Raw genomic sequence first — 51827 nt, 5'->3', positions numbered from 1 at the left:
GAACAGGCTCTTGCCGAAGCGTCGTGGGCGCGAGAGAAAATAGGCCTTGCCCTGTTGCGCTAGCGCTTTGGCCTCGGCGGTCTTGTCGACGTAACAATAATTCCCCTCGCGGATCTCGCGGAAGGTCTGGATGCTGATAGGGAGCGGTTGACTGGACATAGCGCCTCGGGTGATGAGCGGTCGGTCGCCAGCTGTCGTTGCCTCCTAGTATCCTAGAAACGGCAGTTGACCGCTTCGCCGAAGGCACAAACTGCTGGAGGGCATTAGAACTCCCAGCAGGTCGCAAGCTCATTCTGTGGTGCGGGCGCTACTCCAGGAGCCCGTGCGCTCGCCCCCGGTTGCCGCCCCGCACGCGCTTCAGAGCCATGCCCTAGGTGTGGGGACAGGATTCTAGGCAGGTTCAGGGTATGCTTGTCTTCGTCGCTGCTAGAAACCCGGTTGTGCGTTTGAGTGCGGGCAGGCAGCCCCCAAGCCGAATCATTGAGCAAAGAGACGACCAGACTCACCCGGCGCTGGCCCCCGACGCCAAGGCATTTGCACTGTCCCTCTTATGAATCTGCGCGATATCAAATACATCCTCGCCCTCGCCGAGACCCGGCATTTCGGCCGCGCCGCCGAGCGCTCGTTCGTCAGTCAGCCGACGCTGAGCGGCCAGATCCGCAAGCTCGAGCACGAGCTGGGCGTGACCATCTTCGAGCGCACCAACCGCTCGGTCGAGATCACCCCGACCGGTCAGCTGATCCTGCAACACGCACGCCTGCTGATGGAGCAGGCCGATGCCATCGAGCAGGTCGCGCGCGCCCACCAGGATCCGCTCGCCGGACCGCTGCGCATCGGCGCCATCCCGACGCTGAGCCCCTATCTGCTGCCGCTGATCCTGCTGCCACTGCGTGAGCGCCTGCCGCAGATCAAGCTGGTGCTGATCGAGGAGATCACCGAGACCCTGCTCAAGCGGCTCGAGCATCACGAGGTCGATGCGGCGCTGCTGGCGACGCCGGTCACCGAGCCCGAGCTGGTCGCGCGGCCGCTGTTCGAGGAGCCGTTCTGGCTCGCCCATCCGCGCCAGCACCCACTCGGCGACAAGCCCGAGATTACTGCGGCCGATCTTGAGGAGACCGAGCTGCTGCTGCTCAGCGACGGCCATTGCCTGACCCATCAGGTGATGGAGGTCTGTCGGCTGGCCGAGCGGCCACGCAGCGGCGAGATGGCCGACCTGCGCGCCTCTAGCCTCGAGACCCTGCTGCAGCTAGTCGGCGCCGGTTTCGGCTGCACTCTGCTCCCGGCGCTGGCCTGCAGCGGCGAGACCCCGCCGGACAGCCCGATCGTGCGCCGGCCATTGCATCTGCGCGATGCCTATCGGCGCATCTCGCTGGTCTCGCGGCGGAGCTTCCCGCGTCAGCAGGCGCTGGATGCCTTCGCCGAGGTGCTGGTTTCGCAGTTGCCGGACTCGGTGCGGACACTGCCGAGCGCGCCGGTTACTCCAGCCGCCGATGATGACGCGCTGACTTCATCCACGCCTGCCGCTGCATCCGCAGCTGCACGCTCTTCCGGATCGATGCCCGCATCCGGATCGACGCGCGCATCTGCGGATATGATGGCGGAAGCGCCTGCACCTACACCTGCAGAGGGATCTGCGCCCGTGCCTGCATCTTCAGCGGCATCAGACAAATGAGCGAGCAACACTTCCTCGCCAGCGCCGCCCGCAATCTCGAGAGCCTGCTCGCCGATGAGTTGCGCGGGCTTGGCATCGACAGCGCGGTCGAGACCCGCGCCGGGGTCGAGTTCTCCGGCAGCCTCGCCGATGCCTACCGCGTCTGCCTCTGGTCGCGGGTCACCAGCCGCGTGCTGCTGCCGCTCAGCGACTTCGCCGCACCCGACCCCGACGCCCTTTACGCAGGCGTGCGCGAGATCGATTGGTCCGAACATCTTGGCCCGGAGCAGACCCTCGCGGTTTCTGTCGACAGCGCCCGTTCGCAGATCGAGCACACCCAGTTCGCGGCGCAGCGCATCAAGGACGCAATCGTCGACCAGATTAGGGAGCGCAGTGGCAGCCGGCCCAGCGTGCGCCCGATCCAGCCCGATCTGGCGCTTCGCTGCCGTCTATTCCGCGACCAAGCGGCACTCTTCATTGACCTCTCCGGCGAGGCCCTGCATCGGCGTGGCTGGCGTATCCAAGGCGGCGCCGCGCCCTTAAAGGAAACGCTTGCAGCAGCGCTGCTGCTACGTGCTGGCTGGCCCGAGATCGCCGCCGGCGGCGGCGACCTGCTCGACCCGCTGTGCGGCATCGGTACCCTGGTGATCGAAGGCGCGCTGATCGCCGCCGACATCGCTCCCGGACTGCGCCGCGATTATTGGGGCTTCAGCGGCTGGCGCGGCCATGAGGCAGCGGCCTGGAGCCAACTGCTAGCCGAAGCCAAGGAGCGCCGCGCGACTGGGCTGCATCGGCTGGCACGCAGTGATACGAGGCTGCGCGGCAGTGATCTCGACTCTGGCGCGATCAAGGCCGCACATGCCAACGCCTCGCATGCCGGCCTCGCCGGCCATGTGCACTTCGAGCGAAGTGCGCTTGAGGATTGCCAGCCAAGCCTGGCAGGCCAGAGTAACGTCAAAAACGCGGCCGTTGGCCCTGAAAAAGGCGCAGATATAGGAGCTGGCCAAAGCCCAAGACAAGACTCGAATCCAAGCACGGACCCAAACCAAATTACAAGCTCAAGCGCAAACTCTGATCGGACCATTTGGAAGAGCGCAGATCCAGGGCTAAACCCAGCCACTGGCACGAGCACTAGCAAGGCCAACGAGCGCGACAACGATAATCCCATCGCATCAGAAACCACCTCCAACCCAGCGCCTTGCCCGGGTTTACTGATCACCAACCCACCCTATGGTGAGCGCATTGGCGCCGAGGATCTCGCCGGCCTCTATCAGTCCCTCGGTGCGCTGCTGCGCACCCAGTTCGAGGGCTGGCGCGCCGCCGTGCTAACCGGCAACCCGGAACTCGGCAAGCGCATGGGGCTGCGTGCGCATCGCTTCCATACCCTCTACAACGGGCCGATCGAATGCCGCCTACTGCATTTCGAGGTCCGCCCCGAGGCGCATGTCTCGGACCGACCGCGCCCGCTGCCGGCCGCCGAGCGCGGACCCGGCGCCGAGATGCTCGCCAACCGGCTGCGCAAGAACCAGAAGGCGCTGAAGAAGTGGCTACAGCGCGATGGCATCCACTGTTACCGGCTCTATGATGCCGATCTGCCCGAGTACGCCCTGGCGGTCGATGTTTACCAGAGCGCTGATCCGGCGACCCCGGAGCGACGTTTCGTGCAGATGCAGGAATACGCCGCGCCACCCGGCATCGACCCGAAAGCCGCGCGCCGGCGTCTGCGCGAGGGCATCGGCGTGATCGCCGAGGTGCTCGAGGTGCCGGAGCAGGACCTGTTCTTCAAGGTCCGCCAGCCGCAGCGCGGCAAGGGCCAGTACGAGCGGCTCGCGCAGACCGGTCACTTCCACAAGGTCGCTGAGGATGATCTGACCCTGTTGGTCAACTTCGAGGACTATCTGGATACCGGCCTGTTCCTCGACCATCGCGAGACGCGCCGCCTGATCGCTCGTCTGGCCGCCGACCGGGCTGTCCTCAACCTGTTCGGCTACACCGGTGTTGCCAGTTGCCATGCCGCGCGGGGTGGCGCCCGTTCGACCACCACGGTCGATCTCTCGAAGACCTACCTCGACTGGGCCCGACGCAATCTGGCGCTGAACGGTTTCACAGGCCGCGATCACCAACTGATCCAGGCCAACTGTCTGGAGTGGCTGGAGCAGGCGCGCGCCTATCGTGGTCACTTTGGGCTCATCTTCCTCGATCCGCCGACCTTCTCGACCTCCAAGCGCATGAGCGGCACCTTCGATGTCGAGCGCGATCAGGTCGGCCTGATCCGCGCCGCCGTGGCCCTGCTTGCGCCTGCTGGCGAGCTGATCTTCTCGACCAATAAGCGCCGCTTCAAGCTCGATCAGCAGGCGCTGAGCGATCTGACGATCGAAGACATCAGCGCCCAGACCATCCCCAAGGACTTCGCCCGCAACCCTCACATCCACCGCTGCTGGCGGATTCGGCGCGAACCATGATCCTAGAAACGGCAGTTGACCGCTTGCTAGGGAATGCTCTGGTACGGACCGATGCCAAGCGTAAACCCGCTTGCACAGTCGCCTGAGTACGCCCATTGACGTCACTGTGGTGTCGGTGCTCATCAGGGCATTTGCGATGGTTAGCCGCATCTGCGAGGGTCATACAGATGATCCGCTGGCCGTGCGGCGCGCGACGACCGCCAAGGCCTCCACCGGCCGATTGCCCTCATGGCGAAGCACCACTGTTTCGAGCTGTTCGATGAGCAATCCAGCCGCTTCGAGCACCTCAATCAGATATCGCCGACTGTGTCGGTAGCGCCCCGAGGGCTGCAGTTCCCAAGCGGCCCCGTCGGTCTCCTCGGCGGTGGCGATGAACAGGCCCTCGGGCCGCAGCGCCATGGCAACGGCCGCCACCAGCGGCTCCAAGACCCCCAGGTAGATGAGTACATCGGCGGCGATGACGGCATCCCAGGCCGCTTGCGCGTTGGCCAAGAAGGCTTCGGCATCGGCCTCGTGCAAGGCATCGTAGACCTGTCGCTCGGCGGCGCGGGCGAGCATCCCCGGCGACAGATCCAAGCCCTCCAGGCGTCGCGCCAGCGGGCGCAGGACTGGTCCCACCAAGCCGGTGCCGCAGCCGAGATCGAGTAAGGCGTCCACGCCTGCGGGACGCGCGCCGCGCAGCAGGTTCTCGACCACCGCCGGCCCGGCGTAGTCGAGGGCGCCGAGCCGGTCATCAAAGCTCTCGGCGAAGGCGTCGAAGGTGGCGCGCACATAGGGGCTGCTGGCACGCTCGGGCGGCGAGGTGTCCATCAGCGGCGGCGCCAGATGCTGGGCCGTGGGGCTGTCGGGATAGGCGCCGAGCCAAGCGCCGGCCTCTGCGCGGGCCTGCTCCGGGCGACCGGCGGCGCGCAGCGCATAGAGGGTTTGGCCGTGGACCGTATGCAGGAACTCCGCCTCGGGCTGCAACGCGAGGGCACGGCGCCCTTCCTGCAAGGCCGTATCCAGGGCGCCGGCATCCTGCGCGGCCTCGGCCAGGCCGACGCGCGGGGTCGGATCCTCGGGCGCGGCCTCGGTCGCGGCGCGAAACGCCGCCATGGCCGCTTGCGGCTGCTGCAGCCGGCGCAGCGCGTTGCCCAGCATCAGATGCGCCTGCGCCAGGTGCGGCGCCTGGGCAATGGCCTCGCGCGCGGCTTGGGCGGCTTCGTCATCGCGCCCCTTGCGCCACAGCGTCGCCGAGAGCCCGGTCAGCGAGGGCACATGATCCGGGCGCTGGGCCAGGGCGCGGCGGTGCATGGCTTCCGCCTCATCCAAGCGCCCGGTCTCGCGCAGGGTATGGCCGCAGGCGGTGAGGATCGGAGCGGAATCGGGCGCCAGACTGACTGCCTGTTCCAAGGCCGCTAGCGCCTCGTCACGCTGACCTTGCGCTTTGAGCACGGTGGCCAGGTTGGCGAGGATCTCCGGACGATCCGGCGCCACGGCCAGCGCCTCGCGATAGGCGCCCTCGGCCGCAGCCGGCTGGCCCGTGTCCTTCAGCGCCAAGCCCAGATGGCGATACAGGTCGGGATTGCTCGCGTCGCTTTTGAGCGCAGCGCGAAAATGGCGAATCGCCTCCTTCGGCCGCCGCCGTTGGTGAACGGCGATGCCAAGAAAATAGAGCGCGCGGGCGTCGGTCGGGCGCCGCCGCAGGATGCGACGGTAGGCCTTTTCGGCCTTGTCCAGCTTGCCGGCACGATGGAGGCCCGCAGCCTCCGTGAGTGCCTTGTCGCCGGTGCGCGAGGGGGCGCGCTGCGCCATGACGTCTCTCCAGTATAATCGGTGGCTGCGTCCAGATTGTGTTTCGTGCCGGCGCGAGACGTCAATGACCGCCGCTGAGCGGCCGGCTCAGAATGCACATCCATGAACACCAAGCATCGTCATCGGATCTGCTCGCCGATGCCTTGCGCGCCAACGACGCCATGCGCGATTGCCCGTCACGCGCGCGCTCGGGACTCCCGGGGCTTATGCAGCCGCCGCGCTCACCGGGTTGATCCTCGGCGCACTGCTGTGGTTCGCTCCGCGCTCTGAAACTGGAGACCGCCGATCAGAGCGCCGGCTGGCATGCGGTGCTGCTAGGTGCCTATGCAGACCGCGCGGCGGCGACGACAGCGCTGGCCGAACTGCCTGAACGCTTGCAACGCCTCAAACCGATCATCCGCCGTCTCGCCTCTGGCGAACGCTTGGTGCTGATCGAAACACCCTGAGTGGAGGAGACCCTAAACGGAATCCGTTAGACTTTCACACCGAACGATTGGAAGCCCCTGTCAGCGACGATAAGCCCACATGAATCTGTATGACGCCTTACAATCCCGCCGCCCCGGCCCTGCACCGATCACCAAGAACCGGCATCGATAATGGCTCCAGCCGCAGCCTGGGGACTGGCGGGACTGTTGCTCCTGCTGGCCGGTGTCTGCCTCTTGCAGCGGCACCTGTGGCGCGCCTGCCAAGGCTTCGTGGCCTTTGCACTGCTGATGTCCCTGGCCTGGCTGCTGCTCGGCACGCCCTGGTTGGCACTGGCCGAGGCGCTGCTCGGCGCGCTGCTGACTGGCGGCACATTGCTCTGGACACTGCGCGGTCGCGGCGCATTGCCGCGCCTGCCGGCGTTGGATGAAACATCCCGACGTGGGCGGATCGCTGCACCGCTGCGCTGGCTGCTGATCCTGACCTGGCTAGGCTTGACCGGCACCGCCCTGGTCTGGTTGCTCAGCGTTGAGGCGCTGACGCCACCGGCGTCGGTCACCACGCTGTTGGCCGCAACCGGCGTGCTGATCATGGGCCTAGGGCTCTGGGCTTTCACCACGCAGCGCCATCTGCTGCGCCGGCTGCTGGCCTTTAACCTGCTCGGCTCCGGTGTCTTCCTGCTCCTAGCCGGGCTCGCCGGGCCGGCCGCCGAGGTCCGGGGGCTGATCCTGATCGGCTTGGTGGTGGCGTTGCTCGGCTCGGTGATCGGCGCGGCGCTGTTACTGCGCCTGCATGCACAGGCTGGTCAGGTCACCCTTAATCCCTTCTTCGGTGCAGTCGCAAGTTCGGGCTCGGGCTCGGGAGCAGGTCCAAGCCCAGGCGTTAGCCGAAGCCCGTGCGCTGGTCCAAGCCCCGGCACATGACGCCAACGCCGTTCCATCTCCTCTGGCTGCTGTTTGCGCCGTTGGCCCTCGGCCTGCTGGCCTGGGTGCGCCCGCCGCGCCACAGCGGATTGGTGTTGCTCGTCGCCCTGTCATTGCCGCTGGTGGCGCTCTGGTTACTGCTCGGGCTTGAGACGGGGCCGATGGAAGGACGCCTGGCGCTCGGGCCGCTGACGCTGCACTGGCGCTTGGACGGACTGGCCGCTTTGTTATGGCTGCTGACGCAGCTTTTGCTGCTGGCCAGCGCCCTGTACACCGTTAGCTATGCCCACGCGACACCACTCAGGAAGCGCGCCTACGCCTGGCTCTGGCCGCTGCTCGGGGGTCTGGCGTTGGGACTCGGGTTGATCTGGATCGCGGCCGATCTGCTGCTGCTCTACGCCGGCCTGGAGCTGATGGGACTCTGCGCCGTTGGCATGATGCTGCTCCCCGGCAGCGTCGAGGCCCTCACCGCAGGCCTGCGCTATCTGCTGTTCGCGCTGGTCGGCTCGCTGACCTGGCTGCTCGGCATCGCCTTGCTGCTCGGCGCCTGGGGCCGACTCGATCTGGCGGGGCTGGCAGCAGTCGCCCAACCCGATCCGGTCACTCAGATCGCCGTCGCGCTGCTGGCCAGCGGGCTGCTGTTGAAGGCGGCGATCTTTCCGCTGCATAGCTGGCTGGCCCCGGTGCATGGCAGCGCCTGGACCCCGGTCAGCGCGATCCATGGTGCGCTGGTGGTCAAAGCCTCGTTCTTCATCTTGCTGCTGCTCTGGCGAGCGCTGCTACCGGAAGCCATCGCCGGCGCCTGGGCGCTCGGCGTGCTCGGCAGCCTGGCCGTGCTTTGGGGTGGGGTGCAGGCCTGGCGCGCCGTCGGGCTGAAACAGCTGGTGGCCTGGTCCACCGTCGGCCAATTGGGGTACCTGATGCTGGCCTTCCCGTTACTGGCCGGGACCAGCGCCGCCGTCGCGTTGATGGCCTGGCAGGCAACCTGGCTGCAGCTCGCCGGGCATGCGTTGGCCAAGGCGGCGATGTTCATGGCTGCGGGCAATCTGCTGCTCTCGACCGGCGCGAATCGGCTCGAGGGCCTGACCGGAACCAGCCGCCGACTGCCGCTCTCGCTGATGACCTTTGGGCTTGCGGCGGTGACCCTGATGGGGCTGCCGCCCAGCGCCGGCTTTACCGCCAAGTGGTTATGGCTGCAGGCCTCGCTCGCGTCGGGCCAGTGGCCCTGGGTGATGGTACTCGCGCTGGGTACGCTGCTCAGTGCGATCTATGTGTTCCGGGTGCTGCGCTGCTCCTTCGTCGAGGACGCCCCCGAACCGGCGTTCCGCAATCTCCCGCTGGGGATGGAGCTGATCGCCTTGCTACTGGCGCTAGCCGCCATTGGGCTGGGTCTGGCGGCCGCCTGGCCGTTGTCGTTTCTGGCGCCAGCGGGAGCGCCATGAGCGCCTTGCTGCCGCTGGCGACACTGGCCAGCTCGCTCCTGACTGCGGCCGTGATCTTCATGCTGCCGGAACAGGCCGTGCGCACCCGCACCGCGCTCAACCTCGCCGCCGCGCTGGTCAAACTGGTGCTGGTGATCTGGATGGCGCGGGGCCTGATCGCGGGCGAGGTCTACGCGGTCGAGTTTCCGATCGTCGAGGGCCTGAGCTTTGTCTTGCAGGTGGACGCGCTCGGGCTCACCTTCGCCGGGCTGTCCTCGCTGCTGTGGCTATTCACCACCCTCTATGCCATTGGCTACCTTGAGGACTCACCCAACCGCCGGCGCTTCTTCGGCTTCTTCAGCCTTTGTGTCACCAGCAGCCTGGGCATCAGCCTGGCGGGCAACCTATTCACCTTGCTGATCTTCTACGAGCTGCTGACGCTTTCCACCTATCCCTTGGTCGCGCATCGCGGCACGCCGAAAGCATTGGCTGCGGCCACCGTCTACCTGCGCTATACCCTCAGCGCGGGCCTGTTGTTGATGATCGGCATGGTGGCGTTGCAGGTCTTGGCCGGGGATTTGCGCTTCGGTCAGCAGGAGATCCTGGCCGAACTCGGCCCTAGCCATCACGCCTTGCTAGTCGGCCTGTTTTGGCTGCTGATCCTCGGCTTCGGCGTGAAAGCAGCGCTGGTGCCGCTGCATGGCTGGCTGCCGCGCGCGATGGTGGCACCGGCGCCGGTCAGCGCCCTGCTGCATGCGGTGGCGGTGGTCAAGGCCGGCGCCTTCGGCATCGTGCGGCTGGTCTACGACGTCTACGGCATCGGCTTCAGCGCGGCCCTGGGCGTGCTCGATGGACTGGTGGTGATCGCCTGCGTCACGATCATTTACGGCTCCCTGCGCGCGCTGACCCAGCAGGAACTCAAGCCGCGCCTGGCCTACTCCACCGTCAGTCAGGTCTCATACATCGTGCTCGGGATCGGTCTGTTCGGGCCGCTCGGGACCATCGCCGCGCTTGCGCATCTGCTGCATCAGGGGCTGATGAAGGTCACGCTGTTTTTCTGCGCCGGCAATTATGCCGAAGAATTGGGGATTCACCGCATTGATGAGCTGGATGGCGTCGGTCGGCGCATGCCGCTGAGCAGCCTGGCCTTCACCGTCGGCGCGCTCGGCATGATCGGCATGCCGCCGGTGGTCGGCTTTATCACCAAGTGGGCGCTGGGCATGGGCGCGATGCAGGCCGACATGCCTTGGGTGATCGCGGTGCTGGTGGCCAGCACCCTGCTCAACGCAGCCTATTTCCTGCCCATCCTCAATCGCCTCTGGTTCCGCCCTGGACCGGCCCACGGGGTCGGCACTTGGCCGGCTGAGCGCGCGCCGAGTCGATTCGAGACCAGCGCTTGGCTGCTGGTACCGGCCTTGGCCACGGCGCTGCTCAGCCTACTGGCCGGGATGCTGGCGGGGCTGCCTTTCAGCCCCTTGCAGTGGGCGATCCGGGTGGTGAACGAGACCTACCTCGTGCTATGACCGAGCTGCCTCTAACGCCCCTGCCCCCCGCACCTTTGCTCTTCGCGGCACTGCACTTCGCGACGCTGCTGTGGCCCCTGCTGCTGGCGCTGCGAGCCCCGTTGTGGGCGCTAATCGCACCGAAGAAGCCGCGCCGGACCCCGGTTTGGCTCCTGGATTGGCTCTGGATCAGTGCGCCCTGGCCAGCGCTCGCGCTCGCCGTGCTGGGCCCTGACGGCAGTCTGTGGCTGGAGGCCTGGCTTCTTGGGGGACACTGGGAACTCAATGATCAACGCCGACTGCTGCTGGCCTTCACCGCCCTGTTGTGGGGACTGGCGGGCTGGTACGCGAGGGGCTACTTCGCCGCCGAGCAGGCCCAGGCTGCGGCCGGCGACGCGCAAAGCCGCTCGCGTCTGCTGCGCTTTGCGCTGTTCTGGCCGCTGACCTTCTGCGGCAATCTGCTGCTGCTCGTCGCCGAGGATATTGCCAGTTTCTACCTCGGCTTTGCGCTCATGACCTTCTCGGCCTACCCGCTGGTGATCTACAGCGGCAGTCGCGAGGCGCGCACTGGCGGCCTGGCCTATCTGATCATGGCGGTGCTCGGAGAAGGCATGATCCTAGCCGGCTTGCTGTGGGGCGCCGGCACGGGCTCGGCACTGACACTTTCAGAGCTGCGCGCAACTCTGGCGACCGCTGATGCGGGCCTGTGGATAGGTCTGTTGCTCTGGCTCGGCTTCGGGGTCAAGGCCGGGGTCATCGGCCTGCACCTCTGGTTGCCGTTGGCGCATCCGGTGGCACCGACGCCCGCCAGCGCCGTGCTCAGTGGCGCGATGATCAAGGCCGGACTGGTCGGCTGGATGAGCACGCTGCCTCTGGGCATGGCCGGTGTCGATGAATCTTTCCACAGGCTGGGGCTCGCAATGCTGTCAGTCGGCTTGGCCGGCGCCTTTGCGGCGGCACTATTGGGCGTGGCGCAACGTCACCCGAAGGCCGTGCTGGCCTATTCCAGCGTCAGCCAGATGGGCATGATCACGGCTTTGGTCGCGGTCGGGCTGCTGCGTCCCGAGAGTTGGCCCGCGCTCAGCGTGCTGGTGGCGTTTTTCGCCGCCCACCATGGCTTGAGCAAGGGCGCGCTGTTTCTCGGTGTCGGCATCAGCGAACAGCCACCGCGCTGGCCCGCCTGGCTGCTCTGGACCCTGCTGACCTTGCCAGCGCTGTCGTTGGCTGGTGCCCTAGGCTCCGGACTGATCGCCAAGTGGGGCACCAAGAAGACGCTCGATGCGGCAGGTGAAAATGCCTTGGCATTCTGGCTGAGCCTAGCGGCAGTCGGCACCACGCTGCTGATGGCGCGGACGCTGTGGCGTCAATGGAGGCAATGGCGCCAGACGATCGAGACAAGTCAGCGCCCAAGCAATAGCCTGAGCGCGAGCCATGGCCCAAGGGCGAGCCATAGCCCGAGGCCGAGCCAGCGCCAACGTGCGCCTGCGGGCGCTGATGATCAGCGCTTGCTCGCGCCGATGCCGCTGGCCTGGTTGATGAGCGTCGTCGCCGCGCTCAGCCTGCCGTTTTGGGCCGGCGGGCTCGAGGATGCGTTCTCGGGCCAACTCTCGGGCCAATTTGCCTGGCCTCCGCTCAGCGCGCTCCCCGATCTGCTTTGGCCGCTGGGGCTCGGGCTGCTGTTGTCAGTCGTCCTCGGCTGGAGTCTGCGCAAAGTGGCACCAAGGTTGAACCACTGGCTGCCAGCCGGTGATCTCTGGTGGCCATTGGCCGCTTGCGGCCGTTGGCTGCGGCATCTCGCCTGTGGAATCCTGCAAAGGCTAGCGATCTTGCAAGCGACCTGGATCGCCTGGTGGGTTGCGCGGGAGCGCGATGGCTTGACCGGCCTGGATGCGCTGACGCGCGCTGAGGGCTGGCTGCGCCGCCAGTTGGCGCTGCTGCTGCTAGCCGTGGCCGTGGGCTTGGCCGCTGTGCTGTTGGTCAGCGCTAAGAGCACGCCGCTCTAGCCCTGAATGGCCTGCGGCCGCCGATCGCGGCGAACCGCAGCCTCTAGGATGGCAAACTGCTGTTTCCTTATGACAGCGTCGAGGTCAGGCTGGGCTGGCGCGCGGCGGCGTGAATCCGACAGGTGAGGTCATCATGAAACCCGACATCATCGGCCATTGCTGGCACTGCAGTGCTGATCTGACGCGCGCCGACTATGGGCGCGAGAATCACTGCCTGAGCTGCGGCAAGGCCACGCGTGCCTGCCACAATTGTCGTCTCTATCAGCGCGGGCGCCCCAATGATTGTCTCGAGCCGCTGGCCGAGCCGATCGCCGACAAGGTCCGCGCCAACTTCTGCGAGCATTTCGATCCCGCGCCGCAGCCCATTGCGGCTCAGGACTCAAACAGCATGCAGGATGAAGACCATCTACGACAAGCCGCCGAATCGTTGTTCAAGTAGCCATTGGCGGCCCTGATCAGTCAGTCGATAGTGCTGCAGTCGGCTCTTGGGCTTGTCGGGAATCGTCATCTCGATCTGGGTCGGGAACGCGAACTTGACCTCGAGCTGTTCGGCGAGGCGGACGATCTCGAGCAGCACGCGCTGGCGCTCGACCAATTCGGCCGACCAGTCCGGGACCTGCAGGAAGAAGTAGAGCATGATGTTGAGGCTGCTCGGCGCGAAATCGTTCAGCACCACGTGGAATTCATCCTTACGGGTGCTCGGCGCCGCCATGATCACGGCCTTGATGCCTTCAACGAAGGCCTCGATGCGCTCTGGCGGTATGTCGTAGCGGATCGCCAGGGTGGTGTAGACGCGCCGATAGGTGCGCCGGCCCATGTTGTCGACGATCGCGCCCATGGTGACCGAGTTCGGCACGGAGAGCTGGGAGTCGTAGAAGGTGCGAATACGGGTGCTGCGAAACCCGATGTCCTCGACTGTCCCCTCGGCGCCGTTGAGCTTGATCCAGGCGGCGCAGTGGCCGAATCGTCTCCCGGCCCGGCTGCTCGGGATCCTTGCCGATCAGATAGACGCGGTCCAGGCTCAGGATCAGGCTTTCAATGGTGGCCCTTGGGCTTGAGGTGTCTGGCGGCCTGAGCGGATTGGTATCAGGGGCGATCGCTGTTGGCAGGCGGTGATCCGCGCCTTCAGCGAGGAGCGGTTGCGCCATGCGCCAGTAAGGTCGAGAGCGCAAGCAGCCCGCCAAGCAGACCCCTGACCGCGAATCGCGCTGGTGAGGACAGCGGCGGACAGCGTCTGCCCCGCCGAAGCAAGCAAATGAACCGAGACAAGATCACGCCAAAATTCCTATCGTCCGCGCCGAATCAGCGCAACAGTCTATCCTGATTCTGGCGACGCAGACGGCGGCGTCGGCAGGCTAGACCCACGACCAAACCACCGCTGCAGCCGCCCATGCGCGCTTTCGTGCAGCGACAGCAGCGCTGGGATCACCAACAGGATCAACAGCGTCGCGAAGCCGAGGCCGAAGGCGATCGAAGTGGCCATTGGGATCAGGAACTGCGCTTGGTACGAGGTCTCGAACAGCAGCGGCATGAGGCCGGCGATGGTGGTCAGCGAGGTCAGCAGCACGGCGCGCAGGCGCTGGCTGGCCGCATCGATCAGCGCTTGCTCGACCGACAGGCCCTCGCCGCGCAGTTGTTGATAGAAGCTGACCAGGATGATCGAGTCGTTGACGACGATACCGGAAAGGCCAAACATCCCGAACAGCGACAGGATGGTCAGATCGATGCCCATGAACCAATGCCCGAACAAGGCGCCGGTGAGGCCGAACGGGATCACCGCCATCACCACCAGCGGCCAGCCGTAAGAGGAAAACACCCAGGCCAGGATCAAGTAGATCAGGACCAGCCCTAGCATCAATCCCTTGCGCATATCAGAGAGGGTGTCGCGCTGATCGGCCGAGCGGCCCTCGAACGAATAGTCGATGCCGTAGTCGCGTTGTAGCTGCGCCAGGGTGCCGTCCTCGAGGCCCGCGATCACCTCACCGACGGTGGTCACATTGGCATCCACATCGGCCGTGACCTCGATCGCGAGCTTGCCATCGGCATGGCGCAAGACCTCGAAGCCACGCCGCGAGTCCCAATCCGCGACCGCCGTCAACGGCACCGAATCGCCAGCCGGCGTGCGCACATTGAGTCGATACAGACTGGCCAAGGTGCCACGCTCGGCCGAGGGCAGCATGACCCGGACCTCGACTTCATCCGCGCCATCCTGAAGGATCTGCACCAGTTGGCCATCAAAGGCGGTACGCAGCTGGCGCCCGAGATCGGACACGGTGAGGCCCAGCGCCTCGCCAACCGGTGTGAGCCGATAGATCAACTGCTCGCGCCCATAGGCCATGTCGTCATCGACCTCGAGCACGCCGTCGATGCCGGAGATGGTCTCGGACAGGGCCAGGGCTGCGGTCTTGAGCTGTTCTGCCGAGGCGCCCGTCAACCGGATCGTCAGATCCCGGCCAGGCGGGCCGACCCGGCGGGCGGTGATGTTCAGGGACTCCAACCCCGCCGGCATCTGGATACGCTCACGCCAGGCGCGAATCAGCTCGTTATTGCGCACGTTGCGCAGGTCGGGCTCGACCAGCTCGATCTGCAGCGAGCCAAGCTGATCGGCCGCAGCACCACTCCCAGCGCCGCTCTTGGAGCCGTGAAAGGCGAGGACGACGTTGGTCAGCTGGCCTTGGTCAAGGGCCTGCTCGGTCTCGGTCAGCGTCTCCTCCAGGTGCGCCAGGAACCGGTCGACGCGCGTGCGCGGCGTGCCGGCGGCGAAGGTCACATTGGCGTTGATGATTTGCGGCTCGGGCGTCGGGAAGAAGACGAATCCGAGTCGCCCGCCCGCAAGCAGGCCGACTGCGATGGTCAGCATCGCAATGGCGCTGGCGACGGTCGCGAAGCGCTGGCGCACGGCGACGATCACCAGCGGCCGGAAGGCACGGTCGCGAAGCCACTCGAAGCCCCGGTCGAGACGCGCGCGCAGCGAATTCGGCTTGATCTTGTGCGTATGCACGAAGGCATTGCGCAGATGCCCCGGCAACACCAGGAAGCTCTCGACCAATGAGGCCAGGATCACGCAGATGATCACGATGGGGATGGTGCCAAGGATATTGCCGATGCGCCCGCCGACCAGGATCAGCGGCAGGAAGGCGGCGATGGTGGTCAGCGATGAGGCGATGACTGGCGCCAGCATGCGCCGCGCGCCGCCCTCGGCCGCGAGCAAGGGGTCTTCGCCTTTCTGGTAATGCGCCATCGCGTCCTCGCCGACGACGATGGCATCGTCGACGATGATGCCGAGCGCCATGATCAGCGCGAACAGGCTGATCATATTGATGCTGCCACCGACGAGGTAGAGGATAAACAGCGTGGCGGCAAAGGAGACCGGAATCCCCCAGGCGACCCAGAACGCGACGCGGCCAGTCAGGAACAGGTAGAGGATCGCCACCACCAGCACCAGCCCGCCAAGGCCGTTGGTGACCAGCAGCATGATGCGATCGCGCACCAGTTCCCAGGAGGCATCGTAGACGCTGATCTCGATGCCGGGCGGCAGGGTCTGGCGCGCCTCTTCCAGCCATTGACTGAAGACGCGCGCCGCCTCCAGGGTGTCGCCGCGCTCGCTGCGTTGTAGCACCATCTCGATCGCGGGCCGGCCATCGATCGAGAGCAACACCGAGCGATCCTGCGGCACGCGCTCGATCTTGGCCACATCGCCGAGTTCGACGCGCAGCTGCTGGTCGGCGCGGATCGGGATCTGCTCGAAGCCCAGGGCCTCGCGGCGCTTATCGAGGCTGCGCAGCTCGCGCGAGCCTTCATCGCGGCCAATCGAGCCGGCGGGCAGATCCAGGCTGAAGTCGCCGACGCGCTGGCCGACTTCGCGCAGGCCGACCCCAAGCTGCTCGAGTTCGTCGTTATCGACCTGGATGCGGATCTCCTCCTGCGGGAGGCCATTGATCTGCACCTGATCCAGACCGCGCTCGAGCAGCTCGGTCTCGAAGCGGCGGGCGAGCTGGCGCATCTCGGCGCGATCCTGGAGCCCGGTGATCAGCAGCCGCGCGACCTGCTCATAGCGCGTCGCCAGCGAGACCTCCGGTTTCTCCGCGTCCTGGGGAAAGTTGCGGAACTCATCCACCGCTCGGCGGACTTCGTCCAGGGCCAACAGAGGGTCGATACCCTCGTCGAATTCGAGCGTGATCGATGAGATGCCCTGACTCGAGGTCGAGGTCATCTTGTCGAGGCCGTCGACGGTGCGCAGTCGCTGCTCGAGTGGGTCGGTGATGCCGTCTTCGATATCCTCGGCGCTGGCGCCGGACCAGACCACGCGCACCGAGACGATATCCAGCTCGAAGGTCGGGAAGAATTGCACATTGAGCCGATCCAGCGCGAAGGCGCCGGTCAGCAGCATGATGACCATCAGTAGGTTGGCGGCAACCTTGTGATGGGCGAACAGGCCGATGATGTCGGTGCGATGCTGCTCGAGCCTGCTCATCGCCCAGTCTCTCCAGCGGCATCGCCGGCAACGCTTGCCGCAGCATCGGCAAAATCGGGATCGGCAGCCTCATCGCCGATGATCTCAACCCTAAGCCCCTCGATCGCATTCGGCATGTGGGTGGTCACCAGCGCATCCCCGGGCTCGAGTTCATCGGAACGCACCAATAGCCGCTCCTCGCCACTTGCGCCGAGTCGGGTGCCCAGAGGCTCGACATCGATCCCACGCATGCGCCCATCCTCCACCACATAGAGGCGGCCACTGCCGTAGACGGCGCGGAACGGGACCTCGACCAGTGCCTCACGCAGCGGTCGCTCGAGCGTCACGCTCAACAGCTGCCCGAAGCGCACCAGGCCCGGATCACCCTCGACCTCGAACAGGGCGTCGACACCGCTTGGATCGGCCTCCCCCGCTAACCGGTCGAAGCGCAATGTCAGGGATTTGCCGCCGATCATCGCGCTCGCCGTCAGTGCGATTCCCTGAGTGGCCGCCGCGATCAGCTCGTCCTGATAGGGCGCTGGAACCCGCGCCCGAACCTCCAGGCTCTCGGTGGCATAGAGGCGCACCAGCACCTCGCCCTTGCTGACCTGATCGCCCTCGGTCACCTCGACGCCGGTGACGATCCCTTCATAGGGCGCGCGGATCGTCGCGCGCTCGAGTTCAAGTTGCAGCTCCGCCCGTCTCGCCTTGGCGCTGGCGAGCCGCGCCTCGAGCCCACGCAGCCGGCTCGGATGATCGGCAATCGCCATTTCACGGTTGCTGACCACCAGTTGCTGTTGCGCCTCGGTGCGCTTGGCGTCATCCAGCGCTTGCTCGGCGCCGACCTGCTGCGTCTTCAAACGCTGCTGACGCGCGACCGCGTCCCGCGCCAGTTGCAGCAGGCGCTGCTCTTGTTCGAGCGCGAGGCGATCGGTCTCGGCGCGGTTCTTCTCGCTGGCGATCTGCGCCTCGAGATCGGCAATCTCGGCTTCGACCTGCGCGATACGGGGACGAAAATCACGCTCGTCGAGGCGCAGCAACACCTCGCCTTCGGCGACGACATCCCCATCCTGGACCCGCACCTCGGCCACCCAGGCCGATGCCGAAGCGGCCGCGCGCAGCAGATCCGGGGTCTCGACCCGGCCGTAAAGTTCGAGCTGTGGTGAGGCGGTGATTCGCTCGACGGGTTCGACTTCGACCCGCCAGACCCGCTCTTGCACCGTCGGCGAAGCCTGCTCGGGCTTGGTCGACGTCAGCATGCGGAAAGCACCGAAACCAATGGCGAGGATGAGGACGGGCAGCAAAACTTTGAAAAGGCGTCTCACGCGGGGCTCTCAAGACAAACTAACAGGGTGGGGCTTGGCTTAGTGTCGTGGCGAGCCGGGTCAATGGCAACGACGAAGCGCAGCACATGGGCGCCGAAGGGGGCGGTCACAATGAGCGAGTCGAGATTGGACAGCGCGCTTGTGGAGGAATTCGTGACAGTTAGAAGTTGGAAGAGTGAAGGGAGAAGCAGGAGTCGGACGATGACAACGCTCAGTACTCGCGCTCGGCGAGCAGCAACGCGCGCACGGGAGCTGGATAGCCCTCGATGGTGAGACTCGGATCGTTCGGATCGAGAAAATCGGCCAGGGACTGAAAGCGCATCCAAGGCGTTGCGCGCTGCTCTTCAGTGGTCGTGCGGGACAGGTCGACCAACCGAATCTCGCGGTAACCCGCCGCCGCGATCCAGTCCACTAGGGTCTCGACGCTTGGGATTGCGTGGACGTTGCGCATCCGGGCATAGCGCCCGGCCGGTCTCAGGGTCTCGTGATGTGATCGCTCGGGGCGATCGATCACGAGCGTCTCGAGGACCAGCTCTCCACCCGGGCGAAGACAGTCGCGCAAGCGGGCCAAGTGTTGGGCTGGATCACGTCGGTGATAAAGCACGCCCATCGAGAACAGGGTATCGAAACCGCCCGCAGCCGCGTTGCAGAGGCTCGGTAGATCATCGTCGGCGAGCGGCAGCACGGCCAGCCGTTCGGTGCCGATGAGTTGGTTGAGGGCGAGGAACTGCAGCACGAAACGCAGCGTCGGATCGATACCGAGCACCAAATCGGCGCCGGCACCCAGCGCGCGAAAGCCGTAGTAGCCATTGCCACAACCGACATCGAGTACCCGGCGCCCGATCAAGGGCGCGATAGCCTCGGCTAGACGCGCCCATTTCCAGTCCGAGCGCCATTCGGCATCGATCTCAACCCCATGCAGACAGAACGGCCCCTTGCGCCAGGGATGCAGCTGCTCCAGCGCCTGCCGTAGCTGGGTATTCAACCCCACCGGCAGCGGTTGTTCGCTCGTCACCCCGACGCAGGGCTGATCCAGAATCACACGCTCGGGAAGCAACGCCGGCAGCCGCTCTAGGGCCTCGACCCAGGCGCTGAGATCGCCATGCCGGGCCGGATGCAGCCGTTCTCCGGCCAAGCGCTCCAAGGCCGCAGCCCAGGCGGCGAGCGGTGTCGCGCGCAAGGCGTCGAAGAAGGGCGCGAAGCGTTGCGTGAGGACCTGCTCGGTGCTCATCAGCGCGCAATCCAACCAACGAAGCTTAGACATTGGAAGAAGGGCTCGATGCGCGTGAAGCCGGCCTCCCGCAACCTCGCCTGATGCGTCTGGATGCTGTCCGGGATCAGGACCTGCTCCAAGGCCGCGCGCTTGCGGGCGATCTCGAGCTGGCTGTAGCCCTGCGCGGCCTTGAAGTCGGCATGTACCTGGGAGAAGAGTTCGTCATCATCGCTCAAGGCAACCTTCTCGGCCAGGATCAGCGCCCCGCCCGGTCGCAGCCCGGCCCGGATGCGTCGCAACAACGGCAGGCGTTGCTCGGGCGCGAGGAATTGCAGGGTCAGGTTCAGTACTACGAGGCTGGCATCGGCGATGGCGACATCGGCCAGATCGGCGCAGATCGGCTGCAGCCGGCCGCGCCGGATCGCGTCGTCGAGCCGATGCCTCAGCTCATCGAGCATCGCTGGCGCCCGATCGACGGCATAGATGCGGATCGATGCGTCATCCAGGCTGGTCGGCAGCCGGGCCAGGATGCTGGCGCTGCTGGCACCAAGCGAGCAGCCAAGATCGTAGACGCGCGTTCCTGGCTGAGCCAAGCGGGCGCCGATTAGGCCGATCAGGCGCACCAATTCGGCCAAGCCGGGCACCGAGCGGGCGAGCATGTCGGCGAAGACCCGCGCAACGCGCTCGTCGAAGACGAAATCACCGCGCGGCGCGTCGGCGCCCGCGTACAGGGTGTCAAAGCATGCAGGGGACATCTCAGAGCATCGAGTCAGACCAAGTCACATAACCATTGCCGCCAAGCCCTGTTAGGATACTTGGCCCTGTTGATCGACTTGCCCACATCGGGAGCCCACTCATGAACGATGCCAGCGCGCAACCCATCGTCGAGGACGACGAGGCCGATATCGAGTCGGTCGACACCGATGCGCCGCTCGTCAACCCGGAGCCCGACCTGGACGACCCCTCACTGTACCTCAACCGCGAGCTGACCTGGCTCGCCTTCAATCGCCGCGTGCTACACGAGGCGGACGACCCACGTACACCGCTGCTCGAACGGGTGAAATTCCTCGCCATCGTCAGCAACAACCTCGACGAATTCTTCATGAAACGCATCGGCGGCCTCAAGCAGCAGGTCGCCGCCGGGGTTCACAGTCAGACCGTCGATGGACGCACGCCGAGGCAGCAGCTCGACGAGTGTCGCACCGAGATCGCCGAGATCCAAGCCGAGCAGGAACGCATCTACCGCGAGGTCATGGTCGCGCTCGAGGCACAAGACATCCATCTGGTCGAGGTCCATGCGTTATCGGCCGAGGTGCGCAAGCGCCTGCGCGAGCATTTCCGCACCGACATCTTCCCGATGATCACGCCATTGGCGATGGACCCGGCGCACCCCTTTCCGTTCATCTCCAACCTGGCGCTGAATCTGCTGGTGCGACTGCGCTTCCCCGGCGGCAGCGATACTTACATGGCGCGCGTGAAGGTGCCGGTGAGCAAGGATGTCTCCAAGCGCCTGATCCAGGTCGACGGGCTCAACACCTTCGTCACCCTCGACGATCTCATCGTGCACAACCTCGACATGCTCTTCCCGGGCATGGAGATCGTCAGTTGCGAGCTATTCCGGGTCACGCGCAACGCCATCGTCGAGCCCGAGGAGGAGGCCGCCTCGGATCTGCTGGAGATGATCGAGACCGAGCTGCGCGAGCGCCACTTCGCGCCCATCGTCCGCCTTGAAGTGCAGACCGGGATGGACCCGGTGCATCGTGGCATGCTCGCCGCCGAGCTGGGGTTGAACGAGGCCGATGATGTCTATGAGGTCGGCGGACTGATGGGCCGGCGCGATCTGTTCGAACTCGCGAGCCTGGAAATTCCCGAGTTGCACGACAAGCCGCACCGCTCCGGCGACCATCCCGTGCTTGGCAATGACCGGCGCAATATCTTTCATATCATTCGCGAGAATGGCCCGCTGCTGCTGCAGCATCCCTACGAGTCATTCTCGACCACGGTCGAGCGCTTCCTGACCACCGCCGCCAAGGACCCCAAGGTGCTGGCGATCAAGATGACCCTGTATCGGACCTCGGGCGGCGCCATCCTCGATGCGCTGATCAAGGCCGCGCGCAACGGCAAACAGGTCGCGGTGATGGTGGAGCTGAAGGCGCGCTTCGATGAGGCCGCCAACATCGGCTGGGCGCGACGGCTGGAGGGCGAAGGTATCCATGTCACCTATGGGGTGCTCGGGCTCAAGACCCATTGCAAGCTGATCTTCGTGGTGCGGCGCGACTACTCACAACTGCGCCGTTACTATCACATCGGCACCGGCAACTATCACGGCGGCACCGCCAAGCTCTACACCGATCTCGGCATGCTCGGCTGCGACGAGGACATCGGTCAGGATCTGACCGAGCTGTTCAATTATCTCACCGGCTACTCGCCGCCGCCCAGCTATCGCAAGATCCTCGCCGCGCCCTATACCCTCAAGCGCGGCATCCTCGAGAAGATTGAGCGCGAGATCGAGGTGCATGAGCGCTCGGTCGAGGAAGGCGGCGGCGGCCTGATCCAGATGAAGATGAACGCGCTCGAGGATGCGGACATCGCCCGCGCGCTCTACAAGGCGAGCCGGGCCGGCGTGAAGGTGGACCTGATCGTGCGCGATACCTGCCGTTTCCGGCCGGGGCTGCCGGGGCTGAGCGAGAACGCGCGGGTGGTCAGCATCGTCGGGCGCTTCCTCGAGCATGGTCGCATCCTCTACTTCCGCAATGGTGGTGACGAGGAATACTTGATCGGCTCGGCTGATATGATGCGGCGCAACCTCGAGAGCCGGGTCGAAGTCCATGCCCCGGTCGAGAACCCAGAGTTACGCCAGGAGCTGCGGCTGATCCTTGATGTGCAGTTGGCCGATCAGCGCTCGGCCTGGGAGATGCAACCAGATGGCAGCTATGTGCAACGCCAGCCTGATGACGAGCACGCCAAGGGCGCGCAGGAGATCCTGATGGGCGTGGCCGAAAAACGCCTCTCGGCAGCGGCCAAGCACAAGGAGAAGAACCTGCGCTCGCGGCTGCTCAGTCATTTCGAGCATCGGCTGGCGAGTACGTCCTAAAAGAAGCGGACGCAATCCACGGCGGCGCGCAGCACCCAGATCCGCGCCGCTTTGATCAGAGCCGAGGATTAATCCGCAATCGCTTCCATCCGCGTGGCGAGTTCAAAATCCAATTCAGTCAGGCCGCTAACAGCATGCGTGGCCAGATCGACGCGGACGGTCTTGTAGACGTTGAACCATTCCGGATGATGGTCCATCGACTCGGCCGCGAGTGCGGCACGCGCCATGAAGCCAAAGGCCTCGCTGAAGTCACGGAACTGGAAGGTCTTGTGGAGCTTGCCGCCCTCGATGGTCCAGGGCGTGTTCGCGCCGGCGTTCAGCGATTGCAAGGAGGTTGCAATCGCGTTGTCGTCAAGCTTGGCTCGATGCATCGTCGGTCCCCAAGTGCAGGTGGCGAGGATGGTTGCAGGAGGAGTTCGGCCGTTGTTGGTGGTGATGGACGCACGCAGTGTGGCGCGCTTGACCCTGCGGGGCGTCAAGCGCGCGCCGTTCAGGCGGCAACCTTCTCCTTCTCCTCGAGCTTGCGGATCAGCGGGTACAGGTGCTCGGTCTCACGCTGGATGCGATCGAGCACCAACCGGAACATCTGCTCGGTCTCGGCCAGGAATTCGTCGTAATCCCGGATCTGCAGCCGGCGATGTGGCTCCGAGCACCAGTCTTTCAGGTACTTGTTGAAGATGCGCTTGATCTCGGTCGAGCCGGAGAGGAAGCGGTTCGCGGTGTTCTTCACCGATTGATCCGGGTACGAGATCAGTCGTCCGCAGAGTTCGCGGTCGACCAATTCGATATGCTCGCGCACCTTGCCGGTGTACTCGAAGAAGACATCACAGGTGGTCTCGGTGTCGCACATCTCCCGACTTTGGATCAGGTAGAGAAAGACATTCGAGAGTTCGGTGATCTTGTGGTTCTGTGCGTGCAGTTGGGAAAAGGCAGTCATGGGGCAGTGGTCCTCCAAAAGCAATCGATGGCCCCCTCGGGGGTCTTGATGGTTCAGTCGTTTTTGTTATTACAACTAGCATAGCAACCTCAAAGACACAAGGAGGCTACTGGCAAACGCGAGTCGAGTCGGTACCCCTCGGCGTCAGGATCCGCTGATGACGGCCGGGGACTCGATCATCGTATCGAACCGGCCGCCGGGCAAGACCATCGGCAGCACGTCTTCAGCCTTGTCGACCCAAACATCGACCAGCACCGGGCCGGGCATCGCCAGGGCTTGCTCGAGCACCTCGCGCAACCGCTTGGGCTCCTTGACGCGCAAGGTCTCGAGGCGCGGATAGACCTGCTTGAGCCCGAGCAGGTTCGGGAGCTGGCGCCGGCAGGTCTGATCGAGTGCCATGCAATCCGGATCGCAGTCATGGCGTCGCGCCAGGCAGGTCTCGTAGTGGTGACCGCCGTCCATCATGTCTTCCCATTGGCGCACCATGCCGAGGAAGCTGTTGTTGAGCACGAACATCTTCAGCGGGATCGCGTTCGCGACCACCGTCGCCAGCTCCTGGATGTTCATCTGAAAACTGCCGTCGCCATCGATCAGCACCACCGGTCGATCCGGGCGGCCATACCAGGCGCCGATCGCCGCCGGCAGCCCGAAGCCCATGGTGCCAAGGCCGCCCGAGCTGATCCACTGCCGTGGGCGCTGGAAGCGATAATACTGGGCCGACCACATCTGGTGTTGACCGACGCCGGTGACCAGGGTCGCATCGCCGGCGGTCAACTCCGAGAGCGCATCAACCACCGCTTGGGGCTTGATGTAATCGCCGCTGCCATAAGGTAACGGCAATTGCTGGCGCCACTCGCCCACCTGCGCCAGCCAGCGCGGATGGCGCGCGTGCCGCGTGCTAGCGAGCGCATGATCGAGGAAGGTCGTCAGCGAGGCGACCAGATGCAGATCGGTCTTGATCGTCTTATCGATCTCGGAGGGGTCGATATCGACATGCGCGATGCGCTTGCCCAGGGCGAAGTCCTTGACCGCGACGCGGTCATCAAAGCGCCCGCCCAGGCTCAGGATCAGATCGGCATCGCGCAGCGCATAGTTGGCCGGCACGCTGCCGTGCATACCGGGCATGCCGAGATAATAGGGCGCGTCGAAGGGCACCGCGCCGAGCGCGTTGAAGGTGGTGGTGACCGGCACCTCGAAGCGCTCGGCGAAACGACACAAGGCCGCCGCAGCGCCGGCATGAATGATGCCGCCGCCGGCCTTGATCACCGGCCGCTCGGCGGTGCTCAGCGCATCGAGGATGGCATCGGCGCGCTCGGCCTCGAACGGGATCTCCGGGCGATGCCGGCGCCGTGCCGGATGCGGCGCCATGCAGGCGGCGAGCTGAACGTCCTTGCAGATATCCACCACCACCGGCCCTGGACGGCCATGCTGGGCCAAGGCGAAGGCCTCGCGCAGCATCCACTCGAGATCATTGACATCGCGCACCAGGTAATTGTGCTTGGAGATCGGCCGCGTGAAACCGACGGTATCGACCTCCTGGAAGGCATCGCTACCGATCGCGTGGCTCGGCACCTGGCCGGTGATGAAGCCGGTGGGCACCGAACCCTTGTGCGGGGCGCAAATGGGCGTCGCGAGGTGGGGCGCGCCGGGCCGGGCGGTGGCGCGCGCGACCCCGACGCGCCCGCTCGCGCGCGCATAGCCCTCGGCCGAATGGCCGGCCCCGCCCTCTTGCCGACAGAGCACGAAGCGCGGCACCGGTTCGCCACGGCGCATGCGCTTGTTCAGCTCCACATGTAGCGGGATCACCGCGCCGCCGGTATGCCCGAAGATGACCTCGACCCCGAGATCCCGCAGGACGTCGAAGAGCAAGGCGGCGCCGGTGGGATGCAGGCTAACGGAATCGTTCATCGGCAATCGACTGGATCAAAGGGATGGATCGAAGAGTAGACATCTAATGATAACGGGCCAGCCGGTGAGCGTGTTGATCGGCGCTAACCAAAGCAGCGACTCAGCTGACCGCCGCGAGCGCCTCGCGCGCAATCTGCAGCTCTTCATTGGTCGGGATCACCAAGACCTGGATCGGGCTATCCAGGCTCGAGATCGCCCGCTCCTCGGTCGAAGCCGCAGCATTGGCCTCGACATCGAGCCTAATGCCAAGGTTCTCGAGGCCGTCGCAGGCCCGCGCGCGTAGCTCGGCCGAATTCTCGCCAATGCCGCCGGTGAAGACCAAGGCATCGGTCCGACCGAGTTCAGCCAGGTAGGCGCCGATGTACTTCTTCAGCCGATGGGCGGTGACGCCGAGCGCCAGTTCAGCGGCCTCGTCGCCCTCTTCGGCGCGGCGCTGGATCTCGCGCAAGTCATTATCGCCACAGAGACCGAGCAGCCCGCTCTTGCGATTGAGCAGATCCTCCAAGCGATCATTGTCGAGCCCAAGTTGCTGGCTCAAATAGAAAGGCACTGCTGGATCGATGTCGCCGCAGCGGGTGCCCATCACCAGGCCCTCGAGCGGGGTCATGCCCATCGAGGTATCGATGCTGCTGCCCTCGCGGATCGCGGTGGCGCTGGCGCCATTGCCCAGATGCAGGGTGATCAGGTTGCACTGCTCGAACGGCTTGTCGAGCCGCTCGGCGGCACGCCGGCCGACGTAATGATGCGAGGTGCCGTGGAACCCATAGCGGCGCACCCCGTGCTCGCGATACAGATAATCCGGGATCGCATAACGGTAGGCGGTGCGCGGCATGGTCTGATGGAAGGCGGTATCGAAGACCGCGACCTGCGGGGTGTTCGGAAACAGCGCGCGCGCGACCAGAATGCCATCGAGATTGGCCGGGTTGTGCAGCGGCGCCAGCGGGATCACCTGCCGAATCGCCGCGATGATGTCGTCATCGACTACCGTAGGCGCATGGAACGCCTCACCGCCATGCACGACGCGATGCCCGACCGCCAGCAGCTCGGCCGGGTCCGCCAAGGCGCCGCTGCGCGCCAAGGCGCCGGCGATGCGCTGCAACCCCTGCTGGTGGTCGGGCATCGCGGCCCACTCCTCCAGGGTCTGTGCGCGGCCTTGGGCATCGGTCCAACCGCAGCGCAGGACGGCCTCTGGCTCGCCGATGCGGGTCACCGAGCCTGCGGCCGGCACGCTCCAATCATCACTGCGAAAGAGCTGGAACTTGATCGACGAGCTGCCGGAATTGAGTACCAGCACCTTCATGAGGCCGCTCCGACGCTCTGCGCTTGGATCGCGGTGATGGCGACCGTGTTGACGATATCGGTGACGGTACAGCCGCGACTGAGGTCGTTGACCGGCTTGTTCAGCCCCTGCAGCACCGGACCAATAGCCACCGCGCCCGCACTGCGCTGCACCGCCTTGTAGGTGTTGTTGCCGGTATTCAGGTCCGGGAAGATGAACACCGTCGCCTGCCCGGCGACCTCGCTGTCCGGCATCTTTGAGCGCGCGACGCTGGCATCAACCGCAGCGTCGTATTGAATCGGCCCCTCGAGCTTGAGATCGGGACGGCGCTGGCGCGCGATCGCGACCGCTTCGCGGACCTTCTCGACATCGGCACCCTTACCGGACGAGCCAGTGGAATACGACAGCATCGCGATGCGAGGCTCGACGCCAAAGGCGGCGGCGGTGCCCGCCGAGGTGATGGCGATATCGGCAAGCTGTTCGGCGTCCGGATTCGGGTTCACCGCACAATCGCCATAGACTAGCACCCGATCCGGCATGCACATGAAGAACACGCTTGAGACCAGCTTGGTCTCGGGCTTGGTCTTGATGGTCTCGAACGACGGCCGGATGGTGTGCTGCGTGGTGTGCAACGCGCCCGAGACCATGCCATCGGCATCGCCGGTGTAGACCATCAGGGTGCCGAAATAGCTCACATCCTCGAGCGCGTCGAAGGCGATCTGCTCCGAGATCCCCTTGTGCGCGCGCAGGCCGTGGTAGATGGCGGCATACTCGGAACGCTTCGGCGAGGTGACCGGGTCGATGATCTGGATACCCTCGAGCTGCAAACCGAGTTCGCCGGCCCGGCGCCGGATCTTGTCTGCATTGCCCAGCAGGATCAGCTCGGCGACGCCGCGCAGGCTGAGAATCTCGGCGGCGCGCAGGATGCGCTCGTCCTGCCCCTCGGGCAGCACGATACGCTTGCGCTGCGACTTGGCGCGGTGGATCAGCTCGTACTCGAACATCAGCGGGCTCACCCGGACCGACTCGTGCAAGGCGATGCTCTCTTGCAGTCCCTTGATATCGACCGCGTTCTCGAACACGCCCAGCGCGGCGGCAATCTTGCGCTCATCGCCGGGGAGGATGACCGACTCGACCTTGTTCACCGCCAGCGCCGTGCGAAAGGTATCGAGCCCGGTACAGAGCAACGCCACCTTGCTGCGGCGCAGTCCGGAGAGCAGGCGCTGGACGTTCTCGGCCGGCTTCAGCCCGCCGGTGAGCAGCAGCCCGGCGACACGCGGGAAGGAATCGGCGACATCGGCGGCCAGGCTGGCGAGGATGATGTCGCTGCGATCGCCGGCGGTGATGATCAGGCAGCCATCCTCGATATAATTCAGGAAGTCCGGCACCTCCATGGCCGCGACCTTATAGTGGCTGACCACCTGATTGAGCGCATCGCTCTCGCCGCAGACCAGCTCGGTGCCGAGCATCTTGTGGATCTCGCCGATGGTCGGCTTGCTCAGCGCCTCGGTCTCGGGCAGCACATGCAGGGTCTCGGTTTGCGGCAGCACCGCTTGCGCGCGGCGCTTGACCACATCGACATAGTCCGGATGCACGCCGTTGACCACGGTTGCCAGCAGGTCGCCGCCCCGGTTGATCATCGACTCATGGGCCATGTGCACTGCGTGCAGCGCCTCCTCGGAGCTGCGCTGGAAGCCCTTGACCACGACCACGATGCTGCTGCCGAAGTTGTTCGCCAGGTCGGCATTGAAGTCGAATTCCAGCGAGGGCACCAGACCGTCGTAGTCGGTGCCGGCACAGAGCACCAGATCGCACTGCTCGTCGAGCAACATGAACTTGTTCAGGATCAGCTTCAGCAGCTCATCGTAATGCCCGGCGGCAGCCAACTCGCTGGCCATCTGCGCGGTGCAGCCATAGAGCATTTCGGCCGGGAACGGCAGATCGTAGCGATCGCGGATCAAGCTCGTCAGGCTGTCCTGCTCGACCGGGCCACTGATCACCGGGCGGAAGAAGCCGACGCGCCGGTTGACCGCCGACAACATCTCCATGAAGCCCAACACGACCACCGATTTGCCGCTGCCCGATCCGGCGCCGGCGATGTAAATGCTCTGCATAAACGACAATCTCCAGGGGTCCAGGCGGCGAGCGCCCGGGACCGGGTTAGCATCCAATGATCATGCCCCAAGCGCGGACAGGATAGGTTACGGCACTTTGACAGCCGTCCGCGCGCTCTTTAAGAGGCTCACGCGCTTAGCGCATCTGGCGCAGGCGCCAGCGCTGATAGCTGGGCTCCTGCCGATAGGCTTGACTGGTGACATAGTTGAGCACGTTGCCGAGCCGATAGAAACCGACTACCGAGTCCACGCGCAGGATCTCACGGCCCTGCTCGTCGAAGAAGATCACCGCTGGGGCGTAGAAGAGTTCGAGATCCGAGGCCCAGTCGTGTGCCGTGGTGCGCTCGCCCGCAGGCGTGATGAGCGGCGTTGGCGCCCACAGGTCGAGCTGGACATTGTCCAAGCTGGCAAAGCCCTCGGCAATCGTCTGATCCTGCAGGGACTGACCATGCAGGACATCGCAAGGATGGCAATCCCCCTGCTCGAAGAACACGGCGAGGGGCCGCTCGGCCGGGACACGGCTGCGATCGAGATTGAACGGCGGCGACTGAAAGAAGGGCTGATCGTGCAGATCGGCGGCATCGAAGACCATGCGATTGTTGCCGCGCGCCAGATACTCCCGGAACCGTTCCTCAAGGTAGTGTTCATCGGCGACGTACTCCAGCGCGGCGCGGAACTGATAGGGCGGATAGTAACCGCGCAGGCGCAAGACCTCGTTGCCTTGCGCGTTGTAGAAGATCAGCGTCGGCGTGAACTCGGCCTCCTCGCGCAGGGCGAAATCGCGCTCGGTCAGGGCGCGACCGCGCAGATCAGTGACCTCGGCGACGCCCCAGATATCGATCGGCGTGACATCGAAATGGCGCTTGGTGTACTCGACGATATCGGTCTCGGCGCCGAAATTGACATCGATGAGTTGATGGCAGTAGGCGCAGCGCTTCTGGCCGAAGTACAGGATCAGGCCTTTACCGGCGTCGCGCGCCGCCTCGAGATCGGCGCGCAGGTCCAGAAACGGGTCATTGAACCAGGGCGGATAGCGCAACGGCGCATCGCGCGGGCTGTCATCGAAGGTATAGACATCGTCCGTCTCGCTGCCGTTCACGGGTGCCGCGCCGGCCCAGGCCAGGAACAACGACACCGCCAGCGCGAAGAGATTCGACGGCAGCGGGACAAGCGGGCGGGAAAAACGTGGACCAGACATCGCTGCAATTCGGCTCCAAAAGGTGAGGTGGTGAGACTCAGGTTTGCGGCGTCGGTTCGGGCTGGCCCGCCGCCGGTCGGCGCGAGCGCCGACGGCGGCGCTTCTTGGGCGCGTCGCTCGCGGAGACGTGCGGTGCAGCACTCGCGTTGGGCGCGGGCGATCGTGCACTGGCGGTTACATCGGCGGTATCGCCAGCAGAGGGCGCGCTCGGCTTGGGCCTGCGCCCCGGCTTGGCGGCTCCTTGTGGCTCGCGCCTTGGTCCTCCGCGCGCACCCGACCCGCGCGCGCCGTCACGACCACGCGTGCGCCCGCCGTCAAGACCGCCATCGCGTCCAGCATCGCGCGAACGCCGCTCGACCCGGACCCGGCTTTTGGGGTCGACCTCGGCGAGCAGGTCGGACTCCACGGTGCTGATCGGGATACGCGCGCCGACGAAGGCCTCGATATCGGGCCAGCCCATCGCATAACTCTCGCAGACGAAGCTGATCGCATCGCCGGCGGCGCCGGCGCGCGCGGTGCGGCCGATGCGATGCACATAGTCCTCGGCATCATCCGGCAGATCATAGTTAATCACATGAGTCACGCCCGGGATGTGCAAACCGCGCGCGGCCACATCGGTTGCAACCATGGTCGCGAGTTCGCCATCCTGGAATTGCCTCAGCAGGCTGAGCCGTTTCTTCTGCGGCACATCGCCAGAGAGCATCGCGGCCTTGAGCCCATTGCCCTCCAGATACCCCCAGACCCGCTCGCCCTCGCGCTTGGTATTGACGAAGACCATGCTGCGCGCGCCCTTGAGCCGGCGCAGCAGCCCGATCAGCAGCGGTATCTTTTCATCGTTGGCCACCATATAACCCTGTTGAGTCACGCGATCAGCCGTCACCCGCTCCGGCGTGATCTCGACCATCCTCGGATCATTCATGTGCTCGTAGGCAAGTTCCATGACCCGATAAGACAGGGTGGCCGAGAACAGCATGCCGAGACGCTCGCTCGGCGCCGGCAGACGCCGCAGCACGAAGCGGATATCCTTGATGAAGCCGAGATCGAACATGCGATCGGCCTCATCGAGCACCACTACCTCGACATGACGCAGATCGAATACCCGTTGCTTCAGATAATCGATCAGCCGGCCCGGCGTGCCGATGAGGAGATCGACCCCGGCAGCGATCTCCTCGCGCTGGGCCTGATAGGCGGTGCCGCCATAGACGAGGCCGAGCCGGAATCCCGTCTCTGCGGCGAGCAGCTGGGCATCCTTGTGGATCTGCACCGCGAGTTCGCGGGTCGGCGCCAGGATGAGCGCCTGCGGCCCTTGCCGCCGAGGGGGCTTGTTCGGCGCGGAGCGCTCCCCGGGCGTGGCCTCCGGACTCGGCGCCAGCTCGGCGGCGGCCAGCTCGGATTGCAGCAAGCGTTGAAGTGCGACGACGAGGAAGGCCGCCGTCTTCCCGGTGCCGGTCTGTGCTTGCCCGGCAATGTCCTGGCCGGCGAGCGCGAGCGGCAGGGTCTCGGCCTGGATCGGCGTGCAATAGTGGAACCCAGCGGCCTCGAGGCCAGCGAGAATCCGGGGATGCAGATCAAACTGATCGAAACGGGTATCGGTGAGGTGAGTCTGGGGCATGGATGACCATAAGGATGAGGATGGGCGCGCGCGCCGACAAACAGGATGAGCGAGGACTTGCAAAACTTGATATCTTTCGCTCAAATAGCATCCTAACGCTGGCGGCGGCTTTTGCGCTAGCCAACCAGCCCGCCCTATCCCGTCTCGACGTGCCACCTAAGCGCATCAAACGAGAGCGATTTCGGTAACGAGCATCATCCCAGTCGGCTTCCAGTGCAGCCCCGCTGGACCCGCCAGCAGGCGGGTGGATTTGCTGTTGAGGCAAGTACCAGCATTCAGAGCGCGTCGCCGCACAGGGTTGAGCCCTCCCTTTATTTCGCCGTTGGCATCACCACCGACATCAACACCGCACCCTTTGACGGGCATCACCTGTTGGCGCCAAACCCTAAGGTCGACATGCGTCCAACACCCCCAACTTGGAGAGAGACCGAAGTGAGCGAGAGAATCGTCCATGTGACCGACGACACCTTCGAGCAGGAGGTGTTGCAGTCCGATCAACCCGTCCTCGTCGACTATTGGGCCAACTGGTGCGCACCCTGCAAGATGATCGCCCCGGTGCTCGAGGAGATTGCCGAGGAGTATGAGGGACGCATTAAGGTCGCCAAGATCGATATCGACGAGAACCGGGCCGTAACCGAGCGCTTTAATGTGCGCGGCATCCCAACCCTGATCCTCTTCAAGAATGGCGAGGCCGAGGCGATCAAGGTCGGCGCGGTCTCGAAGTCTCAACTGACCGTCTTCATCGATAGCAACCTTTGAATCAGCCACGCACGCGGCCCCGGCGCCGGCCCGGGAATAACACGCAGAACCGATCCGGCAACATCGAGACGGAGCCAGGCCAGCAGACCGACTCCGACCTTCCCACCGTCAACGAGCCCGCCTCGTCCCCGCCCGACCCGTCGCAATCGTCGCGCGGGGAGCGCCCCCGAACGCCGTCGAATAGACCATCCATGAATCTCACCGAGCTAAAACAGATGCCCGTCCCTGCGCTCGTCGAGCTTGCGCAGTCGATGGAACTCGAGGGCGTCGGCCGCTCCCGCAAACAGGATCTGATCTTCGCCATCCTCAAGGCCAAGGCGAAACGCGGCGAGGACATCTACGGCGACGGCGTGCTCGAGATCCTCTCGGACGGGTTTGGCTTCCTGCGCTCGGCGGCCGCTTCCTTCCTCGCCGGCCCCGATGACATCTACGTCTCGCCGAGCCAGATCCGCCGCTTTTCGCTGCGCACCGGCGACAACATCTCCGGCAAGATCCGCCCGCCCAAGGACGGCGAGCGTTACTTCGCGCTACTCAAGGTCGGGGACATCAACTTCGACCGGCCCGAGAACGCCAAGACCAAGATCCTGTTCGAGAACTTCACACCGCTGTTCGCCCAGCAGCGGCTCGGGCTCGAGGTCGGCAACGGCAGCACCGAGGATCTCACCGCGCGCACGGTCGATCTGATCGCGCCGATCGGCAAGGGCCAGCGCGGCTTGATCGTCTCGCCGCCCAAGGCCGGCAAGACGATGATCCTGCAGAACATCGCCCAGTCGATCGCGCACAATCATCCCGAGGTATTCCTGATCGTGCTGCTCATCGATGAGCGCCCAGAGGAAGTCACCGAGATGTCCCGCTCGGTGCGCGGCGAGGTGATCTCCTCGACCTTCGATGAGCCGGCGACCCGCCATGTGCAGGTCGCCGAGATGGTCATCGAGCGCGCCAAGCGCCTGGTCGAGCACAAGCGCGATGTCGTGATCCTGCTCGATAGCATCACCCGACTGGCGCGCGCCTACAACACCGTGGTGCCCTCCTCGGGCAAGGTGCTGACCGGCGGTGTCGACGCCAACGCCCTGCAACGGCCAAAGCGGTTCTTCGGCGCCGCACGCAACGTCGAGGAAGGCGGTTCGCTGACCATCCTCGCCACCGCGTTGGTCGAGACTGGCTCGCGCATGGACGATGTGATCTACGAGGAGTTCAAGGGTACTGGCAACATGGAGCTGCACCTCGATCGGCGCATCTCCGAGAAGCGCATCTTCCCGGCCATCAACATCAATCGTTCCGGCACTCGCCGCGAGGAGCTACTGATGCCAGCGGCCGAGCTGCAGAAGATGTGGATCCTGCGCAAGATCCTGCACCCGATGGATGAGCTGGCGGCGATCGAATTCCTGATCGATAAGCTCAAGACCACCAAGACCAACAACGAGTTCTTCGACTCGATGCGGGGCTGATGCCCGCTCGGACCCACCGGATCATCGTCGGGCTGGTCTCGGCCGCGCTGCTGATCGGCGCCTCGGTCTCGACCTATCAGCTGATCCTGGAACTCGGCACGCTACAACAGCGGCAAGTGCAGCGCGCCGAACTCCAGGATGTGAAGTACGGGCTGTTCAACGCCGAGGTCTGGGTCGAGCAGGTCTCGGTCATCCTTGCCGAACGCATCCAGTCGTTCGAGTTCGGCGAGGACAACCGGCCTCGGATCAAGCGCAAGGTCGAGCTGTTGCTGGATCGGATGCTGGCCGAGGTCGAGCAGGTTCTGCGCCGCCACAACGCCGCTGGCGACCACTGGATCGATCGACTCCAGGGCAGTCTGCGCCAGGGCGCGCAAGACTGGCTCATCGACTTCGACCAGCTCCGTGCCCAGGTGCCGCTCTATGCCGAGGCGGTGCTCGAGGAACTCGATCGGCCCGAGACCCGCAGCGAGATCCAACGCGCTCTGCTGCAGGCGATCGAGCAGGCCGCAGAGACCACGTTCAGCCGCATCGATCAGGCGCCGCGACAGCGCATCGCTCAGTCCCTCGGCTGCGAGCGCCAGGCCGATTGCCTCGCCCTGCTCACCGAGGTCACGCGCGTGCATCAAGCGCGGGCCCAGACCTATGCCCTCTGGTCAATCGGCTGCGTTGGTCTGCTTTTCCTCCTGGCCTGGATGCTGTCTGGCCGCACGCGCTTCCTGCCGCCCGAGACCATGCTGATGCTCACGGCGGCCACCCTGGTGCTGCTCGGCGCCGGAGTGATGACGCCGATGATCGAGGTCGAGGCGCGCATCGATGCGTTCAGCCTGAGCCTGCTCGGCGAGCCAGTGGTCTTCACCGATCAGGTGCTCTACTTTCAGAGCAAGAGCATCCTCGATCTGGTGCGTGTGCTCACCGCGACCGGGGCGGTCGATATGATCCTGGTCGCGGGGCTAGTGGTGCTCTTCAGCCTGGTCTTCCCGAGCGCCAAGATCCTGGCCGGCTTCCTCTATTACAGCGACCCGCGCGGCCTGCGCCAGCGCGCGCTGGTCCAGTTCTTCGCGCTGCGCTCCGGCAAGTGGTCGATGGCCGATGTGCTGGTGGTGGCGATCCTTATGGCCTATCTCGGCTTCGATGGGCTCATCGATAGCCAGCTCGCCACGCTGGGCGGCGGGGGGAGCGCGGGCGGCAGCGGCGAGCGCGCCGTCAACCTGATCAGCACCAACGCCACCAGCCTGCAGCTCGGGTTCTTTCTCTTCCTCGCCTTCGTGCTCGCCAGCCTGTTCCTGTCGGTGCTGCTCGAGACGCGGGCTCCGCCATCGAGTCCCGCAAGATGAAGGCGATGATCCTGGCCGCCGGGCGCGGCAACCGCATGCGCCCGCTCACCGACCACACCCCGAAGCCACTGCTCGAGGTGGGCGGCAGCGCGCTGATCGTGCATCAGATTCGGCGCCTACGCGATGCCGGCATCACCGAGCTGGTCATCAATCACGCCCACCTCGGCGAGCAGATCGAGCAGGCGCTGGGCGACGGCCGCGCCTATGATGTGCGGATCCAGTACTCGCCCGAAGGTCCGGGGCAAGCGCTCGAGACCGGCGGCGGCATCCATCGCGCGCTGGCGTTATTGGGTCCGGAGCCTTTTCTGGTGGTCAATGGCGACATCTGGTGCGATCTGGACTACCGCCGCCTGCGCCTCGAGGCGCAAGACCTGGCCCAGATCGTTCTGGTCGATAATCCGCCGCATCACCCCGAGGGCGATTTCGCGCTCCGCGCTGGACGCGCGCGATTCGACGCTGGCGGTGGTCCCCGGCTGACCTTCGCCGGCATCGGCCTCTACCGCCCGCAACTGTTCGCGGACCGCGCGCCTAGCGCCTTCCCGCTTGCACCCTTGCTCCGCGAGGCCATGGCGGCTGGGCGCTGCAGCGGTCTGCACCATGCTGGCGTCTGGCTCGATATCGGCACCCCGGAGCGTTTACAGACGCTCGATCGCATGTTAAGGAACACCTAACTGTGGCGGCAGGCGGCCTCGCGCCGGACCGGAGGCAACAGAGCGTATGGGCCAGGATATCGAGGATCGTTCGTTCACCAAGGCCGATTTCCGCGCCTTCGAGGCCCGCTTAAAGGCCGAGACCGCGTTGCTCGAGCGCTGGTTCGCCAAAGACGCCTTCGCTGATACCGAGGGCGAAGGCGAGCGCACGGTCGGCTTCGAGCTAGAGGCCTGTTTGATCGATCGCCGCCATCAGGCTCCGGCGCCGGTGATCGACGCCTTCCTCGAGCAAGTCAGGGACCCACTCATCGTCCCCGAGCTGGCGCGCTTCAACCTGGAGCTGAACAGCACCCCGGAGCCCCTCACCGGCAAGGCGCTGAGCCGACTCCACGCTGAACTCGAGCGAACCCTTGCGCATTGCCAAACCGCAGCCGCCACGCTCGACGCACAGGTCGGCACCATCGGCATCCTGCCCACGCTGCGCCCCGAGCACCTGGTGCCAGCGCAGATGACCCCGCGTCCGCGCTATCGCGCGCTCAATGAGCAGATTCTGCGCCTGCGCGATGGCGCGCCGTTCCGGCTCGAGATCGAGGGCGAGGGCGAGCAGCCGGTGACCATCGAGCAGCCCGATGTCATGCTTGAAGCGGCGGCCACCTCGTTCCAGATCCACCTCAAGATCGGCGCCGCCGAGTCAGCACGGGTCTTCAACGCCTCCAAGCTGCTGGCTGCGATCTCGGTCGCGATCGGCGCCAATTCGCCCTATCTGTTCGGCCGTGAACTCTGGTGCGAGACCCGCATCCCCCTGTTCGAGCAAGCGGTCTCGGTCGGCGACAGCCCGCTGCGCGAACGGGTCGGCTTCGGCATCCGCTACGCGGAGCATTCGGTCATGGAGTGCTTCCGCTCGAACATCGATCGCTATCCGGTGCTATTGCCGCATTTGATGGATGAGCCCTTGGAGCAGCTTGCGCATCTGCGTCTGCACAACGGCACCATCTGGCGCTGGAATCGGCCGTTGATCGGTTTCGAGCCCGATGCGGCCGGCGCTCAACCGCCCCATCTTCGGATGGAGCATCGAGTCGCGGCGGCGGGGCCCTCGACGATCGACAACATCGCCAATGCCGCGCTCTACTTCGGCGCCGTGCATGCTCTGGCGAGCGAGCCCACGCCGCCAGAGCGGGCACTGCCGTTCAATCAGGCCAGGGTCAATTTTTATCTCGCCGCCCGCTATGGGCTGGCGGCCGAGATCCTCTGGTACGACAGTCGAGTGCGGATGCCCATCCATCGGCTCATCCTCGAGCGGGTGCTGCCCAAGGCGCGCCGTGGGCTGGAGGCGCTCGGGATCGACCACAGCGAGATCGATGACTGGCTCGGCGTCATCAAGGCGCGGGCCCGCACCCGTCGCACCGGCGCGACCTGGCAGCGCGCCTGGGTGGCCAAGCACGGCCCGGACATGGCGGCATTGACCGAGGCGTACCTGGCACTGCAGGCGACCGGCAAGCCGGTGCACGAGTGGACGTTGGACTGAGCGTGAGCGCGAACTGCTCGGATCAGCTCAGCCCGGCTCAGCTCAGCCCGGCTCGGCTACTCGCCAACCCCAGCGTCGAGAGAGACGCCCTTTGCCCGCTCGGCATCGATGTGCGGCGGCAACGCGCTCAAGATCGCCTGCACCAGGGTTGCGAGCGGGATCGCGAAGAACACGCCCCAAAAGCCCCAGATGCCGCCAAAGACGAGGATCGCGACGATGATGGCAACCGGATGCAGATCCACCACCTCGGAGAACAGCACCGGCACCAGCACATTGCCATCCAGCGCCTGGATGACAACGTAGGAGACGGTCAGCCAGACGAAGCTTGGCCCCCAGCCCCACTGAAACCAGGCAATCAGCACCACCGGAATCGTCACGATCGAGGCCCCGATGTAGGGGATGATCACCGAGAGCCCAACCAGCACCGAGAGCAAGAGGGCATAGTTGAGCCCGAACAACGAGAAGGTGGCAAAGCTCACCGCCCAGACGATGAGGATCTCCCAGACCTTGCCGCGGACATAGTTCGAGATCTGCAGATCCACCTTCGTCCAGATATCGCTCGCGATGGCGCGATGACGCGGCAGCCACTGTCGGAACCAGGCCAGGATCAGGGCTTTGTCCTTGAGGAAGAAGAACACCAGCAAGGGCATCAGGATCACATAGACCAACAGCGTGATCACGCCGACCACGGAGGACAGCGACAACGACAGTAACTGCTGACCGAGTCCGGCGATATCCCGGCGGATACTGCCAATGAGTTCTTCGATCTGAGCACTGGTGATCAGATCCGGGTAACGCTCGGGCAACTGCATCAGCGCCTGCTGCCCGTGGGCGAGCATGTTCGGTAGTTGTTGCAACAGGTCACGAATCTGGCGCGAGACCGAGGGCAATACACCAATCAGCATCGACATCACGAACAGCATGAAGAGCGTGAACACCACCAGCACGGCCAACCAACGCGGCCAGCGTAGGCGCTCCAGGACGCCGACCAGTCCCTCGAGAAGATAGGCGAGGACAATGCTTGCCAGCACCGGCGTCAGCATCCGGCCGAAGAACAGCAGGATCGCGAACAGGACCAGCAGTACGGAGACCAAAGACAGGATTTGGGGGTCGGAAAAAAACCGACTCAGCCAACGGTTCAAGGCGTGCATGGACATAACCGATGCGCGTTATTCAGAGGGGCTCGTCGACGCGCTCGGAACCCTGGGTCTCGTAGTGCGCTAGAAATAACCGCTCGAGTTCATCGATCACCTCACCGGCCGCGCGTCCCTGCAACACATGCGCGCCCATCAAGGCCGAGGTCTCATGCAGCATCGCGCTGGGGTCGAGCATCGGATAGACGCGACGCAGGCGCTTGATGGCCGCGACAACGCTCTCATCCGGCGGGCGCGGCTCATGTTGCGGCGCGCTGGGCGGGGTCTCGACAGGCGCGCGCTCGCCACCCGTCGCCCCCAAGGTGGCACCGCCGGCGAGCAGAAACTCGCCAAACGCCATCAGCATCGCGCGGTCTTGGGCATTGAGCGCGCGCAGAATCTTGAGCATGCGGCGCTCGTGTGCCGAGGTGCGTTCCATTGGGATCATGTCAGCCCCTGCGTTAGACCATCCGTCAGACGATCGGTCGTGTCATCAGTCGTGCCATCAGCGCAGCGTCCGATCCTTGCAGTATGCCCGGGCGAACTCGAGCAACTCTTCCATTACCCGCATCCTGAATTTATGCTTCTGATGCACGAAGGAAAACGGCCGAAACAGCGGTGGTTCAAGGCGTAATGCGACCAAGGTTCCGAGTTTCAGCTCCTTCTGAACCGTCGCCTTGGAGACGATGGAGACGCCCATGCCCGCTTCGACCGCACCCTTGACCGCCTCGGGACTCCCAAGCTCCATCGCGACCTTGAGCGCTCCCGCGCCCCCGCGCAAGCTATCGAGATAATCGTTGATCACCTCGCGCGTCCCGGAGCCCTCCTCGCGGCAGATGAAGGGATAGTCGAGCACGCGCCGGCACGCCACAGGGCCCAGCAAGGCGAGGTCATGGCCCGGCGGGACGATCGCGACCAGTTCATCCTGCTTACAGGGCTCGACCACCAGGTTGCGATTCGCGACCGGCGATTCGACCACGCCAAGATCGATCGCATTGCGCTCGACCAGAGACACGATCCCCTCACTGTTGGAGACCTTCAGGTGGATCGCGATCTCCGGGTAACGCTTTTTGAAGTCGCCAAGCAGCGGCGGCAGCATGTATTCCGCGATGGTCGTGCTCGCACCCATGGTCAGCGAGCCGCTGATCTCGCCGGTGAGTTCTCGCACGCCCTGCTCCATCTCGGCGTAGAGCGTGAAGATGCGATCTGCGTACTCGAACACGCGGCTGCCGGCATCGGTCAGGCTGATGCGGTTTCTGCCACGATCGAACAGTCGCGTATTGAATTGCTCCTCCAGTTGTCGGACCTGGAAGGTCACCGCCGGCTGCGTCATGTGTAACGCATCAGCCGCCTTAGTGAAGCTCATCAGGCGTGCAACCGTGTGAAACACCTGCAGTCTGCGGTCTGCCATGGTCTCCTCGAAGCCGTGTTCAGCCGGGGACGTTATAGCACAGGCGCTGCTTCTCGGCCCGTGCTGCTCGCGATTGCACGCAACAACAGATTCGCAACATGCCTGGATTTTTACAACAGACTGGTGTAGATTCGCCACAGAATAAAAAGTCGGCTTGTGGAGACCGGTCCCGATGTCTAGAAAGCGCACCGATTGCTGGTCGCACCTCGCGACCGCCGGCGGGGTCGTCGGCGTTTGCGTTTCAGCGAATCTCTCGGCATCCGGATTCGCGGTACCAGAACTCTCGGCGGCAGGCATCGGCACCGCCAATGCGTTGGTCGCAAATCCCGTCGAGCGCGGCGCGGTGCCTTACAATCCGGCCGCGCTCGCCTTCCACGACGAGAGCTGGCTCTCGGTGGGCAACCTGCTGATCGGGCCAGAGTTCTCGGTGGAGACTGCCGACGGCAGCCGCGACAGTGCTGGGGCGAATTGGCTTGCCGCTCCCATGCTTCAGGGTGCCATCAAGCTCAGTGAACGCTGGTCCGCCGGCCTCAGTATGAATGCGCCCTTCGGCCTGGAAACGCGCTGGAACACCGACACTTTCACGCCACTGACCAACCGCATCCCGTTACCACCACCGCCCAATGGCCCCGGCGGCAGCGTGCCCGCAAGCCCGCAGCCGACGCAGAGCAGCCTCGAGATCCTCGCCGTCGTGCCCACCCTCACCTATGCGCTCTCGGATGAGCTGGGCGTTGCCATCGGTGCCGATCTCTACTGGGTGAAGTCGGCCAAACTCAACTCAACGATGACCCAGCTCGAGGGTGACGGCACCGGGCTCGGCTTCAATCTCAGTGCGCTCTACGCCAAGGGGCCGTTCAGCGCGGGGATCAACGTCCACTCAAGCGCCACCATCAACGTCGAGGGCAGCTACAGCGTGTTGGACCCGACGCTGCTGCTCATCGGCGCGCTGCAACCGAGTCAAACGGCGGAGTTGGATTTGGACTTGCCGTGGCGGCTACAGCTCGGCGCCCGTTACGCGTTCACCCCGGCGCTTGCGGTCGAGGTCGATTGGACCCGCACTGGCTGGAGCAACTTCGAGACGATTCAGGTGACGGGGGATCTCAATGGCGCCATCCTGTTCGAGGATCGCAACGACTGGGAAGACGCCAATGCCTATCGAGTCGGCATCACCTATCAGCTTCAAGAACAGACGCAGTTGCGTGTCGGCTACTCCTACGATGAAACGCCGCAGGGCGATGCGCATTTCAGCGCCCGGGTTCCAGACAACGATCGTCACCTGTTCGGCATCGGCGTCGGCCACCATCTCGGCGATGGTTGGCAGCTCGAGGCCGGCTACATGTATGTGCAGTTCGAGGATCGCACGTATCGCAGCGCGACCCCCTATCTAGGGGGTGCCGAGATCAATGGAACCAATGCCATCGACGGCGATTACGAAGCCAACGCGCATCTCATTGGACTCGCCGTCAGCAAGTCGTTCGACGCCTTTTGAACGCAGGCGCTACAGCGCTCCTGCCCCGTTCCCCCTAAGCGCGCACACCTCGCCGCGCATTTTAATAGGCCGCTCCACTGGAACGGCCTTTCTTTTCTCCGGCGCCTAGATATATAGGCAGATATCGCTCTCGCCAGCGAACTCGAAGAAGGCTGCGGCGCCGGCATACTCGACACCGTCGATAAATTCCGCCGAATCCATATCGAACAAGTCGACCGTCATCTGGCAGGCGATCATCTTCACATCCGCTTCCTGGCAGAGTTCGCGCAGCTCATCGACGCTGGCAACGCCCTTGTCCTTCATCGTCTTCTTCATCATCTTGGTCATCATGCCCTGCATACCGGGCAGAGTCATGCCTAGGACCGGGAACCACTTATCCATGCCCATCGGCATGGGCATCCCGGGATTGCCGAGCGGCGTCACCTGAAGATCGAGCTTTTTCTTCAGCAACTGCAGCCCGTAGAAGGTGAAGAATATCTGCGTCTCATAGCCGAGCGCGGCTGCGGTCGATGCCAGGATAAAGGGGGGATAGGCCCAATCGAGCGAGCCCTTGGTGGCGATGATGGCCAGTTTCTTGTCGTCCATCGTGTCCTCCGAATGGAGCCCGGTGGCCGAGCCCCTGTGGTGTTGTAAGGGGTAAGCCGGAGGTCAGTTCTTCTTGATCATGAAGTGAAACTTGCCACCGTCTTCCTTCGATTCCATCAGCTCGTTGCCGGTCTGCTTGGAGAAGGCATCGAAGTCCTTGACCGACCCGGGATCGGTCGCGATCACGTGCAGCACCTGACCCGCTTCCATGCCATTGAGGGTTTTCTTCGCACGCAGGATCGGCAGGGGGCAGTTGAGACCGCTTGCGTCCAGTTCTTGATCGAAGTCCGCCATCGAATAAACCTCGCACTCTGTGTTGGAAAACGGGAGATCCGTTTCTAGTCTAAGACCCACGTTTGTGCGTTAGTATTTCAGCACAAACGAAGCTGCTGATTTTTAGCCGAAACCAGACAAAAAGGCAATATCGGGGGGATGGCATTGCACCTCGCACCGGGCGCTCAGGTGCCGCCGAGCGGCCCCATCTCGTAGCCGTGGCGGGCCCAGGCAATGATGCCGCCACGCAGGTTGAGGGCGTTCTCGAAGCCCTGCTGGGCCAGAAACTGACAGCAGTGATACGAGCGTGCACCGCTGCGGCAATAGATCACCACCGATCGATCGCGAGGCAGCTCCGCCGCGCGCACGGGGATGACCGCCATCGGGATGTGAATGGCGTTCGGCAAGGCCCCTTGCGCCACCTCCGAGGGCGTGCGGACATCGACCAGCAGGATATCGTCGCCATCGCTCAGCCGCGACTTCAGCGTGTCGGAATCAATCTCTGTGACCACCTTAGGCTACCCAATCACCAAGTATTTCAGTATATTAACATGTCTGAAAGCAGGCGTCGCCGGTTCTTGCCCCCGCGATCGGCCCCAGACCGCCGGAGTACAGCGTATGATCATTGGTCTGATGGGCGCTTGATTCCAGCCTAGCACCGGCTCGCACGCCCGGCCCGGACGCGCCGAGGCCGAGCGCCAGCAGCGCAAGCGAGCGCTTCCGACCCTTACCGTTTCGCCCCGAGAGGCATGCTCAAACGATGGAACACCTGCCCATCTTCCTGGATATCAAAGCCAAGCCTTGTCTGGTCGTCGGCGGCGGCCCGATCGCGCTGCGCAAGCTCGAGAACCTGAAGCGCGCCGGCGCCCAGATCAACGTCGTGGCACCGACCTTGGCGCCTGAATTCCGCGCGCGCGTCGATGAGACCGAGATCCGCTATCACGCCCGTTGCTTCCAAGAGGGCGACATCGAGGGGATGCGGTTGGTGATCGCGGCCACCGACGATCGTGACGTCAATCGACAGATTGCCGCTCTAGCCAACTCGCGCGGCATCCCGGTCAACGTCGCCGATCAGCCCGAGGACTGTACCTTCATCATGCCGTCGATCATCGACCGCTCGCCGGTGGTGGTCGCCGTCTCGACCGGCAGCGCCTCGCCGGTCCTCGCGCGCATGATCCGGGCGCGGCTGGAGTCACTGGTGCCAGCCGGTTACGGGCGCCTCGCCGAACTCTGCGCCGACTATCGCGATCAGGTGAAGGCGCGCTTCGACCAGCAGCGCGATCGCCGCCGCTTCTGGGATCGGGTGCTGCAAGGCGGGGTCGCCGAACGCATCTTCTCCGGTCACCTCGCCGAGGCCAAGGTGGCAATGGAAAAAGAACTCGCCGCCGGCACCCAGGCCAGCACGGGTGAGGTCTATCTGGTGGGCGCCGGCCCAGGCGACCCGGACCTGCTCACCTTCCGCGCCCTGCGCCTGATGCAACAGGCCGATGTGGTGGTCTACGACCGCCTCGTCGCCAAACCGATCATCGACATGGTGCGTCGCGATGCCGAGCATATCTACGTCGGCAAGCAGCGCAATCAGCATACGATGCGCCAAGAAGAGATCAACCAGCTCCTCGCCCGCCTCGCCAAGGAAGGCCACCGCGTGCTGCGGCTCAAGGGCGGCGATCCCTTCATCTTTGGCCGCGGCGGCGAGGAGATCGACACCCTGGCCGCCGAAGGCGTGCCCTTCCAGGTCGTGCCCGGCATCACTGCCGCCAATGGCTGTGCCTGCTATGGCGGCATCCCGCTGACCCATCGCGACTATGCGCAATCGGTCACCTTCGTGACTGGCCATCTCAAGGATCACAGCATCGATCTCAACTGGCCCCAGTTGGCACAACCCAAGCAGACGGTGGTGTTCTACATGGGCCTGGTTGGCCTGCCGCAGATCGTCGATAAATTGGTCGAGCATGGGGTCTCACCCCAGATGCCGGTAGCACTGGTCCAACAGGGCACCACCCACATGCAGAAGGTGTATGTCGGCACCTTGGCGACCATCCTGGCCGAGGTTGAGGCCGATCCTCCGCAGCCGCCCACCCTGGTCATCGTCGGCGAGGTGGTGCGGTTGCGCGACAAGCTGGCCTGGTTCAGCACCGAGCCCGACCCGGAACAGGGAGCGACGACGCCGATCCTGCCCGGCGACTGAGTTTATCGCCCCCGATTGCTATCATCGCGCGCTATCAATGACGACGGATAAACGGAGATCCATCCATGCCAACCTATGATTATCGCTGTGAGACCAACGGCCAAGTGGTCGAGGTCAACCATCGCATGAGCGACACCATCCGCACTTGGGGCGAGCTTTGCGCGCGCGCCGAGATCCCCTGTGGCGACACCCCCGCATCGACCCCGGTCAGCCGCATGGCCACCGGCGGCAACCTGATCTCGAGCAGCGCGCTGGGCAGCGGCGCGGCGCCAGCGCCCGCCTGTGGCGCCGGTGGCTGCTGCCCAACCGGTGTTTGCGGACTCGGCTGAGGCACGAAGACGCCCTCACTGGCGAAGGCGCGCTCAATCCCGACCCACCGCCTCGCCACCGAGGTCGACGGGCACCTCAACACGGCGGCCATCCCTGAGGATCGCAAGCGTCACCCGGTCACCAACCTGATACTGTTCCAGGATCTGGGTCAGATCGTTCATCTTGCTGACCGCGTGCCCGTCCACCCGCTGAATGATGTCGCCCGGCAGGATGTCTCCCGCCGGGCTCACCCGCGTCTCGATCAGCCCCGCGCTCGCGGCGGGCGAGCCCGCGCCGACACCGAGCACCAACACCCCCTCGACCCCGAGCTGTTTCAGGATCGGTCGGCTCACGCCATCGTCGCCCAGGATGCCGATGCGCGGTCGCCTGTAATGGCCACGCGCGATCAGTTGCGGCACCACGCGATTGATGGTGTCCACCGGCACCGCGAAGCCGATCCCGGTGAAGGTGCCCGAGGCGCTAAAGATGGCCGTGTTGATGCCGATCAGCCGCCCCGCGCTGTCGAGCAAGGGACCGCCCGAGTGACCCGGATTGATCGCCGCGTCGGTCTGGATCAGGCCCCTGATCTCGCCCGAGCGCTCGTTGTAGACGCTGCGCTCCAAGGCCGAGACCACGCCGGTGGTGAGGCTGTAATCGAAGCCGAACGGATTGCCGATCGCAAACACCTTCTGCCCGACCTTGAGATCGGCGCTGCGCCCGATCGGCACCGGCGTCGGCGCCTGCCAGGCGCCGCTGATCCTGAGCACGGCCAGATCATGGGCCGGACTCTTGCCGATCAGCTCGGCGCGGAAACTGCGCTGATCGGCCAGCCGCACCCAGGCCGCGCTAGCCTCGGCAACCACATGCCAGTTGGTCACGATATGGCGCTGGTCGTCCCACACGAAGCCGGAGCCGGTCCCGCGACGAACTTCGCTTAGATCCTGCGTCCACGGGCTGATCACCTGGTTCGTGGTGGTGAGATACACCACCGAGGGGCTGACGGACTCAAAGATCGCGATCGTCGAGCGCTCATCGGCCGCCAACTCCCCGCGCGCCGTCACGGCTCTTGGTACCGCCTCGCGCTCGATCAGCCAGGTCTCGAGCCAGGGGCGGAACGCGAGCAGGCCAAGAAAGGCGATCACCGCCCAGAACAGGGCGCGGGATAAGTGGAATCCGTGCATGACGACAGGGGCTCAGCGGCAGGAGGGGGCAACGGACGTGAACGCTCAGGATAACGACTCTGCTGGACGAGCAGCGCACATTCGTCGCATCGATTGTTCAATCGCAACGCCCCTCTGGCCAGTTTGCCCGTATAATCGGACCACATGCAGTGGGTCCAACGCGACTCCGCTGCACATTCACGGGCATGGTCCCTGGCATCGGCCCAGATGCGGGAAATCCTCAGCCACCGTCCCCATCATCCTATGCCTTGGCAGCCGTGGCCTTGATCCTCCGCGATCAGTCGCAGCGGCCCGCGTGATACCCCTATCCCCCATCCACCCTCTAAGGAGTTCCCTATGAACCTCGTCAAAAATGTCGGACAGACCGATCGCAACATCCGTTATGCCGCCGCCGGCGTCCTGGTCCTCTTTGGCCTGATCACTGGCTCATGGCTGCTGAGCATTCTCGGTTTGATCGTGCTCGCGACCGCTTACCTTGGTACCTGCGGCGCCTACATCCCGTTCGGCATCAATACCATCAAGAACGATCAGGAATAATCTGAGCGTTCAGCACTAGGGGGCGCAAGCCCCCTCTCGGCACAGGGACGTGTCGCCTCGCTGTTTTTTCATGCGCACCCATGACCAACACCGCCTTCCTCATCGCGGCGGAAGGCCTGGAAAAACACTTCCCGGGCGTCCGCGCCGTTGATGGCATCAGCCTCGGCGTCCGAGCCGGTCAGTGCTTCGGACTCCTGGGACCCAACGGTGCCGGTAAGACGACCACGCTCGAGATGCTCGAGGGTATTCAAACCCCAACCGCTGGGCGCGTCCTGTTCCAAGGGCGGCCCCTCGATCGCGAGTTTCGCGAACGGATCGGCATCCAATTCCAAGCGACCGCGCTGCAGGACTTCCAGCGTGTGCGCGAATCCCTGGCCATGTTCGCGGCCCTCTATCAGCACCACGCCGACCTCGACGAACTGATCCAGCTCTGCCATCTCGGCGAGATCCTCGATCGCGACACCCGTCAGCTCTCCGGCGGCCAGCGCCAACGCCTGCTGCTAGCCATCGCGCTGGTGAACGACCCGGCGCTGATCTTTCTCGACGAGCCCACCACGGGCCTCGATCCTCAAGCGCGACGCAACTTCTGGGCGCTGATCGATCGCGTGCTCGCGCGCGGCACCACCCTGCTGATCACGACCCATTACATGGAAGAGGCGGAGCGCCTTTGCGACGAGATCGCGATCATCGATCACGGACGCATCCTGATTCAAGGCCGACCGAACGCACTCATTCAAGCGCATTTCCCCGCCGCCATCCTGCGGCTGCCGAGCAGTGCTTGGCCCACTGATGAGCCCCTGCCGGCGAACGCCGAGCGTCGCGACACCAGCATCGAACTCTACGTCGATGAGGTGCCTGCGGCACTCGAGCAACTGGAGCGGCATGGCGCTTCGCTGATCGATCTGCGCGTCGACCGCCCGAGCCTCGAGGATCTCTTCCTCAAATTGACCGGCCACAGCCTCAGAGCCTGACCCATGATGACATCCAATGCGATGCCAAGGCGACGCCGAGCCAGCGCGCCCGCAGCCATGGCTAGAGCGAGTTGGAAACGCATCCTGGCCATCTTCATCGCCCGCAACCGCGAGTTCTATCGCGACACCGCTGGGCTGGTGTGGAATATGCTGATGCCGGTGCTGATGATCGTTGCCTTCGCGTTCATCTTCGGCGCCGGCAGCCAAATCCTGTTCAAGGTTGGGCTGCTCAGCGACAACGACGCCGCACCCAGAGCGCCGGTGATCACCGGCGAACTCGACGCATTTCTCGCGATCAATGCGATTCAATTCGTTCCAGTCACGGACCAAGCGGCGGGCATCGCCAAGGTTGCGAGACACCAACTGGATCTGCTGCTCGATCCCAACACTCCATCCCGGTATTGGATCAACCCCGAGTCCCCGAACGGCTCCATCGTCGAGCGTCTGCTCTTAGGCTCAATCGCCGATCAAACCGAGAACAAGCCAACCCCGCAACGCGAGATCGCCACGGGCGAGGCCCTGAGCTATGCCGACTGGGCGCTCCCCGGCGTGCTCGCGATGAACCTGATGTTCTCGAGTCTCTGGGGCGTCGGTTGGGTCGTCGTGCGCTACCGTAAGAACGGCGTCCTGCGGCGCCTCAAGGCTACTCCATTGACACCGCTCGAATTCCTAATGGCACAGATCCTGTCGCGGCTGATAGTCGTGCTCGTCTCAAGCCTCGTGGTCTACGGCGGCGCGCTGCTGTTCCTCGACGTCCCGATGCGTGGCTCGTATCTGGCGCTGATCCTGATCTATATTGCCGGCGCCCTCTGCATGATCAGCCTGGGCCTGATCGTTGCCGCGCGGCTGCGCACCGAGGAATTGGCCGACGGACTGCTCAACCTGCTGTCCTGGCCGATGCTGCTGCTCTCGGGGGTGTGGTTTTCGATGGAGGGGACCAGCGCCGCAGCTCAGGCCCTTTCGACGCTGATGCCCCTGAGGTACCTCGTCGAAGGTGCGCGCGCCATCATGATCGACGGTGCGGGACTGCTGGACGTTGCGCCACAGCTCGCCTTGTTGCTGGCGATGGCGACCATCCTGATCGCCATTGCCGCCCGTCTCTTTCGCTGGGAGTAAGGGAAGGGCGTCAGCGCGCGAGCGGGTCGCTCGACCCCGCTCGCATCTCAGCGATAACCTGGATCAGTTAGGCTGAGGGGCCATTGGCGCGTTGGGATAATAGCCAGGCGCAGCAGGTGCTGGCCACCGACCATAGGGGCCATAAGGTGCCGCAGGCGGCATCCCCGGCGGTCCTGCGGGTTGCATGCGCTGCATCGCTTCCCAACGCTGACGCGCGAAGGCCTCGGCCTGGCGCCGTTGTTCGGCATAGTAGGCTTCGATTTGAGCGCGACGTTGCGCTGCCCAATCGCCCGCCGATGCTGGCGCATTCGACGCCGTATCGGCGCCCGTCGCCGCCTGAGTCTGCTTGGCACCCGAGGAAGCCGTTTCGTTCACGCTAGAACGCGTATCCGCAGCGGACTTCTCGGTGGATGCGGTTTGCTCGCTCGTCTTGGCGGCAGACGGAGCGCTTGGAGTCGGCTTGGCGTCAGACTCGGGCTTCTTCGTCATCAACGCCCGGGCAAAGGCTTCGGCCTCTTGCTTGCTGACATCGGCCTTGGTCGCCGCCGGTGTCTCTGCGGCCGGCTTGCTCGCTGGCGGCGCCGTCTTGGCAACGGGCTCGGATGCCGGCTTGGGCGCCGGCTCAGCCGCCGCTGGCGGCTGGGATTGAGCCTGATCGGCTTGCGGCGTCGCCGAATCAGTCACCTGTGGCGCTGCAGCCTCTGGCGCTTGGCGTTCGCTGTCATTCTTGGTGAAGGGAATGAAGGGCTCTCCAGGTTGGCGTTCCAGCGAACCCAGATAGAGGAATCCGAACAACAGCACAAGGCTCCAGAGGATAAGCTTCGGCAAGAATCCCATGCGCTGCTTCGGCCGCTCCGTGTTGTCCGCCGCAGCCTGCTCTTCCGCGCCCTGTTCTGGGGTGTTCTCCTGGTCGTCAGCCATGATCATGTCTCCGCAAGTCGTTTGTTGGTGGGGGTTAGGGTTAGAGCCCTGGGCGCCGTTCGACAAGCAACGCCAGCAGGCGCCCGATCTCATCTGCGCAGCGCTCGATCTGTGCGTTGATCGCTGCCATGGTAATCGCTTCATCGCTGAGGCCGGCGCCCCAGTTGACGACAAACGCAAGCGTGGCGTAGTCGAGACCGAGTTCGCGCGCTAGGGCGGCCTCCGGCATCGCTGTCATGCCGACGAGATCACAGCCATCCTGGGCCATGCGGCGGATCTCGGCGGCTGTTTCAAGACGCGGCCCTTGGCTCACGCCATAGGTTCCACCATCCCGCAGCGCAATGCCAGCATCGGCTGCCGCCGCAAGCAGTGCCTGCCGCATGGAATCGTCGTAAGGTTGGGTGAACTCGATATGCTCAACGCCCGCATCCTTGTCATCGAAGATGCTATGGGCCCGCCCGTAGGTGTAATCGATGAGCTGATCGGGGACGCACAGCACTCCGGGCGCGCAGCTCGGATGGATGCCGCCGACGGCACCCAGGCCGACGATGGCCGTGCAACCGACGTCGGCGAGCGCCTGGATATTGGCCCGGTAGTTGATCCGATGCGGGGGGAGTCGGTGTTCTGGTCCATGGCGGGCCAGGAACCAGAGCGGGCGCCCATTGAGAAGACCATGCACCAGGGGTGCCGAAGTGGTGCCGTAGCGCGTTTCGACCCGCTTGTGCTCCTGGACCTTGAGGCCTGGGAACGCATCAAAACCGGAACCACCAATAATCGCCAACGCAGACATGAATGTCACTCCTAGACCGCAGGCGTGACATTGTACTGGACCCGAGCGGCACTTGAATACTTACATGAGCACGGCTCGGCCTTACATGAGCATGGCTCGGCGACCTGACGTCAGACGCGCTGCTCTGGTTGCTCTGGCTGCTCGGCAAAGATCCCGATCTCGAGGAGTTTCGGAAACAGCACCTGTTCTTCGCGGTCGATCCGGTACGCGAGCATATCGAAGATCTCGTGCGTCTGTTCCAAGAACTCATCGGTAAAGTTGAAATCGCAGTTCTTCAGCCAGCGTTTGTAATACTCATCGAAGGACCGACGCAGCGGCTTCTCCCCGCTGATGAAGCCCCAAGCGATCGATTTGATCCTCGGATCTTCATGAATCAGTAGGTTCGGATAGAGCTGCTTGTCTTCCTCCGCCAGGTGAAGCTTGACCTTCTTCGCAAGATCGCAAAGCAACTGATAGGCGGTCTTGGCATTGGGCCTGATTTTGAGCTGCTCGGGCGCCGTGAGCGATCTGAGGTCGTCGATCATCTGGCGCAGCTCAGCATGACTGGTGCGATAGCCGTCGAGTGTCTGCATTACCATCCTCCTACATCATTGACGGGAACGCTGAGAGAGTCCCCCGGCCCGCCGATGTCTTGGCGCATCGTTGCACGTGAGCAGGATGCTCACCCTGCGGGAGGGAGGGCGTCCCGGTTCCCTCTGGTTTAGCCCATCACCACCAGATTGTCAAAAAGCCATTCATTATATTAGCTTTTTACAGAATTCGCTGAGGTCGACCCTGGCCACGATCAGATGTCCGCCTCGCTAGCTGCGAGGATGCGATCGGCGTTGCGGAAATAGCTCTTATAGTCGAGCCCATAGCCCATCACATAACGGTCCGGCACCCGCAGCCCAACGATGTCCGGGCGATAGTCGCATTGGCGCTCGCGCTCCTTCTCGACCAGCACCGCGCTGACCACAGAGGCCGCGCCATCCTCGTGGCAGGCCTTGACGATGGCTTCCATCGTCAAACCCTCGTCAAAAATATCGTCGATCACCAGCACATGCTCGCCGCGCACCGCCGCCGAGGGCCGGTGGCGCCACTCGATCTCGCCGCCGCTGGTCTCGCCGCGATAGCGCGTGGCATGCACATAGTCGAGCCGCAATGCAAAATCGAGACGTGGCAACAACAGCCCCGTCGCGACGATGCCCCCGGTCATCACACAGAGTACGACTGGGTCGTGAGCGCCGAGTCGCGCACGGATCGCCTCGCGCATCCGCTCCAGCGCGGCCTCGACCTCGGCGCTGGACACCAGACACTCGGTGCGCGCGGCGATGGCCTGGTATTGCTCCTGATTCATCTTGTTCATGGCTGTTCTGTTATTTGCTCCTGGACGCGGTCGGATCGCCACGGCCCTTGATGATTCGAGACGGCTGCCGCCCCGCTTGCCGCTCCTCAGTCGAGATCCTGCAAGCGAGCGATCGCCTCTAAAGCGGCTTGCCGGCGATCATGACGCGTCAGATCGATCAGCGAGCGGCCGCGCAGTCGTTCCAAGCGGGCCGCTGACGCCGGCAGGCGCCAATCCGCCACCGCATCCACCACCGCGACCGCTGCCTCGCGATTGTTGCAGATCAGCACCAGGTCACAACCGGCCTGCAGGGCGGCAAGCGCTCGCGCGGCCGGTGAGCCGCCGGCATCAGCGGCGGCCATGTTGAGATCATCGCTGATGATGGCGCCATCGAAGCGCAAGCGGTCTCTTAGCAGCTCACGCAGCCAAAAGGTTGAAAAACCAGCCGGCTCGGGAGCGATGGCAGAATAGCGCACATGCGCCGGCATCACCGCCTCCAGCCCCTGTGCCATCAAGCGGCGGAACGGCAGCAGATCGCAGGGCTCCAGCGCACTGAGCGGGCGCTGATCCT

General features: G+C 64.6%; 46 protein-coding genes (1 of these 46 only partly in view). 20 read left to right on the top strand and 26 right to left on the bottom strand.

The window, feature by feature from the left end:
• Positions 1 to 159 (bottom strand): AAA family ATPase (locus tag AC54T3_RS05095; protein WP_496622884.1); only part of this gene is annotated, 159 nt, incomplete at its 3' end.
• Between the two features lie 391 nt (positions 160 to 550).
• Between AC54T3_RS05095 and AC54T3_RS05090 the strand changes: the two genes are divergently transcribed.
• Both AC54T3_RS05090 and rlmKL read left to right on the top strand, forming a co-directional pair.
• Positions 551 to 1672 (top strand): LysR substrate-binding domain-containing protein, encoded by a 1122-nt coding sequence (locus AC54T3_RS05090; RefSeq protein WP_496622873.1) that lies wholly within the window; start codon positions 551 to 553, stop codon positions 1670 to 1672.
• On the top strand, positions 1669 to 4113 hold the full coding sequence (rlmKL, locus tag AC54T3_RS05085) for a bifunctional 23S rRNA (guanine(2069)-N(7))-methyltransferase RlmK/23S rRNA (guanine(2445)-N(2))-methyltransferase RlmL (RefSeq protein ID WP_496622871.1): 2445 nt from the start codon (positions 1669 to 1671) through the stop codon (positions 4111 to 4113). Before AC54T3_RS05090 ends, rlmKL begins: the two co-directional genes overlap by 4 nt.
• 159 nt (positions 4114 to 4272) lie before the next feature.
• Here the strand turns inward: rlmKL and AC54T3_RS05080 are convergent, their stop codons facing one another.
• Positions 4273 to 5907, bottom strand: coding sequence for a tetratricopeptide repeat protein (locus AC54T3_RS05080; protein ID WP_496622869.1), 1635 nt, complete (start codon positions 5905 to 5907; stop codon positions 4273 to 4275).
• Positions 5908 to 6173: 266 nt separating this feature from the next.
• Between AC54T3_RS05080 and AC54T3_RS05075 the strand changes: the two genes are divergently transcribed.
• The 6 genes from AC54T3_RS05075 (at position 6174) to AC54T3_RS05050 (ending at position 12618) form a co-directional block, all read left to right on the top strand.
• Positions 6174 to 6353: an SPOR domain-containing protein gene (locus tag AC54T3_RS05075; protein ID WP_496622883.1), complete on the top strand. Its 180-nt coding sequence runs from the start codon at positions 6174 to 6176 to the stop codon at positions 6351 to 6353.
• 150 nt (positions 6354 to 6503) lie between these two features.
• Positions 6504 to 7253 carry a hydrogenase subunit MbhD domain-containing protein gene (locus AC54T3_RS05070; RefSeq protein WP_496622867.1) on the top strand — a complete coding sequence of 250 codons (750 nt, stop codon included), beginning with the start codon at positions 6504 to 6506 and terminating at the stop codon, positions 7251 to 7253.
• A complete protein-coding gene (locus tag AC54T3_RS05065) occupies positions 7226 to 8695 on the top strand; it encodes a complex I subunit 5 family protein (protein WP_496622865.1) in 1470 nt (489 codons plus the stop codon). Before AC54T3_RS05070 ends, AC54T3_RS05065 begins: the two co-directional genes overlap by 28 nt.
• On the top strand, positions 8692 to 10197 hold the full coding sequence (locus AC54T3_RS05060) for a complex I subunit 5 family protein (RefSeq protein WP_496622863.1): 1506 nt from the start codon (positions 8692 to 8694) through the stop codon (positions 10195 to 10197). Before AC54T3_RS05065 ends, AC54T3_RS05060 begins: the two co-directional genes overlap by 4 nt.
• A complete protein-coding gene (locus AC54T3_RS05055; RefSeq protein WP_496622862.1) occupies positions 10194 to 12179 on the top strand; it encodes a proton-conducting transporter transmembrane domain-containing protein in 1986 nt (661 codons plus the stop codon). Before AC54T3_RS05060 ends, AC54T3_RS05055 begins: the two co-directional genes overlap by 4 nt.
• 133 nt (positions 12180 to 12312) lie before the next feature.
• Positions 12313 to 12618 carry a hypothetical protein gene (locus tag AC54T3_RS05050; RefSeq protein ID WP_496622860.1) on the top strand — a complete coding sequence of 102 codons (306 nt, stop codon included), beginning with the start codon at positions 12313 to 12315 and terminating at the stop codon, positions 12616 to 12618.
• On the opposite strand, the gene AC54T3_RS05045 is transcribed toward AC54T3_RS05050, so the two are convergent.
• The 5 genes from AC54T3_RS05045 to cmoA form a co-directional block, all read right to left on the bottom strand.
• Positions 12586 to 13122, bottom strand: a complete 537-nt coding sequence (locus tag AC54T3_RS05045; protein WP_496622881.1) for a mechanosensitive ion channel family protein — start codon at positions 13120 to 13122, stop codon at positions 12586 to 12588. The two genes, AC54T3_RS05050 and AC54T3_RS05045, sit on opposite strands and share 33 nt — an antisense overlap.
• A gap of 372 nt (positions 13123 to 13494) precedes the next feature.
• The gene (locus AC54T3_RS05040) at positions 13495 to 16653 is read right to left on the bottom strand and encodes an efflux RND transporter permease subunit (RefSeq protein ID WP_496622858.1); all 3159 of its coding nucleotides are present in this window, start codon (positions 16651 to 16653) and stop codon (positions 13495 to 13497) included.
• Positions 16650 to 17891, bottom strand: a complete 1242-nt coding sequence (locus AC54T3_RS05035; RefSeq protein ID WP_496622856.1) for an efflux RND transporter periplasmic adaptor subunit — start codon at positions 17889 to 17891, stop codon at positions 16650 to 16652. The genes AC54T3_RS05040 and AC54T3_RS05035 overlap by 4 nt, the downstream gene beginning before the upstream one ends.
• A 277-nt stretch (positions 17892 to 18168) precedes the next feature.
• Entirely contained in the window at positions 18169 to 19221 is a 1053-nt protein-coding gene (cmoB, locus tag AC54T3_RS05030) for a tRNA 5-methoxyuridine(34)/uridine 5-oxyacetic acid(34) synthase CmoB (protein WP_496622854.1), read from the bottom strand.
• Complete coding sequence (cmoA, locus tag AC54T3_RS05025; protein WP_496622852.1) at positions 19188 to 19925, bottom strand: carboxy-S-adenosyl-L-methionine synthase CmoA; 738 nt, start codon at positions 19923 to 19925, stop codon at positions 19188 to 19190. The genes cmoB and cmoA overlap by 34 nt, the downstream gene beginning before the upstream one ends.
• 101 nt (positions 19926 to 20026) lie before the next feature.
• Here cmoA and ppk1 point away from each other — a divergent pair, with 101 nt between their 5' ends.
• The gene (gene ppk1, locus AC54T3_RS05020; RefSeq protein WP_496622850.1) at positions 20027 to 22264 is read left to right on the top strand and encodes a polyphosphate kinase 1; all 2238 of its coding nucleotides are present in this window, start codon (positions 20027 to 20029) and stop codon (positions 22262 to 22264) included.
• 68 nt (positions 22265 to 22332) lie between these two features.
• Here ppk1 and AC54T3_RS05015 read toward each other — a convergent pair whose 3' ends face one another.
• From AC54T3_RS05015 to AC54T3_RS04985, 7 genes are all read right to left on the bottom strand, one after another.
• Complete coding sequence (locus AC54T3_RS05015; RefSeq protein ID WP_496622849.1) at positions 22333 to 22635, bottom strand: 4a-hydroxytetrahydrobiopterin dehydratase; 303 nt, start codon at positions 22633 to 22635, stop codon at positions 22333 to 22335.
• Positions 22636 to 22754: 119 nt separating this feature from the next.
• Positions 22755 to 23201: a hypothetical protein gene (locus AC54T3_RS05010; RefSeq protein ID WP_496622848.1), complete on the bottom strand. Its 447-nt coding sequence runs from the start codon at positions 23199 to 23201 to the stop codon at positions 22755 to 22757.
• A 144-nt stretch (positions 23202 to 23345) separates the two neighbouring features.
• Positions 23346 to 25109 (bottom strand): biosynthetic-type acetolactate synthase large subunit, encoded by a 1764-nt coding sequence (gene ilvB, locus AC54T3_RS05005; RefSeq protein WP_496622847.1) that lies wholly within the window; start codon positions 25107 to 25109, stop codon positions 23346 to 23348.
• 100 nt (positions 25110 to 25209) lie between these two features.
• On the bottom strand, positions 25210 to 26409 hold the full coding sequence (locus AC54T3_RS05000; RefSeq protein WP_496622845.1) for an acetate/propionate family kinase: 1200 nt from the start codon (positions 26407 to 26409) through the stop codon (positions 25210 to 25212).
• Positions 26406 to 28502, bottom strand: a complete 2097-nt coding sequence (gene pta / locus AC54T3_RS04995) for a phosphate acetyltransferase (protein ID WP_496622844.1) — start codon at positions 28500 to 28502, stop codon at positions 26406 to 26408. Before pta ends, AC54T3_RS05000 begins: the two co-directional genes overlap by 4 nt.
• Before the next feature lie 136 nt (positions 28503 to 28638).
• Positions 28639 to 29700, bottom strand: a complete 1062-nt coding sequence (locus AC54T3_RS04990; RefSeq protein ID WP_496622842.1) for a thioredoxin family protein — start codon at positions 29698 to 29700, stop codon at positions 28639 to 28641.
• 37 nt (positions 29701 to 29737) lie between these two features.
• Positions 29738 to 31312: a DEAD/DEAH box helicase gene (locus AC54T3_RS04985; protein ID WP_496622840.1), complete on the bottom strand. Its 1575-nt coding sequence runs from the start codon at positions 31310 to 31312 to the stop codon at positions 29738 to 29740.
• A gap of 432 nt (positions 31313 to 31744) precedes the next feature.
• On the opposite strand from AC54T3_RS04985, the gene trxA reads away from it, so the two are divergent.
• The 5 genes from trxA to AC54T3_RS04960 all read left to right on the top strand — a co-directional run bounded on the left by trxA (position 31745) and on the right by AC54T3_RS04960 (position 37028).
• On the top strand, positions 31745 to 32071 hold the full coding sequence (gene trxA / locus AC54T3_RS04980) for a thioredoxin TrxA (RefSeq protein ID WP_496622838.1): 327 nt from the start codon (positions 31745 to 31747) through the stop codon (positions 32069 to 32071).
• A gap of 191 nt (positions 32072 to 32262) precedes the next feature.
• Positions 32263 to 33519, top strand: coding sequence for a transcription termination factor Rho (gene rho, locus AC54T3_RS04975; RefSeq protein WP_496622837.1), 1257 nt, complete (start codon positions 32263 to 32265; stop codon positions 33517 to 33519).
• Positions 33519 to 34853 (top strand): paraquat-inducible protein A, encoded by a 1335-nt coding sequence (locus AC54T3_RS04970; protein WP_496622835.1) that lies wholly within the window; start codon positions 33519 to 33521, stop codon positions 34851 to 34853. Before rho ends, AC54T3_RS04970 begins: the two co-directional genes overlap by 1 nt.
• Entirely contained in the window at positions 34850 to 35524 is a 675-nt protein-coding gene (gene murU / locus AC54T3_RS04965; protein WP_496622833.1) for an N-acetylmuramate alpha-1-phosphate uridylyltransferase MurU, read from the top strand. The genes AC54T3_RS04970 and murU overlap by 4 nt, the downstream gene beginning before the upstream one ends.
• A 46-nt stretch (positions 35525 to 35570) precedes the next feature.
• Positions 35571 to 37028, top strand: a complete 1458-nt coding sequence (locus AC54T3_RS04960; RefSeq protein WP_496622831.1) for a glutamate-cysteine ligase family protein — start codon at positions 35571 to 35573, stop codon at positions 37026 to 37028.
• Between the two features lie 56 nt (positions 37029 to 37084).
• Here the strand turns inward: AC54T3_RS04960 and AC54T3_RS04955 are convergent, their stop codons facing one another.
• The 3 genes from AC54T3_RS04955 to AC54T3_RS04945 all read right to left on the bottom strand — a co-directional run bounded on the left by AC54T3_RS04955 (position 37085) and on the right by AC54T3_RS04945 (position 39572).
• Complete coding sequence (locus AC54T3_RS04955; protein WP_496622829.1) at positions 37085 to 38179, bottom strand: AI-2E family transporter; 1095 nt, start codon at positions 38177 to 38179, stop codon at positions 37085 to 37087.
• Between the two features lie 22 nt (positions 38180 to 38201).
• The gene (locus tag AC54T3_RS04950) at positions 38202 to 38570 is read right to left on the bottom strand and encodes a hypothetical protein (protein WP_496622828.1); all 369 of its coding nucleotides are present in this window, start codon (positions 38568 to 38570) and stop codon (positions 38202 to 38204) included.
• 96 nt (positions 38571 to 38666) lie between these two features.
• The gene (locus AC54T3_RS04945) at positions 38667 to 39572 is read right to left on the bottom strand and encodes a LysR family transcriptional regulator (protein WP_496622826.1); all 906 of its coding nucleotides are present in this window, start codon (positions 39570 to 39572) and stop codon (positions 38667 to 38669) included.
• Positions 39573 to 39744: 172 nt separating this feature from the next.
• On the opposite strand from AC54T3_RS04945, the gene AC54T3_RS04940 reads away from it, so the two are divergent.
• Positions 39745 to 41061, top strand: a complete 1317-nt coding sequence (locus AC54T3_RS04940) for an OmpP1/FadL family transporter (RefSeq protein WP_496622824.1) — start codon at positions 39745 to 39747, stop codon at positions 41059 to 41061.
• Between the two features lie 105 nt (positions 41062 to 41166).
• Here the strand turns inward: AC54T3_RS04940 and dsrE2 are convergent, their stop codons facing one another.
• The 3 genes from dsrE2 to AC54T3_RS04925 all read right to left on the bottom strand — a co-directional run bounded on the left by dsrE2 (position 41167) and on the right by AC54T3_RS04925 (position 42431).
• Entirely contained in the window at positions 41167 to 41646 is a 480-nt protein-coding gene (gene dsrE2, locus AC54T3_RS04935) for a sulfur carrier protein DsrE2 (RefSeq protein WP_496622822.1), read from the bottom strand.
• A gap of 63 nt (positions 41647 to 41709) precedes the next feature.
• On the bottom strand, positions 41710 to 41940 hold the full coding sequence (locus AC54T3_RS04930; protein WP_496622820.1) for a sulfurtransferase TusA family protein: 231 nt from the start codon (positions 41938 to 41940) through the stop codon (positions 41710 to 41712).
• 164 nt (positions 41941 to 42104) lie between these two features.
• Positions 42105 to 42431 (bottom strand): rhodanese-like domain-containing protein, encoded by a 327-nt coding sequence (locus tag AC54T3_RS04925; RefSeq protein WP_496622818.1) that lies wholly within the window; start codon positions 42429 to 42431, stop codon positions 42105 to 42107.
• A 248-nt stretch (positions 42432 to 42679) separates the two neighbouring features.
• Here AC54T3_RS04925 and cysG point away from each other — a divergent pair, with 248 nt between their 5' ends.
• Both cysG and AC54T3_RS04915 read left to right on the top strand, forming a co-directional pair.
• Positions 42680 to 44107, top strand: a complete 1428-nt coding sequence (gene cysG / locus AC54T3_RS04920) for a siroheme synthase CysG (protein ID WP_496622816.1) — start codon at positions 42680 to 42682, stop codon at positions 44105 to 44107.
• Positions 44108 to 44172: 65 nt separating this feature from the next.
• A complete protein-coding gene (locus AC54T3_RS04915) occupies positions 44173 to 44436 on the top strand; it encodes an FmdB family zinc ribbon protein (protein ID WP_496622814.1) in 264 nt (87 codons plus the stop codon).
• A 33-nt stretch (positions 44437 to 44469) separates the two neighbouring features.
• Here AC54T3_RS04915 and AC54T3_RS04910 read toward each other — a convergent pair whose 3' ends face one another.
• The gene (locus AC54T3_RS04910) at positions 44470 to 45597 is read right to left on the bottom strand and encodes a S1C family serine protease (RefSeq protein WP_496622812.1); all 1128 of its coding nucleotides are present in this window, start codon (positions 45595 to 45597) and stop codon (positions 44470 to 44472) included.
• Between the two features lie 336 nt (positions 45598 to 45933).
• On the opposite strand from AC54T3_RS04910, the gene AC54T3_RS04905 reads away from it, so the two are divergent.
• The 3 genes from AC54T3_RS04905 to AC54T3_RS04895 all read left to right on the top strand — a co-directional run bounded on the left by AC54T3_RS04905 (position 45934) and on the right by AC54T3_RS04895 (position 48221).
• A complete protein-coding gene (locus tag AC54T3_RS04905) occupies positions 45934 to 46134 on the top strand; it encodes a YgaP family membrane protein (RefSeq protein ID WP_496622810.1) in 201 nt (66 codons plus the stop codon).
• A gap of 80 nt (positions 46135 to 46214) precedes the next feature.
• Positions 46215 to 47105 (top strand): ABC transporter ATP-binding protein, encoded by an 891-nt coding sequence (locus tag AC54T3_RS04900; protein WP_496622808.1) that lies wholly within the window; start codon positions 46215 to 46217, stop codon positions 47103 to 47105.
• A gap of 57 nt (positions 47106 to 47162) precedes the next feature.
• Positions 47163 to 48221, top strand: a complete 1059-nt coding sequence (locus tag AC54T3_RS04895; protein ID WP_496622806.1) for an ABC transporter permease — start codon at positions 47163 to 47165, stop codon at positions 48219 to 48221.
• 63 nt (positions 48222 to 48284) lie between these two features.
• On the opposite strand, the gene AC54T3_RS04890 is transcribed toward AC54T3_RS04895, so the two are convergent.
• From AC54T3_RS04890 to nagZ, 5 genes are all read right to left on the bottom strand, one after another.
• Positions 48285 to 49142 carry a hypothetical protein gene (locus tag AC54T3_RS04890; RefSeq protein WP_496622804.1) on the bottom strand — a complete coding sequence of 286 codons (858 nt, stop codon included), beginning with the start codon at positions 49140 to 49142 and terminating at the stop codon, positions 48285 to 48287.
• Between the two features lie 40 nt (positions 49143 to 49182).
• A complete protein-coding gene (locus AC54T3_RS04885; protein ID WP_496622802.1) occupies positions 49183 to 49932 on the bottom strand; it encodes an S-methyl-5'-thioinosine phosphorylase in 750 nt (249 codons plus the stop codon).
• Positions 49933 to 50042: 110 nt separating this feature from the next.
• A complete protein-coding gene (locus tag AC54T3_RS04880; protein ID WP_496622801.1) occupies positions 50043 to 50504 on the bottom strand; it encodes a hemerythrin domain-containing protein in 462 nt (153 codons plus the stop codon).
• Between the two features lie 212 nt (positions 50505 to 50716).
• A complete protein-coding gene (locus tag AC54T3_RS04875; protein ID WP_496622799.1) occupies positions 50717 to 51277 on the bottom strand; it encodes a hypoxanthine-guanine phosphoribosyltransferase in 561 nt (186 codons plus the stop codon).
• An 86-nt stretch (positions 51278 to 51363) separates the two neighbouring features.
• A protein-coding gene (nagZ, locus tag AC54T3_RS04870; protein WP_496622880.1) for a beta-N-acetylhexosaminidase crosses the window boundary here: on the bottom strand, positions 51364 to 51827 show its end. The gene runs 589 nt beyond the window's last position; 464 of the gene's 1053 nt are visible here — the last part of the coding sequence; its start codon lies beyond the right edge, outside the window; it ends in the stop codon at positions 51364 to 51366.

Source organism: Halochromatium sp. NSM3, assembly GCF_059621085.1.
The sequence above is the reverse complement of the archived record's forward strand: the minus strand, read 5'-3'. Positions and strand labels throughout refer to the sequence as shown.

Coding starts and splice junctions, on each gene's coding strand:
- AC54T3_RS05090 (WP_496622873.1), top strand. CDS start 551: ATGAATCTGCGCGATATCAAATACATCCTCGCCCTCGCCGAGACCCGG.
- rlmKL (WP_496622871.1), top strand. CDS start 1,669: ATGAGCGAGCAACACTTCCTCGCCAGCGCCGCCCGCAATCTCGAGAGC.
- AC54T3_RS05080 (WP_496622869.1), bottom strand. CDS start 5,907: ATGGCGCAGCGCGCCCCCTCGCGCACCGGCGACAAGGCACTCACGGAG.
- AC54T3_RS05070 (WP_496622867.1), top strand. CDS start 6,504: ATGGCTCCAGCCGCAGCCTGGGGACTGGCGGGACTGTTGCTCCTGCTG.
- AC54T3_RS05060 (WP_496622863.1), top strand. CDS start 8,692: ATGAGCGCCTTGCTGCCGCTGGCGACACTGGCCAGCTCGCTCCTGACT.
- AC54T3_RS05055 (WP_496622862.1), top strand. CDS start 10,194: ATGACCGAGCTGCCTCTAACGCCCCTGCCCCCCGCACCTTTGCTCTTC.
- AC54T3_RS05050 (WP_496622860.1), top strand. CDS start 12,313: ATGAAACCCGACATCATCGGCCATTGCTGGCACTGCAGTGCTGATCTG.
- AC54T3_RS05040 (WP_496622858.1), bottom strand. CDS start 16,653: ATGAGCAGGCTCGAGCAGCATCGCACCGACATCATCGGCCTGTTCGCC.
- AC54T3_RS05035 (WP_496622856.1), bottom strand. CDS start 17,891: ATGCTGACGTCGACCAAGCCCGAGCAGGCTTCGCCGACGGTGCAAGAG.
- cmoB (WP_496622854.1), bottom strand. CDS start 19,221: ATGTCTAAGCTTCGTTGGTTGGATTGCGCGCTGATGAGCACCGAGCAG.
- cmoA (WP_496622852.1), bottom strand. CDS start 19,925: ATGTCCCCTGCATGCTTTGACACCCTGTACGCGGGCGCCGACGCGCCG.
- ppk1 (WP_496622850.1), top strand. CDS start 20,027: ATGAACGATGCCAGCGCGCAACCCATCGTCGAGGACGACGAGGCCGAT.
- AC54T3_RS05015 (WP_496622849.1), bottom strand. CDS start 22,635: ATGCATCGAGCCAAGCTTGACGACAACGCGATTGCAACCTCCTTGCAA.
- AC54T3_RS05010 (WP_496622848.1), bottom strand. CDS start 23,201: ATGACTGCCTTTTCCCAACTGCACGCACAGAACCACAAGATCACCGAA.
- ilvB (WP_496622847.1), bottom strand. CDS start 25,109: ATGAACGATTCCGTTAGCCTGCATCCCACCGGCGCCGCCTTGCTCTTC.
- AC54T3_RS05000 (WP_496622845.1), bottom strand. CDS start 26,409: ATGAAGGTGCTGGTACTCAATTCCGGCAGCTCGTCGATCAAGTTCCAG.
- pta (WP_496622844.1), bottom strand. CDS start 28,502: ATGCAGAGCATTTACATCGCCGGCGCCGGATCGGGCAGCGGCAAATCG.
- AC54T3_RS04990 (WP_496622842.1), bottom strand. CDS start 29,700: ATGTCTGGTCCACGTTTTTCCCGCCCGCTTGTCCCGCTGCCGTCGAAT.
- AC54T3_RS04985 (WP_496622840.1), bottom strand. CDS start 31,312: ATGCCCCAGACTCACCTCACCGATACCCGTTTCGATCAGTTTGATCTG.
- rho (WP_496622837.1), top strand. CDS start 32,263: ATGAATCTCACCGAGCTAAAACAGATGCCCGTCCCTGCGCTCGTCGAG.
- AC54T3_RS04970 (WP_496622835.1), top strand. CDS start 33,519: ATGCCCGCTCGGACCCACCGGATCATCGTCGGGCTGGTCTCGGCCGCG.
- murU (WP_496622833.1), top strand. CDS start 34,850: ATGAAGGCGATGATCCTGGCCGCCGGGCGCGGCAACCGCATGCGCCCG.
- AC54T3_RS04960 (WP_496622831.1), top strand. CDS start 35,571: ATGGGCCAGGATATCGAGGATCGTTCGTTCACCAAGGCCGATTTCCGC.
- AC54T3_RS04955 (WP_496622829.1), bottom strand. CDS start 38,179: ATGCACGCCTTGAACCGTTGGCTGAGTCGGTTTTTTTCCGACCCCCAA.
- AC54T3_RS04950 (WP_496622828.1), bottom strand. CDS start 38,570: ATGCTCAAGATTCTGCGCGCGCTCAATGCCCAAGACCGCGCGATGCTG.
- AC54T3_RS04945 (WP_496622826.1), bottom strand. CDS start 39,572: ATGGCAGACCGCAGACTGCAGGTGTTTCACACGGTTGCACGCCTGATG.
- AC54T3_RS04940 (WP_496622824.1), top strand. CDS start 39,745: ATGTCTAGAAAGCGCACCGATTGCTGGTCGCACCTCGCGACCGCCGGC.
- dsrE2 (WP_496622822.1), bottom strand. CDS start 41,646: ATGGACGACAAGAAACTGGCCATCATCGCCACCAAGGGCTCGCTCGAT.
- AC54T3_RS04930 (WP_496622820.1), bottom strand. CDS start 41,940: ATGGCGGACTTCGATCAAGAACTGGACGCAAGCGGTCTCAACTGCCCC.
- cysG (WP_496622816.1), top strand. CDS start 42,680: ATGGAACACCTGCCCATCTTCCTGGATATCAAAGCCAAGCCTTGTCTG.
- AC54T3_RS04915 (WP_496622814.1), top strand. CDS start 44,173: ATGCCAACCTATGATTATCGCTGTGAGACCAACGGCCAAGTGGTCGAG.
- AC54T3_RS04910 (WP_496622812.1), bottom strand. CDS start 45,597: ATGCACGGATTCCACTTATCCCGCGCCCTGTTCTGGGCGGTGATCGCC.
- AC54T3_RS04905 (WP_496622810.1), top strand. CDS start 45,934: ATGAACCTCGTCAAAAATGTCGGACAGACCGATCGCAACATCCGTTAT.
- AC54T3_RS04900 (WP_496622808.1), top strand. CDS start 46,215: ATGACCAACACCGCCTTCCTCATCGCGGCGGAAGGCCTGGAAAAACAC.
- AC54T3_RS04895 (WP_496622806.1), top strand. CDS start 47,163: ATGGCTAGAGCGAGTTGGAAACGCATCCTGGCCATCTTCATCGCCCGC.
- AC54T3_RS04890 (WP_496622804.1), bottom strand. CDS start 49,142: ATGGCTGACGACCAGGAGAACACCCCAGAACAGGGCGCGGAAGAGCAG.
- AC54T3_RS04885 (WP_496622802.1), bottom strand. CDS start 49,932: ATGTCTGCGTTGGCGATTATTGGTGGTTCCGGTTTTGATGCGTTCCCA.
- AC54T3_RS04880 (WP_496622801.1), bottom strand. CDS start 50,504: ATGCAGACACTCGACGGCTATCGCACCAGTCATGCTGAGCTGCGCCAG.
- AC54T3_RS04875 (WP_496622799.1), bottom strand. CDS start 51,277: ATGAACAAGATGAATCAGGAGCAATACCAGGCCATCGCCGCGCGCACC.